This is a genomic window from Streptomyces sp. Act143 (assembly GCF_003143935.1).
GTDB lineage: Bacteria > Actinomycetota > Actinomycetes > Streptomycetales > Streptomycetaceae > Streptomyces.
In genome coordinates, this window is record NZ_QFRX01000001.1 from 6,118,517 (window position 1) to 6,163,470 (window position 44,954).

General features: G+C 72.2%; 40 protein-coding genes and 1 riboswitch. Of the genes, 26 read left to right on the forward strand and 14 right to left on the reverse strand.

What is annotated here, in order from left to right:
• Nucleotides 1–137: 137 nt before the first annotated feature.
• Complete coding sequence (gene sucC, locus DI272_RS27930) at nucleotides 138–1,316, forward strand: ADP-forming succinate--CoA ligase subunit beta (RefSeq protein WP_109497980.1); 1,179 nt, start codon at nucleotides 138–140, stop codon at nucleotides 1,314–1,316.
• A gap of 19 nt (nucleotides 1,317–1,335) precedes the next feature.
• On the forward strand, nucleotides 1,336–2,220 hold the full coding sequence (gene sucD / locus DI272_RS27935; protein WP_109497981.1) for a succinate--CoA ligase subunit alpha: 885 nt from the start codon (nucleotides 1,336–1,338) through the stop codon (nucleotides 2,218–2,220).
• A 66-nt stretch (nucleotides 2,221–2,286) separates the two neighbouring features.
• Here the strand turns inward: sucD and DI272_RS27940 are convergent, their stop codons facing one another.
• Nucleotides 2,287–3,471 carry a helix-turn-helix domain-containing protein gene (locus tag DI272_RS27940; protein ID WP_109497982.1) on the reverse strand — a complete coding sequence of 395 codons (1,185 nt, stop codon included), beginning with the start codon at nucleotides 3,469–3,471 and terminating at the stop codon, nucleotides 2,287–2,289.
• 96 nt (nucleotides 3,472–3,567) lie between these two features.
• Between DI272_RS27940 and DI272_RS45535 the strand changes: the two genes are divergently transcribed.
• Nucleotides 3,568–6,057: a DUF6350 family protein gene (locus tag DI272_RS45535; RefSeq protein ID WP_258314699.1), complete on the forward strand. Its 2,490-nt coding sequence runs from the start codon at nucleotides 3,568–3,570 to the stop codon at nucleotides 6,055–6,057.
• A 284-nt stretch (nucleotides 6,058–6,341) separates the two neighbouring features.
• Here DI272_RS45535 and DI272_RS27955 read toward each other — a convergent pair whose 3' ends face one another.
• Entirely contained in the window at nucleotides 6,342–7,106 is a 765-nt protein-coding gene (locus DI272_RS27955) for a hypothetical protein (RefSeq protein ID WP_109497983.1), read from the reverse strand.
• A gap of 270 nt (nucleotides 7,107–7,376) precedes the next feature.
• On the opposite strand from DI272_RS27955, the gene purN reads away from it, so the two are divergent.
• From purN to DI272_RS27970, 3 genes are all read left to right on the forward strand, one after another.
• On the forward strand, nucleotides 7,377–7,991 hold the full coding sequence (purN, locus tag DI272_RS27960) for a phosphoribosylglycinamide formyltransferase (RefSeq protein WP_109497984.1): 615 nt from the start codon (nucleotides 7,377–7,379) through the stop codon (nucleotides 7,989–7,991).
• Complete coding sequence (gene purH, locus DI272_RS27965; protein WP_109497985.1) at nucleotides 7,988–9,556, forward strand: bifunctional phosphoribosylaminoimidazolecarboxamide formyltransferase/IMP cyclohydrolase; 1,569 nt, start codon at nucleotides 7,988–7,990, stop codon at nucleotides 9,554–9,556. Before purN ends, purH begins: the two co-directional genes overlap by 4 nt.
• Nucleotides 9,557–9,740: 184 nt before the next feature.
• Entirely contained in the window at nucleotides 9,741–10,988 is a 1,248-nt protein-coding gene (locus tag DI272_RS27970) for a PD40 domain-containing protein (RefSeq protein WP_109497986.1), read from the forward strand.
• An 85-nt stretch (nucleotides 10,989–11,073) separates the two neighbouring features.
• Here the strand turns inward: DI272_RS27970 and DI272_RS27975 are convergent, their stop codons facing one another.
• Nucleotides 11,074–11,742: a hypothetical protein gene (locus DI272_RS27975; protein ID WP_059192799.1), complete on the reverse strand. Its 669-nt coding sequence runs from the start codon at nucleotides 11,740–11,742 to the stop codon at nucleotides 11,074–11,076.
• Nucleotides 11,743–11,991: 249 nt separating this feature from the next.
• On the opposite strand from DI272_RS27975, the gene DI272_RS27980 reads away from it, so the two are divergent.
• From DI272_RS27980 to DI272_RS28010, 6 genes are all read left to right on the forward strand, one after another.
• Entirely contained in the window at nucleotides 11,992–12,846 is an 855-nt protein-coding gene (locus tag DI272_RS27980; RefSeq protein WP_109497987.1) for a bifunctional methylenetetrahydrofolate dehydrogenase/methenyltetrahydrofolate cyclohydrolase, read from the forward strand.
• Between the two features lie 16 nt (nucleotides 12,847–12,862).
• Nucleotides 12,863–13,303, forward strand: a complete 441-nt coding sequence (locus tag DI272_RS27985) for a DUF3017 domain-containing protein (protein WP_109497988.1) — start codon at nucleotides 12,863–12,865, stop codon at nucleotides 13,301–13,303.
• 218 nt (nucleotides 13,304–13,521) lie between these two features.
• The gene (locus tag DI272_RS27990; RefSeq protein ID WP_109497989.1) at nucleotides 13,522–13,998 is read left to right on the forward strand and encodes a helix-turn-helix transcriptional regulator; all 477 of its coding nucleotides are present in this window, start codon (nucleotides 13,522–13,524) and stop codon (nucleotides 13,996–13,998) included.
• 340 nt (nucleotides 13,999–14,338) lie between these two features.
• On the forward strand, nucleotides 14,339–15,586 hold the full coding sequence (locus DI272_RS27995; RefSeq protein WP_109497990.1) for an XRE family transcriptional regulator: 1,248 nt from the start codon (nucleotides 14,339–14,341) through the stop codon (nucleotides 15,584–15,586).
• A 315-nt stretch (nucleotides 15,587–15,901) separates the two neighbouring features.
• Entirely contained in the window at nucleotides 15,902–16,891 is a 990-nt protein-coding gene (locus tag DI272_RS28000) for a malate dehydrogenase (protein WP_109497991.1), read from the forward strand.
• 136 nt (nucleotides 16,892–17,027) lie between these two features.
• Nucleotides 17,028–17,981: a hypothetical protein gene (locus tag DI272_RS28010; RefSeq protein WP_181387332.1), complete on the forward strand. Its 954-nt coding sequence runs from the start codon at nucleotides 17,028–17,030 to the stop codon at nucleotides 17,979–17,981.
• Nucleotides 17,982–18,053: 72 nt separating this feature from the next.
• Here DI272_RS28010 and DI272_RS28015 read toward each other — a convergent pair whose 3' ends face one another.
• Nucleotides 18,054–18,947 carry a bifunctional helix-turn-helix transcriptional regulator/GNAT family N-acetyltransferase gene (locus DI272_RS28015; protein WP_109497993.1) on the reverse strand — a complete coding sequence of 298 codons (894 nt, stop codon included), beginning with the start codon at nucleotides 18,945–18,947 and terminating at the stop codon, nucleotides 18,054–18,056.
• A 247-nt stretch (nucleotides 18,948–19,194) separates the two neighbouring features.
• Here DI272_RS28015 and DI272_RS28020 point away from each other — a divergent pair, with 247 nt between their 5' ends.
• The 5 genes from DI272_RS28020 to DI272_RS28040 all read left to right on the forward strand — a co-directional run bounded on the left by DI272_RS28020 (nucleotide 19,195) and on the right by DI272_RS28040 (nucleotide 26,388).
• The gene (locus tag DI272_RS28020) at nucleotides 19,195–20,694 is read left to right on the forward strand and encodes an aldehyde dehydrogenase family protein (RefSeq protein ID WP_109497994.1); all 1,500 of its coding nucleotides are present in this window, start codon (nucleotides 19,195–19,197) and stop codon (nucleotides 20,692–20,694) included.
• A gap of 76 nt (nucleotides 20,695–20,770) precedes the next feature.
• Nucleotides 20,771–22,300 (forward strand): GMC family oxidoreductase, encoded by a 1,530-nt coding sequence (locus DI272_RS28025; protein ID WP_109497995.1) that lies wholly within the window; start codon nucleotides 20,771–20,773, stop codon nucleotides 22,298–22,300.
• Nucleotides 22,297–23,460 carry a glycine betaine/L-proline ABC transporter ATP-binding protein gene (locus tag DI272_RS28030; RefSeq protein WP_109497996.1) on the forward strand — a complete coding sequence of 388 codons (1,164 nt, stop codon included), beginning with the start codon at nucleotides 22,297–22,299 and terminating at the stop codon, nucleotides 23,458–23,460. The genes DI272_RS28025 and DI272_RS28030 overlap by 4 nt, the downstream gene beginning before the upstream one ends.
• Entirely contained in the window at nucleotides 23,460–25,427 is a 1,968-nt protein-coding gene (locus DI272_RS28035) for a proline/glycine betaine ABC transporter permease (RefSeq protein WP_109497997.1), read from the forward strand. Before DI272_RS28030 ends, DI272_RS28035 begins: the two co-directional genes overlap by 1 nt.
• Nucleotide 25,428: 1 nt before the next feature.
• Nucleotides 25,429–26,388, forward strand: a complete 960-nt coding sequence (locus tag DI272_RS28040) for an ABC transporter substrate-binding protein (protein WP_109497998.1) — start codon at nucleotides 25,429–25,431, stop codon at nucleotides 26,386–26,388.
• 6 nt (nucleotides 26,389–26,394) lie between these two features.
• On the opposite strand, the gene DI272_RS28045 is transcribed toward DI272_RS28040, so the two are convergent.
• From DI272_RS28045 to DI272_RS28055, 3 genes are read right to left on the reverse strand one after another with little or no spacing between them, the layout of a single operon-like run.
• Nucleotides 26,395–27,111, reverse strand: a complete 717-nt coding sequence (locus tag DI272_RS28045; RefSeq protein ID WP_109497999.1) for an isocitrate lyase/phosphoenolpyruvate mutase family protein — start codon at nucleotides 27,109–27,111, stop codon at nucleotides 26,395–26,397.
• 20 nt (nucleotides 27,112–27,131) lie between these two features.
• Nucleotides 27,132–27,578, reverse strand: coding sequence for a carboxymuconolactone decarboxylase family protein (locus DI272_RS28050; protein ID WP_109498000.1), 447 nt, complete (start codon nucleotides 27,576–27,578; stop codon nucleotides 27,132–27,134).
• Entirely contained in the window at nucleotides 27,575–28,156 is a 582-nt protein-coding gene (locus tag DI272_RS28055) for a carboxymuconolactone decarboxylase family protein (protein ID WP_258314700.1), read from the reverse strand. The genes DI272_RS28050 and DI272_RS28055 overlap by 4 nt, the downstream gene beginning before the upstream one ends.
• A gap of 47 nt (nucleotides 28,157–28,203) precedes the next feature.
• Here DI272_RS28055 and DI272_RS28065 point away from each other — a divergent pair, with 47 nt between their 5' ends.
• Nucleotides 28,204–29,814 carry a PLP-dependent aminotransferase family protein gene (locus DI272_RS28065; protein ID WP_109498001.1) on the forward strand — a complete coding sequence of 537 codons (1,611 nt, stop codon included), beginning with the start codon at nucleotides 28,204–28,206 and terminating at the stop codon, nucleotides 29,812–29,814.
• Nucleotides 29,815–29,971: 157 nt separating this feature from the next.
• On the opposite strand, the gene DI272_RS28070 is transcribed toward DI272_RS28065, so the two are convergent.
• Nucleotides 29,972–30,799: a hypothetical protein gene (locus DI272_RS28070; protein ID WP_109498002.1), complete on the reverse strand. Its 828-nt coding sequence runs from the start codon at nucleotides 30,797–30,799 to the stop codon at nucleotides 29,972–29,974.
• 123 nt (nucleotides 30,800–30,922) lie between these two features.
• On the opposite strand from DI272_RS28070, the gene DI272_RS28075 reads away from it, so the two are divergent.
• From DI272_RS28075 to DI272_RS28085, 3 genes are read left to right on the forward strand one after another with little or no spacing between them, the layout of a single operon-like run.
• Nucleotides 30,923–31,285 (forward strand): hypothetical protein, encoded by a 363-nt coding sequence (locus DI272_RS28075; RefSeq protein WP_109498003.1) that lies wholly within the window; start codon nucleotides 30,923–30,925, stop codon nucleotides 31,283–31,285.
• A 34-nt stretch (nucleotides 31,286–31,319) separates the two neighbouring features.
• On the forward strand, nucleotides 31,320–32,513 hold the full coding sequence (locus tag DI272_RS28080) for a glutathionylspermidine synthase family protein (protein WP_109498004.1): 1,194 nt from the start codon (nucleotides 31,320–31,322) through the stop codon (nucleotides 32,511–32,513).
• A gap of 44 nt (nucleotides 32,514–32,557) precedes the next feature.
• Nucleotides 32,558–33,370: a class I SAM-dependent methyltransferase gene (locus tag DI272_RS28085; RefSeq protein WP_109498005.1), complete on the forward strand. Its 813-nt coding sequence runs from the start codon at nucleotides 32,558–32,560 to the stop codon at nucleotides 33,368–33,370.
• Between the two features lie 4 nt (nucleotides 33,371–33,374).
• Here DI272_RS28085 and rocD read toward each other — a convergent pair whose 3' ends face one another.
• Nucleotides 33,375–34,577: an ornithine--oxo-acid transaminase gene (gene rocD, locus DI272_RS28090; protein WP_258314701.1), complete on the reverse strand. Its 1,203-nt coding sequence runs from the start codon at nucleotides 34,575–34,577 to the stop codon at nucleotides 33,375–33,377.
• 92 nt (nucleotides 34,578–34,669) lie between these two features.
• Nucleotides 34,670–34,759: riboswitch (ZMP/ZTP riboswitch) on the forward strand.
• Nucleotides 34,760–34,802: 43 nt separating this feature from the next.
• On the opposite strand from rocD, the gene DI272_RS28095 reads away from it, so the two are divergent.
• Entirely contained in the window at nucleotides 34,803–36,254 is a 1,452-nt protein-coding gene (locus DI272_RS28095) for a glycine hydroxymethyltransferase (protein ID WP_109498007.1), read from the forward strand.
• A gap of 66 nt (nucleotides 36,255–36,320) precedes the next feature.
• Here the strand turns inward: DI272_RS28095 and DI272_RS28100 are convergent, their stop codons facing one another.
• The 3 genes from DI272_RS28100 to DI272_RS28110 form a co-directional block, all read right to left on the reverse strand.
• Nucleotides 36,321–37,022 carry a hypothetical protein gene (locus DI272_RS28100; RefSeq protein ID WP_258314702.1) on the reverse strand — a complete coding sequence of 234 codons (702 nt, stop codon included), beginning with the start codon at nucleotides 37,020–37,022 and terminating at the stop codon, nucleotides 36,321–36,323.
• Nucleotides 37,023–37,170: 148 nt separating this feature from the next.
• Nucleotides 37,171–38,226 carry a hypothetical protein gene (locus DI272_RS28105; RefSeq protein ID WP_109498009.1) on the reverse strand — a complete coding sequence of 352 codons (1,056 nt, stop codon included), beginning with the start codon at nucleotides 38,224–38,226 and terminating at the stop codon, nucleotides 37,171–37,173.
• Nucleotides 38,213–38,815: an RNA polymerase sigma factor gene (locus tag DI272_RS28110; RefSeq protein ID WP_181387333.1), complete on the reverse strand. Its 603-nt coding sequence runs from the start codon at nucleotides 38,813–38,815 to the stop codon at nucleotides 38,213–38,215. Before DI272_RS28110 ends, DI272_RS28105 begins: the two co-directional genes overlap by 14 nt.
• Nucleotides 38,816–38,904: 89 nt before the next feature.
• Between DI272_RS28110 and trpS the strand changes: the two genes are divergently transcribed.
• Both trpS and DI272_RS28120 read left to right on the forward strand, forming a co-directional pair.
• Complete coding sequence (gene trpS / locus DI272_RS28115) at nucleotides 38,905–39,918, forward strand: tryptophan--tRNA ligase (protein ID WP_109501071.1); 1,014 nt, start codon at nucleotides 38,905–38,907, stop codon at nucleotides 39,916–39,918.
• A gap of 187 nt (nucleotides 39,919–40,105) precedes the next feature.
• Complete coding sequence (locus tag DI272_RS28120; protein WP_109498011.1) at nucleotides 40,106–40,690, forward strand: 2'-5' RNA ligase family protein; 585 nt, start codon at nucleotides 40,106–40,108, stop codon at nucleotides 40,688–40,690.
• A 171-nt stretch (nucleotides 40,691–40,861) separates the two neighbouring features.
• Here the strand turns inward: DI272_RS28120 and DI272_RS28125 are convergent, their stop codons facing one another.
• Both DI272_RS28125 and DI272_RS28130 read right to left on the reverse strand, forming a co-directional pair.
• Entirely contained in the window at nucleotides 40,862–41,617 is a 756-nt protein-coding gene (locus DI272_RS28125) for a decaprenylphospho-beta-D-erythro-pentofuranosid-2-ulose 2-reductase (protein ID WP_109498012.1), read from the reverse strand.
• A 33-nt stretch (nucleotides 41,618–41,650) separates the two neighbouring features.
• The gene (locus DI272_RS28130) at nucleotides 41,651–43,000 is read right to left on the reverse strand and encodes an FAD-binding oxidoreductase (RefSeq protein WP_109498013.1); all 1,350 of its coding nucleotides are present in this window, start codon (nucleotides 42,998–43,000) and stop codon (nucleotides 41,651–41,653) included.
• 143 nt (nucleotides 43,001–43,143) lie between these two features.
• On the opposite strand from DI272_RS28130, the gene DI272_RS28135 reads away from it, so the two are divergent.
• Both DI272_RS28135 and DI272_RS28140 read left to right on the forward strand, forming a co-directional pair.
• Nucleotides 43,144–43,752, forward strand: a complete 609-nt coding sequence (locus DI272_RS28135) for a phosphatase PAP2 family protein (RefSeq protein WP_181387334.1) — start codon at nucleotides 43,144–43,146, stop codon at nucleotides 43,750–43,752.
• Complete coding sequence (locus DI272_RS28140) at nucleotides 43,745–44,836, forward strand: decaprenyl-phosphate phosphoribosyltransferase (protein WP_109498014.1); 1,092 nt, start codon at nucleotides 43,745–43,747, stop codon at nucleotides 44,834–44,836. The genes DI272_RS28135 and DI272_RS28140 overlap by 8 nt, the downstream gene beginning before the upstream one ends.
• Nucleotides 44,837–44,954 lie beyond the last annotated feature (118 nt).

Here is a 44,954-nt window from a genome sequence, read left to right on the forward strand (position 1 = left end):
AACCTGCGAGACGGACATGCCGCGCGCTCGGACACCGTGTGCGCCTCCCTTGTGACCCTCGGCGGACGTCACGTTGCCCATCGCGGCACGCCCACGCATCCAACGAACCGCGAGATCACTGATAGGGACGGAAGCGCGTGGACCTGTTCGAGTACCAGGCGAGGGACCTCTTCGCCAAGCACGATGTACCGGTGCTGGCCGGTGAAGTCATCGACACGCCTGAGGCGGCCCGCGCAGCCACCGAGCGCCTCGGTGGCAAGTCCGTCGTCAAGGCCCAGGTGAAGGTCGGCGGCCGTGGCAAGGCCGGTGGCGTCAAGCTCGCCGCGACCCCGGACGAGGCGGTGGAGCACGCCACCAACATCCTCGGCATGGACATCAAGGGCCACACGGTCCACAAGGTGATGATCGCCGAGACGGCTCCCGAGATCGTGGAGGAGTACTACGTCTCCTTCCTCCTCGACCGTGCCAACCGCACCTTCCTCTCCATCGCCTCCGTCGAGGGCGGCATGGAGATCGAGGAGGTGGCGGCCACCCGCCCGGAGGCCGTCGCCAAGACGCCGATCGACGCCAACGAAGGCGTGACCCCCGAGGTCGCGCGCCGGATCGTCGAGGCCGCGAAGTTCCCGGCCGAGGTCGCCGACAAGGTGGCCGACGTCCTCGTGACGCTGTGGAAGACCTTCATCGAGGAGGACGCCCTCCTGGTCGAGGTCAACCCGCTGGCGAAGGTCGCCTCCGGCGACGTCATCGCCCTGGACGGCAAGGTCTCCCTGGACGAGAACGCCGAGTTCCGTCAGCCGGAGCACGAGGCCCTCCAGGACAAGGACGCGGCCAACCCGCTCGAGGCCGCCGCCAAGGAGAAGAACCTCAACTACGTCAAGCTCGACGGCGAGGTCGGCATCATCGGCAACGGCGCGGGTCTCGTCATGAGCACCCTGGACGTCGTCGCGTACGCCGGTGAGAACCACGGCGGCGTGAAGCCGGCCAACTTCCTCGACATCGGTGGTGGCGCCTCCGCCGCCGTCATGGCGAACGGCCTGGAGATCATCCTCGGCGACCCCGACGTCAAGTCGGTCTTCGTCAACGTCTTCGGTGGCATCACCGCCTGTGACGAGGTCGCCAACGGCATCGTCCAGGCGCTGCAGCTGCTCGCGGACCGCGGTGAGGAAGTCACCAAGCCGCTGGTCGTCCGTCTGGACGGCAACAACGCCGAGCTGGGTCGCAAGATCCTCTCCGACGCCAACCACCCGCTGGTCCAGCGTGTGGACACCATGGACGGCGCGGCCGACAAGGCCGCCGAGCTCGCGGCTGCGAAGTAAGGGACGAGGGAACACAGCCATGGCTATCTTCCTCAACAAGGACTCCAAGGTCATCGTCCAGGGCATGACCGGTGCCACGGGCATGAAGCACACCAAGCTCATGCTGGCGGACGGCACGAACATCGTCGGTGGCGTCAACCCGCGCAAGGCGGGCACGTCGGTCGACATCGACGGCACCGAGATCCCCGTGTTCGGCACGGTCGCCGAGGCCATGGAGAAGACGGGCGCGAACGTATCCGTCCTCTTCGTGCCGCCGGCCTTCGCCAAGGCCGCCGTGGTCGAGGCCATCGACGCCGAGATCCCGCTCGCGGTCGTCATCACCGAGGGCATCGCCGTCCACGACACGGCCGCGTTCTACGCGTACGCCGTCTCGCAGGGCAACAAGACCCGCATCGTCGGCCCGAACTGCCCCGGTCTCATCACCCCGGGCCAGTCGAACGCCGGCATCATCCCGGGCGACATCACCAAGCCGGGCCGCATCGGTCTGGTCTCGAAGTCCGGCACGCTCACGTACCAGATGATGTACGAGCTCCGTGACATCGGCTTCTCCTCCGCCGTCGGCATCGGTGGCGACCCGATCATCGGCACCACGCACATCGACGCGCTCGCCGCGTTCGAGGCCGACCCCGACACCGACCTGATCGTGATGATCGGTGAGATCGGCGGCGACGCCGAGGAGCGTGCGGCCGCGTTCATCAAGGAGAACGTGACCAAGCCGGTCGTCGGCTACGTCGCGGGCTTCACCGCGCCCGAGGGCAAGACCATGGGCCACGCCGGCGCCATCGTCTCCGGCTCCTCCGGTACGGCCGCCGCGAAGAAGGAGGCCCTCGAGGCCGCCGGTGTCAAGGTCGGCAAGACCCCGACCGAGACCGCCAAGCTGGCGCGCGAGATCCTCGCCGGCTGAGCAGCGGCTTCCCGGCCGAGCGTCGACGGGCCCGTTCCCTGTGTGGGGGCGGGCCCGCCGCCGTTCTCACCGGGACAGCGGCACCAGCCGCTCCGGACCGCTGGTCACCGCGCCCCGCAGCTTCTCCCGCAACTCCGTCTCCGCCTCCGACAGCGCGCCCTGCGCCACCTTCGGCGGCACCCCCTGGATCTCCGCCCCGGGCGTGATCGGCGGCTCGTAGTGCGTCGGAGCCGTCCGGAGTGTGAGGACCGTCGCGCCGATCAGCGCCACTGTGAACGCGATCGCCGCCCGGGTCCAGAAGCGGGCCCTGCGCTCACTTCCCGTCCGCACCACCGGCGGCTTCGCCGCGCGCAGACGCTCGGTGGCGGCGAGTTCGGTCAGGCGGCGGTGCAGTTCGGCGGGCTCGGAGAGGTCCGGCAGGCGCGCGGCGATCGCCTCGCGCGCGTTCATCAGCCGCCCGGCCGCCGCCGGCGTGCTCGCCTCCGTCTCCGCCGCCGTCTCCGGGAGGTCGAGGCCGACACCGTCGTACAGCACGAGTGTGCGGCGCTGCCGGGGCGGCAGGCGCAGGAGGGCGGCCAGCAGGGCGCGGTCGGAGGCGTCGGCGGGCGGGGCCTCGGGGTGGCGGTAGCGGGGGCGGAAGCGGTGCCAGGGGGAGAGGGCGTACTCGTAGGCCGTCGCCCGTACCCAGCCCGCCGGGTCGCGGTCGACCGCCACCTCCGGCCAGCGCTGCCAGGCCAGTTGGAAGGCCCACTCGACGGACTCGCGGGCGAGCTCGCGCCGCCCGGTGAGCAGATAGGCCTGCCGTACGAGGGCGGGCGCGCAGAACGCGTACAGGGCGTCGAAGGCCTGAGCGGGCGTCAGGGAGGCGGCCGTTTCCTCCGGTTCGGTCCGGGCGTCGGCCTCGGACCGAAGTCCGAGCTCGGTCGCGGTCGCGGTCGCGGTCGCGGCCTCGGCCTTGGTCTCGGTCCCGGTCCCGGGCTCGGTCTCGGGCGGTGGTGCCGGGGCCTCGTGGAACTGAGGTTCCGTCACCTCTTCGGGCGGCGGCTTCTCTTGCACCAAGGTGCCCAGCAGCTTCGCGTACGCCTCCCGCTTGCGCCCGCGTGGATTCGTACGGCCGGACTCCCACGCGCGGACCGTCTCCCGGGTGACCCCCACCCGTTCGGCGACCTGAGCCTGCGTCAACGACCCGGCCTCGCGCAGGCGTCGGCGTTCCTTGGGCGGGGGAAGCGGGGTTGCAGGGCTCTGTGTCACAGGGCGCCCCTTCGTACGAAAAAGTACATAGTCGTATATTGAGCGACACGTCAGAAGTTCGCCTGTTACGACGGAAAAGCGCGTGTCGTTGGGAGCATGACGGTCGTGATCCAGATGACCGTGCGCCGATCGCCCCTGTCGCCCCTCCTCACTCGGTTGCGCCGACGCTCGCCCGGAATGGCCGCGAGCCTGTTGAGCGGGGTGCTCGCGGCGGGGCTCGGGCTCGGTTCGCTCGCCGTGCTGGTGATGGTGCTGTGGATCAGTTCGCCGTATCCGGACAGCGGACCGGGGGGCGCGCTGCACGTCGCGGCGGCACTCTGGCTGCTCGCGCACGGCGCGGAACTGGTCCGCACGGACACGCTGTCCGGGGTACCGGCGCCGGTCGGTGTGACGCCGTTGCTGCTGCTGGTACTGCCGGTGTGGCTGGTGCACCGGGCGGCACGGGACGCGGTCGCCGACGACGAGGACGAGACCGCGGTGGGTGCGGGGGGTGCGGCGGGTGCGGTCGGTGCCTCCGGGGGGACGGCGTTCACGGGTGTCGTGCTCGGCTATCTGGCCGTCGGCGCGGCGGCCGCGTCGTACGCGGCGGGCGGCGAGCTGCGGCCCTCGTGGGTGTGGACGGCCGTGTGCGTACCGGTCGTGGTGACGGTGGCGGCGGGTGCGGGCGTCTGGACGGCGTACGGCCGCCCGCGCGGCCCCGTCGACAGCGCGCTGCTCCTGCTGCCGGCGCCGGTCCGCCGGCTCCTCCTCGGCCCGGACGCCCGGCGGCGGCTCGGGGTGGCGGCGCGGGCGGCGGGCGCGGGCGTGGCGCTGCTGGTGGGGGGCGGTGCGCTGGTGCTGGCGGCGGCGCTGGTGGGGCACGGGGGCGCGGCGCGGCTGTCCTTCCTCCAGTTGACGGAGGGCTGGTCCGGCCGGTTCGCCGTCCTGCTGCTGTGCGTAGCGCTCGTGCCGAACGCGGCGGTCTGGTCGCTCTCGTACGCCCTCGGGCCCGGGTTCGTGCTGGGCACGGGGCATGTGGTGAGCCCGCTGTCGGCCGCGCCGGCGCCTCTCCTGCCACCGTTCCCGCTGCTGGCGGCGGTGCCCGGGGAAGGCACCGGGACCTGGCTGAACTGGGTGACCGGAGTGGTGCCGTTGGTCGCCGGGGTGACGGTGGGGTGGTTCGTGGCGGGGCCGGCGACCGGGCGACGAGGCCGGAGGGAGCGCGGACAGGCCGACGGTGTCGGGGCGCCGGGGCGTGGCGGCTCGGACGGTGCCATGGCGTCCGGGACGCGGCGGGTCGGGGGAGTCGGTGCGGCGGACGGGTTGCCGAGGTGGGTCGCAGGAGCGGCTGGGGGAGCGCGGGGTGGGGGTGCGCAGGGCGGACATGCGCAGGGCGGGGCTGCGCAGGGCGGGGCTGCGCAGGGCCGGGGTGACGGCGCGCGGGTGGGCCAGGCCTCCGTGGCCTGGTCGCGGGGCCGGACGGCCGGTACCGCCGGGCTCGCGGCCGCCCTCTGCGCGGTCTCGGTGGCGGTGCTCGCCGCGCTCGCGGGCGGGCCGCTCGGCGTGGCCGCGCTGGCCTGGTTCGGGCCGGTGTGGTGGCTGACCGGAGCGGCGGCACTGGTGTGGATCGCGGCGACGGCGATTCCCACGGCGCTGGCGCTGAGGGCTTGGCGCTGCCGGGAACGCCGGGAACGCCGGGAACGAAAGGCACGGGGGGTGCGGGGCGCCCGGCGGACGCGGGCGGCGAGGCTCGCGGAGCCGCGGGGGGAGGCGTCGGGGGCCGGGGCGCGGGGGGAGGCGTCGGTTTCTGAGGCCGGGGCGCGTAGAGGGGCGTCGGTGTCGAGGGCCGGGGCGCATAGAGGGGCGTCGGTGTCGGGGGCCGGGGTATGGAGTGAGGCGCTGGCTTCGGTGGCCCGGGCGCGGGGAGAGGCATCGGCTTCTGAGGCCGGCGTATGGGACCCGGTCGGTTCTGAGGGGGCTGCGGCGGAGCCGGAGGTGTCGGCGCCGCGGGCGGGGCGGTGGTTCTCACGCCGGAGGAGCGGCGACCGGGCGGCAGGCCTCGCGACTTCGGCCTCCGGGGCTCCCGGCTCCCGGACTCCCGTCCCCGGAACCTCAGCCCCCGGGACCCCCGTCTCCGAGGTCCCCGCCTCTGAGACCTCCGCCCCTGAGACCTCCGTCCGTGAGGCATACATCCGCGAGACCTTCTCCGCTGAGACGTCCGCCCCCGAGGCGTTCGTCTCCGAGATGACCATCCGCGACGTGTCCGCTCCGGAGACACCGGCTCCCGGGACGTCCGCATCCAAGAACTCCGCCGGCAAGAACTCCAGCGCCAATAACTCCCGCGTCCATAACTCCGCCCGCAGGAACTCCGCGAACCGCTGGTTCTCCCGCAAGTCGCGCCCGGGGCGCGAAGGCGCGGTGCCGTCCACGACGTACGAACTCGACGCCGACGATGCCGCCTTCGAGCCCTACGACTTCCTCCCCGCCGACTTCCACCCGGCCGCCCCGGCAACCCAGTCGCCCTGGCACGACGACGCCTCCCGCGAGGCGCGCTGGGCGGCGCTCAGGGAAGCCTCGACGCTACCGGAGCCGCCGGACGCGGAGTGACGGGGCGAGGCCCGCCAGCCGCCCACCCGTCAGCAGGTACGGCAGGCTCGCGCCGGCGACCAGCCACCGGCCCCCGTCAGCCATCACCAGCCACCGACCGGTCCCCGCTGGCCGCCCGCCACCCGTCAGCCACCATCGGCCCCGCCGGCCACCGACCGGTCACCGGCCACTCATCAGCCGCCACCGGCCAGCCTTCCGCCACCGGCCTGCCATCAGCAGCCACTGACCAGCCCGCACCAGCCGCCCATCAGCAGCCGCCCGCCACCGGCAGGCCCGCCACCGCCTCAGTCCGTCCCCAGGATTCCCCGGAGTTCCTTCGGCAGCAGGTCGCTGCAGGACTGCTTCGCCTGGTTGGTGAGGGCGTCGTTCGTGCAGGTGTAGTAGTCGCTGTAGACGAGTTGGGCCGTGAAGCCGGCGCCGACCAGGACGACCGCCAGGGACGCGGTGACCAGGCCGCTGATCGCCGCCGTGGTCTGGGGGCGGGAGCCCGAGGTGCCCGGTGCCGGGGTGTCGGGGTCGGCGGGGCGGGGCTTGGCGCGCAGGGCGCTGACGCCCCAGTACAGGGCGAGCGCGCCGAGCAGCAGGGCGACGTACGGCCAGCTGAACAGGGCGAAGAAGAACGCCCACATACCGCTCAGGAGCGAGTAGCGCGCCCGGCGCTGCGTGGGGTCGGTGGGGTCCCAGCGCATGCCCGTGCCGGAGCCGCCGCTGCCCTGGCCGCCCTCGGGGCCGGAGCTGCCGGGACGGTCGCCGAAGCCGCCGCCGGAGGAACGGCCGGGCTGGCGGTCGCTCCACTGGCTGCCCCACGGCGAGCGGGAGCCGTCGTCGCCCTCGGAGGAGTCGTCGCCCGCCGGGCGGCGCGGCTGCCACGGGCGGTCCGGGGTGCCCTCGGGCGGCGGGGCGAAGGGGTTGTCGTCCTCGGCCGGCTTCTGGTCCGACGGGGCGTCGGGGGGCGAGGCGGGGCGCTCCCGCAGCAGCACGCCGCGGTGCTCCCCTCCCGGCACCGGATACGGGGGGAGCGTGAGGAGTCGCAGGCTGCGGTCCGGCATCAAGTGAGCGTCTTCCCCTAGGTGATACGGCTGTCTGATGTGAGTGTCTGATGTGAGCTTTCACTCCGGAAACGCACCGCACGACGGCCACGTTCCCGAGTCGGGCCCTCCCAGACGCTACCTTCCGGCCACGCCCCCGTCCCGTGGGGGCCGTCCGGAGTGCCGGTATCGTTGCTGGCGTTCGACCGTTTCGTAGACTTCCCCGTATCCCGGGGCGCGAAGCATTCGTACGAACGTACATAGTGAACGTTCCCCCAGAAAGGGCCCCTCGTGGCTAAGCGTCTCGTCGTGCTGGTCTCCGGATCCGGCACCAACCTCCAGGCGCTGCTGGACGCCATCGCCTCGACCGGCGTCGAGGCCTACGGCGCCGAGATCGTGGCCGTCGGGGCCGACCGCGAGGGCATCGAGGGGCTCGCCCGGGCCGAGCGGGCCGGCCTCCCCACCTTCGTGCGGAAGGTCAAGGACTACGGCACCCGCGAGGAGTGGGACGCGGCGCTCGCCGAGGCCGTCGACGCCCACGAGCCCGACCTGGTGGTCTCCGCCGGGTTCATGAAGATCGTGGGCAAGGAGTTCCTCGCGCGCTTCGGCGGGCGGTTCGTGAACACCCACCCGGCTCTCCTGCCCAGTTTTCCCGGCGCCCACGGCGTCCGCGACGCGCTCGCGTACGGCGCCCGGGTCACCGGCTGCACCGTCCACTTCGTCGACGACGGCGTCGACACCGGACCGATCATCGCCCAGGGGGTGGTGGAGGTCCGGGACGAGGACGACGAAGACGCTCTGCACGAGCGCATCAAGGAAGTCGAGCGAAGGCTGCTCGTCGAGGTCGTGGGGCGGCTCGCCCGCAACGGCTATCGCATTGAGGGACGAAAGGTAGTTATCCAGTGACCGCCGAGAGCAACGCCAAGCGGGCCATCCGCCGTGCGCTGGTCAGTGTCTATGACAAGACCGGTCTCGAGGAGCTCGCCCGCGGGCTGCACGAGGCCGGCGTGGAGCTCGTCTCCACCGGGTCCACCGCCGGCCGGATCGCCGCCGCCGGCGTCCCGGTCACCAAGGTCGAGGAGCTGACCGGCTTCCCCGAGTGCCTGGACGGCCGCGTCAAGACGCTGCACCCGCGCGTGCACGCCGGCATCCTCGCCGACCTGCGCCTGGAGGACCACCAGCGGCAGCTGGCCGAGCTGGGCGTCGAGCCGTTCGACCTGGTCGTCGTGAACCTGTACCCGTTCCGCGAGACCGTCGCCTCCGGCGCCTCGCCCGACGAGTGCGTCGAGCAGATCGACATCGGCGGTCCGTCGATGGTCCGCGCGGCGGCCAAGAACCACCCGTCGGTGGCCGTCGTCACCAGCCCGGCCCGGTACGCGGACGTGCTGAACGCCGTGCAGGACGGCGGGTTCGACCTCACCACCCGCAAGCGGCTCGCCGCGGAGGCCTTCCAGCACACGGCGTCGTACGACGTGGCGGTCGCCTCCTGGTTCGCCTCCTCCTACGCGCCGGTCGACGAGTCGCAGTTCCCCGACTTCCTCGGCGCCACCTGGGAGCGCGAGAACACCCTCCGCTACGGCGAGAACCCGCACCAGCCGGCCGCCCTGTACGTGGACGCCTCCGGCGCCGGGCTGGCCAAGGCCGAGCAGCTGCACGGCAAGGAGATGTCGTACAACAACTACACGGACACGGACGCCGCCCGCCGTGCCGCGTACGACCACGACGAGCCGGCCGTCGCGATCATCAAGCACGCCAACCCGTGCGGCATCGCGGTCGGCGCGGACGTCGCCGAGGCGCACCGCAAGGCCCACGCGTGTGACCCGCTGTCGGCGTTCGGCGGCGTGATCGCCGTCAACCGGCCGGTGTCGAAGGAGATGGCCGAGCAGGTCGCCGAGATCTTCACCGAGGTCATCGTCGCCCCGGACTACGAGGAGGGGGCCCTGGAGGCCCTCGCCAAGAAGAAGAACATCCGGGTGCTGAAGGCCGCCGGCGCTCCCGCCAACCCGGTCGAGGTCAAGCCGATCGACGGCGGTGTGCTTCTCCAGGAGACCGACCGGCTCCAGGCCGACGGCGACGACCCGGCGAACTGGACGCTGGCGACGGGTGAGGCGCTCTCCGCCGCCGAGCTCGCCGAGCTGGCGTTCGCCTGGAAGGCCTGCCGCGCGGTCAAGTCCAACGCGATCCTCCTCGCCAAGGACGGCGCCTCGGTCGGCGTCGGCATGGGCCAGGTCAACCGCGTCGACTCCGCGAAGCTGGCCGTCGAGCGGGCCGGCGCCGAGCGCGCGCAGGGCTCGTACGCGGCCTCCGACGCCTTCTTCCCCTTCCCGGACGGCCTGGAGATCCTCATCGAGGCCGGTGTGAAGGCGGTCGTCCAGCCGGGCGGTTCGGTGCGCGACGAACTGGTGGTTGAGGCGGCGAAGAAGGCCGGCGTGACGATGTACTTCACGGGGACGCGGCACTTCTTCCACTGAGCCGCACGCGCAGGGCGAGGGCCCGCCGGTCGTGAACCGGCGGGCCCTCGGGCACGGTGCGGACGCTTGACGAGGCGTCCGGGTTGTACGCGTATCCGCTGATTGCCCGCGCCTCGCAAGTGCGCTTTCATCCCTCGCAGAGCCCCGGCACCGGACCCGGGGCACCTGCCTTCTGGGGGAACAGATGGCCAGAACAGCACGCGGTACGGGTCGGCGCAGGGCGTTACGCGCGGCGGGCGGCGGCGCCCTGGTCGCGCTGCTGACCGCCGCGACCCTTCCCGCGGCCGACGCGGCACCGACCGGCGCGCCCTCGACGCTGCGGATCAGCGTCGCCGCCGACGGCACGGAGGCGAATGGCCCCTCCGGACAACCGGCCGTCAGCGCCGACGGCCACGTCGTCGCCTTCGTCTCACGCGCCACCAACCTGGTGCCCGGCGACCCCGACGACGGCGCCGACCTGTTCGTCCGCGACCTGCGCACCGGGACCCTCCGCCGTGTGGCGGCCGACGGCGACATCTACTTCCCGGTGCTCAGCGCCGACGGCCGCTACGTCGCCTACGGGACCCAGAACGGGGCCGAATCGGCCGTGCACGTACGGGACTTGAGGACCGGCCGGACCGAACGTGCCGACGTGGGTCTCGACCCCGGGCACAGCGGCGGCCAGACCCCCGCGCTCTCCGCGGACGGCCGCACCGTGGCGTTCGCCGCCTACGGCGTCGAGTCCGAGAACGCGAGCGCCGTCTACGTACGCGACCTGCGCGCCCACCGCACCCGGCGGATCAGCCCCGACGCGGGGCCGGGCCACAGCTTCCGCGCCCCGTCCCTGAGCGCCGACGGCCGGAAGGTCGCCTACCAGGACGTGACCGGCACCCCGCCGCGCGGCGACTACTCCGACCTCTACGTCCACGACCGCCGCACCGGCGCCACAATCCAGGCGGACACCACCTACGACGGCAGCCCGGCGGACAAGGCCGCCACCGCGCCGCTGCTCAGCGCCGACGGCTCCACCCTCGTCTTCACCTCCGCCGCGTCCAACCTGGTCCCGGGCCCCGATCCGAACAGCAGCTTCAACCCGTTCGTCCGTGACCTGCGCACCGGCACCCTCACGCGCGTCGACGCGACGGTGCCCGGTCCCGAGGGCGTCCTGTCCGCGGACGCCGTCTCCGCCGACGGCACGAAGCTGCTGCTCGACGTCTGGCCCGTCCTCACCACACGGGACGCCGACTACGTACGCGACCTGCGCACCGGCGCCGAGATCCTGGCCACCCCGAACGCGGACGGCGACCCGGCGAACGCCGTGGACGCCCGGACGGACGCCCGCGCGCGGACCGTCGCCTTCACGGGCTTCGACGACGAGCGGTTCGTGCCGGGGGACACGAACGGCGAGTCGGACGTGTTCGTACGTCGGCTGCCGCCACCCGGATCGAAGTAGGGGCGACGCACCAGGGCCGTGTCCCCCCTCGTACGGGTGGGACACGGCCCTTGGCGGTGGATCGGCCGCATCCGGCCGGGGGGGTTCAGTACCGCGGACGCGCGAACCAGGCGGTGCCGCTCGGCACCACCGGCGCGGCCGTGATGATCGCGCCGAACACGACCCACAGGAGCGGGAAGATGACGGCGGAGGCCATGCCCGAGTCGAGGCCGACGAAGAGCAGCAGCAGACCGACGATCGTGCCGAGCGCGCCGTAGATGACCGTGGTGATACGGACGCCCTGGCCGCCGCGGCCGAACTTGACGCCCAGCGTGATGGACAGGGCCGCCAGCGCCAGCACGAAGATCGCGATGCCGGCGATGAGGCCGGCCGCGGCGTCACCGAAGTCGCTGATGTCGCTGAACGGGTCGTCGGAGGACGAGCTCAGGGAGTCCGCGGAGTCCGAGACGTCGTTCACGAACGCGGCGACGTACAGGTAGATCAGGCCGAGGACGATCTGCACCGCGGAGATGATGTAGAGGAAGACGCGGGCCGTCACCAGCAGGCCCGGCATCGACTGCGGCACCATGTTGGCACCCGGGTAGCCGGGGTACGCGGGTGCCTGCGGGTAGGCGCCGTAGGGCTGCTGGGGAGCGCCGTAGGGCTGCTGCGGCGGGACGCCGGGCGGGGCCTGCTGGGGGTAGCCGTAACCGGGAGCGGCCGGCGGCTGCTGGGGCGGGGGCCCGTAGGGGTTGTTCGGATCGCCGAAACTCATGGCGGTGTTTCCTCCGTTTGCCGAATGTGCGGGGACGACGAGCGGCACGGTCGGAGGAAGGTTCTACAGATGCGGTTCGTCCCCCCGGTACAGCCCGCGGCACTGTGGCGCCAATCGTTCTTCAGTGGCCGGTTCGTTGTCCAGCCGCAATCCCTATGTGTTGTGCAAGTGCAACCTCGTCGATCTTGCGTCGCCCCCTGGTGGAACCCGGATTGGAACCGGGAGCCGGTCATCCGCGAGGATGGGGGCATGACCGCCCAGATTCTCGATGGCAAGGCCACCGCAGCCGCGATCAAGTCCGATCTGACCGCCCGCGTGGCGGCGCTGAAGGAGAAGGGCGTCACGCCCGGCCTCGGCACGATCCTCGTCGGGACCGACCCCGGCAGCCAGAAGTACGTCGCGGGCAAGCACCGCGACTGCGCCCAGGTCGGTATCGCCTCCATCCAGCGCGAACTGCCGGAGACGGCGACGCAGGAGGAGATCGAGGCGGTGGTGCGGGAACTGAACGAGGACCCCGCCTGCACCGGTTACATCGTCCAACTGCCCCTGCCCAAGGGCATCGACGAGAACCGCATCCTGGAGCTGATGGACCCGGCCAAGGACGCCGACGGTCTGCACCCGATGAACCTCGGCCGCCTGGTCCTCAACGAGCCCGCCCCGCTGCCCTGCACCCCCAACGGCGTGCTGACCCTGCTCCGCCGGTACGGCGTGGAGATCAAGGGCGCCGAGGTCGTGGTCGTCGGCCGCGGTGTCACCATCGGCCGCCCGATGCCGCTGCTGCTCACCCGCCGCAGCGAGAACGCCACCGTGACCCAGTGCCACACCGGCACCCGCGACCTGTCGTCCCACCTCAAGCGCGCCGACATCATCGTGGCCGCCGCCGGTTCCGCCCACCTGATCCGCCCCGAGGACGTGAAGCCGGGCGCCGCCGTGCTCGATGTCGGTGTCTCGCGCAGCGCCGACGGCAAGATCGTGGGCGACGTCCACCCCGGCGTCGCCGAGGTGGCCGGCTGGATCTCCCCGAACCCCGGCGGGGTCGGCCCGATGACCCGGGCGCAGCTGCTGGTCAACGTGGTCGAGGCGGCGGAGCGCAGTGTCGACTGACCCGGCGGAGGACGACATGGAGGTGCGGGACGCGATCAGCGCGCCCGACGCCGAGGGGAAGCCGCGCCGCGTCACCCGGCGCTTCCCGCTGTTCACCAAGGACACCGCACGCCCCGAGGGTGGCGGCCGGGCCGCGCCGGGTGACGCCCCGGCGCCCGCCCGGCAGTGGCCGATCCTCGCCGTGCTGGCCACGGTCGCCGTCGGTCTGCTGGTGATCGCGACCGACCAGTTCCGCATCGGCTCGCTGTTCATCGGGGCCGGGCTGCTGGCCGGTGGCGTGCTGCGCTGGCTGCTGCCGGACGTCGGCATGCTCGCGGTGCGCTCCCGGTTCACCGACATCGTCACGTACGGCGCGCTGGGCACCGCCATCGCCCTGCTGGCGATGATGGCCCAGCCGGACCCGTGGCTGGTCGTCCCGTTCCTGAAGGACGCGCTGCACTTCACGGTCAGCAGCTGACACGTCCCGCACGACGACGGCCCGTCCTCTCCCCCGAGTAAGGACGGGCCGTCGTCTGCGTCAACCCTCGTGCACGACGAAGGCCCTGTTCAACGGCTGTCAGCGCGCTGTGTCGCGGAAGTGACCGTTCCGCTACGGTGTCCGGTCCCTGTCACAGCGGGAGGAGCAGGGGGAACCGATCACCGGCCGGGTGTCGTCCGACACCGTGGAGGTGAGCGATGGGCGCCTGGCAGTCGCTGCCGGAGGATCTGCCGCCGGAGGTGCGGCACCTCGTGGAGCAGCTGCGGCGGCTGAAGGACGCGACCGGCCTCAGCCTGGCCGCGCTCGGCGCGCGCACCGCGTACAGCAAGTCCTCCTGGCACCGCTATCTCAACGCCACGCAGCCGCCGCCCCGGCAGGCCGTCACCGCCCTGTGCGCGCTCGCCGGGCTCGGCGGCACGGAGGCCGAGCGCGTCGGGGTCCGCTGGGAACTCGCCGTCCAGGCCTGGCCCCGCCCGGCGACGGTCCCCGAACGGCCCGCGGAGGCCGGGGAGTACGAGGAGTACGAGGACGATCCCACGCTGCCCTGGTGGGAGGAGCCGCCGACCGCGCCGTCGAAGGCGTCTCGCGGTCCGCACCGGATGCTGCTGGCCGCCGTACTCCTGCTGCTGGCGCTCGTGCTCGTCGCGGTCGCCGGTGTCGTGGCGCTCGGGTGAGCTTCGTACCCGAGTGGCGCGCGTTACGGGTGATGTGCGTCCCATGTGTCGTTGTGTTGACAAGTTTGCGGATTTGCAACGAAGCCGTTCAACAAGAGGGTTAGCGTGACCGATCGGGACGGTCCGGGACGTCCCGTGGCTGCAGGACTGGACCGCAGCCGGGTCGGCGTGCAACGGTGCATGCCCCCGGCCCCGATGCACCCGTGCGCCCCCACCCCGGGAACTGAGATCCTTGTCGGGCGCATCCCTGTGGGTAGCCAGACGGGGACTCGGCAGAGGGCACCAGCACGGGGATGCGCAGCAACAGCCAGCACGACCGGGGGGAAAGAGGGGGGAAGCAATGCCTCGTTGGAGGGCCTTGCCGGATGAACTGGATCCGCAGGTCAGGGAGTTCGCCAGCCAGTTGCGGCGACTCGTGGACCGGAGCGGCCTGAGCATCGCGGCGGTGGCCGACCGCACGGGCTACAGCAAGACGTCCTGGGAGCGTTATCTCAACGGCCGACTGCTCGCGCCCAAGGGCGCGATCGTGGCGCTGGCCGAGGTCACCGGCACCAATCCCATCCACCTGACCACGATGTGGGAGCTCGCCGAGCGTGCCTGGAGCCGCTCGGAGATGCGCCACGACATGACCATGGAGGCCATCCGCATCTCCCAGGCGCGCGCCGCGCTCGGGGAGTTCGGGGCGCCGCCCGCCAACGCCAAGGGCAGCAAGACGGCCCGCAGGAGCGGCAGCGCGACGGCGACACCGGGAGTGGCCGGGCCCGCGGGCGTGGCACCGACGGTGCCGCCGCAGCCGGCTTCGCCGGACGTACGGGACTCGCAGGGGTCGCAGAGCTCCCGCGGTGGTGAGGCGTCGCAGGCAAGCCGCGAGAGCGGGGTCAACTCCTGGGGCGTGGCGGGATACGCCGGGCCGTCTCCGGCGGGCGGACGCGCCCCCGACCGGCCCGCCCCCGACCGGCCCGCTCCCGACGGGCCCGCCTGGTCGCCGACGGCGCAGACGCCGTACGGCGAGCCCCCGCAGAGCCCGCGCCCGACCGCCGCGCCCGGCCCCGGCGGGACCGGCTCCGGCGGAATTGGCTCCGGCGGAACCGGTGGCAAGCGGCGGCTGACGATGTTCCTCGCGGGCGTCGTCGGCGTGCTCGTCGTCATCGCCGCGGCGTACTTCCTCACCGACGGCGGCGGCGACAAGAAGAACGAGGGCGGCAAGGCCTCGCCGACCGCGACCGCCTCCACCCCCGTCGACCTGCCCGCCGGCGTCAAGTGCGCCGGTGACTCCTGCACGGGCAAGGACGCGGAGAGCATGGGGTGCAGCGGCGACCTGGTGACCACCGCCAAGACCGCCACCGTCGGCACCACCGTCGTCGAGGTGCGTTACAGCAAGACGTGCGGTGCCGCGTGGGGCCGTATCACCGGGGCCGCGCAGGGCGACGAGGTCACGGTGGCCGCCGGCAAGGGCAAGCAGCAGACCGGCTCGATCAGCACGGCCGGGGACACCATCGCGTACACCCCGATGGTCGCGGTGAAGGACGCGGGCGAGGCGAAGGCCTGCGCGACGCTGGCGGCGGGACAGAAGGGCTGCACCCCGTAGGCGCTGGGGGCTGAAAAACAATTCCGGGGCCGCAGGCATGGCCGGGCGAATCGTGGGCACGCGAAACGTACCCCCACGGGAGTCCGGCCACGTCGGTCCCCCCCTACGGCGGCCGCCTCGTTCCACCTCTCCCGGACGGGCGGCCGTCGCTCTTTCATGACTTTGTGGGGTGGGCCACAGGGGCCCGGCCATCCGAGATCCCGGATGCGCGATAGCCTGACCGGTGGATCTCTTGATGCCAAGAGATCGATCATTTGTACGTCCCGCACCCCGGGGCAGGGACGCCCCACCGACAGCTGTCATACGGAGAACTCCATGACCCGCACTCCCGTGAACGTCACCGTCACCGGCGCGGCCGGCCAGATCGGTTACGCCCTGCTCTTCCGCATCGCCTCGGGCCAGCTGCTCGGCGCGGACGTGCCGGTCAAGCTCCGCCTCCTGGAGATCACCCCGGCGCTGAAGGCCGCCGAGGGCACCGCGATGGAGCTGGACGACTGCGCGTTCCCGCTGCTGCAGGGCATCGACATCACGGACGACCCGAACGTCGCCTTCGACGGCAGCAACGTCGCCCTCCTCGTCGGCGCCCGCCCGCGCACCAAGGGCATGGAGCGCGGTGACCTCCTGGAGGCCAACGGCGGCATCTTCAAGCCGCAGGGCAAGGCCATCAACGACCACGCCGCGGACGACATCAAGGTCCTCGTCGTCGGCAACCCGGCCAACACCAACGCCCTGATCGCCCAGGCCGCCGCCCCGGACGTACCGGCCGAGCGCTTCACCGCGATGACCCGCCTCGACCACAACCGCGCGCTGACCCAGCTCGCGAAGAAGACGGGTTCGACGGTCGCCGACATCAAGCGTCTGACCATCTGGGGCAACCACTCCGCCACCCAGTACCCGGACATCTTCCACGCCACGGTCGCCGGCAAGAACGCCGCCGAGGTCGTGAACGACGAGAAGTGGCTGGCCGAGGACTTCATCCCGACCGTCGCCAAGCGCGGCGCCGCGATCATCGAGGCCCGTGGCGCGTCCTCCGCGGCCTCCGCCGCCAACGCCGCCATCGACCACGTGCACACCTGGGTCAACGGCACCGCCGAGGGCGACTGGACCTCCATGGGTATCCCGTCGGACGGCTCCTACGGCGTCCCGGAGGGCCTGATCTCCTCCTTCCCGGTCACCACCAAGGACGGCAAGTACGAGATCGTCCAGGGCCTGGACATCAACGAGTTCTCCCGCGCCCGCATCGACGCCTCCGTCGCCGAGCTGGCGGAGGAGCGCGAGGCGGTTCGCGCGCTCGGCCTCATCTGAGCCGGTCCGCGTAGAAGCGGCTTCTGTCACGAGCCTGCACGGGCCCTGTTCCGGTTTCTTCCGGGGCGGGGCCCGCGCCCGTTTTCACCGCTACCGTCAAGAACGTTACCCGCCAAGGTGATTCGGGGGGTTCGCGATGAACAGCGGATGGCACGGCAACGGCAACGGCGGTGGCTACAGCTCGGGTTCCGACGAGCACGAGCCCAGCGAGGACAGAGGCCAGGCGGCCTGGGGCACGCAGGGGCCGAGCGGCGCCCTGCCGCCGTGGGCGTCGGCGGAGACGCAGACGTCGTACACGCCGCCGTGGGTCTCGCCCCCGCCCCAGCCCCCGCCACCGATCCAGCCGCAACCGTATGTCCCGCCTCCGCCCCCGCCCTCTCCGCCGCCCGGCCCCCGCCGCTTTCTGGTGATCCTCACGGCCATGGTCGTGCTCGGCTCGGGGATCGGCGCCGGTGTCTGGTTCCTGACCCGCGACGGCTCGGTGGGCGCCGATGCCACCCCGGGGCCGACGGTGGCCGTCACGACGTCCGCCCCGACGCCGACGAGCCCGGAGACGCCCCCGTCAGGGACGGCTCCCTCTGAGGCGGCCTCATCGGTGACGACCCTGGAGTCACCTCCCGTGTCGTCCGCCCCCGCCCCCGGCTACCGCCTCGCCCAGGACCCCGTCGGCTACACGATTGTCGTCCCCGAGGGCTGGACCCGCCGGCAGAAGCAGGGCGAGAAGGCCCCGGTGGTCTTCTACGACGCCCCCGACGACGGCCGTCAGCTGCAGATCTTCCGGCTGGCCGAGGACACCCCGGCCGAGTCCCTGCACCAGGCCGAGAACGACCCCGGCTTCGGCTTCGCCCGCCAGCCCGGCTACCAGGCCCTGGAACGCGGCGAGGACACCACCTGGTCCGAGCTCACCTACCGCTACGACGACGAGGACAAGGGCGCCCGCCAGGTGATCGACCACCGCTTCGAGGCGGCCGACGGCACCTTGTACGCGATCCGAGCGAGCGGCCCCGAGGACCTGCCCCCCGCACAGATCCGCGAGCCGCTCACCGAGGCGCTGGGTTCGTTCTGCCCTGCCGGACAGGAGTGTTCGTAGGCGTACCTGCGCTGTCGTGAGGGCTGTGTGCGGTGCCGCCGTGCCGGGCGGGCGGGGCTGTCGGCGGGCTGGTCAGTGTGTCCGGTCCAGTCGCTTCTCGAACCAGTGGGCGGCGTAGACGTGGTCGACGTACGAGGGGATCTCGGTGTACCCGCTCGCCCGGTACATCGCCTGCGCCTCGGTGAGGGTGGCGTGCGTGTCGAGTCGTACGGTGTCGCAGCCGCGGTCGGCGGCCTCCTTCTCCAGGGCCGCGAGCAGGCGGCGGGCCAGGCCCAGGCGGCGGGCGTCCCGGTGCACCCACACGTGCTTGATCTCGCCGATGCCGGGCTTCAGCCGGCGCAGCGCCCCGCAGCCCACCGGGCGCCCCTCCTCGTACGCCACGAAGAACGCGCCGGCCGTGCCGGACACCTCCTCCGGCCCGACCAGGTCGGACGGGTCGAAACCCTCGGGGAAGCGGGCGTCGATGTCGGCGGCGTAGGCGTCGAGGCAGGCGCGGGCGTCCGGGGCGTGGCCGTCGACGAGCGTGACAGTGATGGCGGCCAGGCGGAGCAGGCGCTGGGCGGTGGCCACGGCGGCGGTCAGCTCGGCGCGCTGGTCGGGGGTGAGGCCTTCGAGGAGTCCGGAGGCGAGGGCGTTCGCCCGCCGGTTCTGCTCCTTCAGCTCGTCCTGCCCGGCGGGGGTCGGCTCGACCATCCGCAGCCGGTTGTCGCCGGGATGCGTGCTCAGCCGGACCAGGCCCTGCTTCTCCAGGGCCTTCGCCATCCGGCTCAGATAGCCCGCGTCCAGACCGAGGCGGGTGCGCAGCTCACGCAACGAGGCCCCGTCCCCGATCTCGAACAGCAGCCGGGCCTCGCCGAGGGGGCGGTCCTGGCCGAGATAGTGGTCGTCGAGCGCGCCGATCCGGCGGGTGAAGTAGCGGTTGAAGCGGCGGAGGGCCGCAACCTGCTCCGTGCGTACCGGTTCCATAAGTCTTTGACTCTAGTCAAAGAACCGTCTTCGGCTCCAGTCATTCCGTCCGCGTGATCGCCGGCACGCACGGACCACGGTTCGGCCGTACGATTCGCCCGGTTTGCCTGCATGTTCAGTGACGCGGAGCACTTTCCGGCTCCGATTGCGCATGCAATGCAAGGTCGAGGGCAGGCGCTGACGGTCCCGCTGGGTGACACCCGTGTGACTCAGGGGAACGGAACAGGAACGGAAGGCAACACCGATCATGGCCGGACAGCAGGCCCAGCAGACGATCCACGCGGGCGGCGAGTGGCGCGCAGCCCTCTCCGGCGCCACCCGCGACATCATCGACCCCGCGGACGCGCAGCCCTTCGCCGTCGTCGCCGAGGGGGACGAGAAGGACACCGACCTGGCCGTCGCCGCCGCCCGGCGGGCCTTCGACCACGGCGACTGGCCGCGCACGCCGGTCGCCGAGCGGGCCGCCCTGCTCTACCGGGTCGCCGACCTCCTCATGCGCGACCGCGAACGGCTCGGCCTGCTGGAGAGCCGCGACGCGGGCAAGACGCTCGAAGAGGGCCGCGTCGACATCGACTGTGTCGCCGACGCCTTCCGCTACTTCGCCGGGCTCGTCGCCGCCGAGTCCGGCGGCCGGGTCGTCGACGCGGGCTCACCCGACATCCACAGCGTCGTGGTGCACGAGCCGGTGGGGGTCTGCGGCCTCATCACCCCGTGGAACTACCCGCTCCTCCAGGCCAGTTGGAAGATCGCCCCGGCCCTCGCCGCGGGCAACACCTTCGTCGTCAAGCCCAGCGAGATCACCCCGCTGACGACCGTCGCGCTGATCGAGCTGCTGGTCGAGGCCGGCCTGCCCGCCGGGGTCGCCAACATCGTCACCGGACCCGGCCGTTCGGTCGGCGCCCGGCTCGCCGAGCACCCCGACGTCGACCTCGTCTCCTTCACCGGCGGCCTCGTCAGCGGCACCAAGGTGGCGCAGGCCGCGGCCCCTTCGGTCAAGAAGGTCGCCCTCGAACTCGGCGGCAAGAACCCCAACGTCGTCTTCGCCGACGCCTGCGCCACCGAGGAGGGCTTCGACACCGCCGTCGACCAGGCCCTCAACGCGGCCTTCATCCACAGCGGCCAGGTCTGCTCGGCGGGCGCCCGCCTCATCGTCGAGGAGTCGGTCAGCGAGCGCTTCGTCGCCGAACTCGCCGACCGGGCGAGCCGGATCAAGCTGGGCCGCGGCACCGACGACGGGGTCGAGTGCGGCCCGCTCGTCTCCGAGCAGCAGCGCGCCAAGGTCGAGGGCTACGTCGCCTCGGCGCTGGCGGAGGGCGCGGTGCTGCGGACCGGCGGCAAGCGGCCGGAGGCGCTGGGCGCGGGCTACTTCTACGAGCCGACCGTCCTCGACGGCTGCCACCGCGAGATGAAGGTCGTCCGCGAGGAGGTCTTCGGCCCGGTCCTCACCGTCGAGACCTTCCGTACCGAGGACGAGGCGGTGTTCCTCGCCAACGACACCGAGTACGGCCTGGCCGGCGCCGTCTGGACCGCCGACGCCGGACGGGCCCGCCGGGTGGCCGGACGGCTGCGCCACGGCACCGTCTGGATCAACGACTTCCACCCCTATCTCCCGCAGGCGGAGTGGGGCGGCTTCGGCAAGAGCGGAACGGGCCGCGAACTCGGCCCCGCCGGGCTGGCCGAGTACCGCGAGACCAAGCACGTCTACCAGAACCTCGCCCCCAAGCCCGTCCGCTGGTTCACCGGCTGAGTCCCCGCCCCAAGCCCGTCCGCTGGTTCACCGGCTGAGCCCCCGACCTCCCAGGCCCCACCCCAGGAGTACCCCCATGCACCACGAGCACGAGTACGACTATGTCGTCATAGGCGGCGGCACCGCAGGTTCCGTCATCGCCTCCCGCCTCACCGAGAACCCGGACGTCACCGTCGCCGTCATCGAGGGCGGCCCCAGCGACGTCGGCCGCGACGACGTCCTCACCCTGCGCCGCTGGATGGGCCTGCTCGGCGGCGACCTCGACTACGACTACCCGACGGTGGAGCAGCCCCGCGGCAACTCCCACATCCGGCACAGCCGGGCCCGCGTCCTGGGCGGCTGCTCCTCGCACAACACCCTGATCTCCTTCAAGCCGCTGCCGTCCGACTGGGACGAGTGGGAGGCGGCGGGCGCCAAGGGGTGGGGCGCGGTGCCGATGGAGGCCTACTACGCGCGCCTGCTGAACAACATCGTCCCCGTCGACGAGAAGGACCGGAACGCCATTGCCCGCGACTTCGTCGACGCCGCGCAGAAGGCGACGGGCGTCCCGCGCGTCGAGGGCTTCAACAAGAAGCCCTTCACCGAGGGAGTCGGCTTCTTCGACCTCGCCTACCACCCCGAGAACAACAAGCGCTCCTCCGCGTCGGTGGCGTATCTGCACCCGGTGATGGACGAACGCCCCAACCTGACGATCCTGCTGGAGACCTGGGCCCACCGGCTGGAGCTGGACGGCACGCGCGTGCGGGGCGTCCACGTGCGCGCCGACGACGGCGAGGAGTTCGTCGTACGGGCCCGCAACGAGGTGCTGCTGTGCGCGGGCGCTGTCGACTCGCCCCGGCTGCTGCTGCACTCCGGCATCGGCCCCGCCCGTGACCTGGAGGCCCTCGGCATACCCGTCGCGCACGACCTGCCCGGCGTCGGCGAGAACCTCCTCGACCACCCCGAGTCGGTGATCGTCTGGGAGACCCACGGCCCCATCCCGGAGAACTCCGCGATGGACTCCGACGCCGGCCTCTTCGTGCGCCGCGACCCCGAACACCCGGGCCCGGACCTGATGTTCCACTTCTACCAAATCCCCTTCACCGACAACCCCGAGCGGCTGGGCTACGAACGCCCCTCGCACGGCGTGTCGATGACCCCCAACATCCCCAAGCCGAAGAGCCGCGGCCGCCTGTACCTGACCAGCGCCGACCCGTCGGTCAAACCGGCCCTGGACTTCCGCTACTTCACCGACGAGGACGACTACGACGGCCGCACCCTCGTCGACGGCATCCGCATCGCCCGCGAGATCGCGCGGACCGAGCCGCTGTCGGGCTGGCTGAAGCGCGAGGTGTGCCCCGGGCCGTCCGTGACCGGCGACGAGGAGCTCAGCGAGTACGCCCGCAAGGTCGCCCACACCGTCTACCACCCGGCGGGCACCTGCCGGATGGGCGCCGTGGACGACGAACTCGCCGTGGTCGACCCGGAGTTGCGCATCCGCGGGCTCGACGGCATCCGCGTCGCCGACGCCTCCGTGTTCCCGACGATGACCGCCGTGAACCCGATGATCGGGGTGCTGATGGTCGGGGAACGGGCCGTGGACCTGATCGGGGGTGGTGCGCGATGAACGCACCGGTCTTCTCCGTCGAGAACCTCTGGAAGGTGTTCGGCCCGAAGGCGGACCGCGTCCCCGCGGACCCCGAACTGGCCGCCCTCGACCCCGCCGAACTGCGCGCCCGCACCGGCTGCACCGCCGCCGTCCGGGACGTCTCCTTCGACGTCCGCAAGGGCGAGGTCTTCGTGGTCATGGGCCTGTCCGGCTCCGGCAAGTCCACCCTGGTGCGCTGTCTGACCCGGCTCATCGAGCCGACGGCCGGCACCATCGTCATCGACGGCGAGGACGTCCGCGCCATGGACCGCTCCCGGCTGCGCGAACTGCGCCGCCACCGCGCCGCGATGGTCTTCCAGCACTTCGGCCTGCTGCCGCACCGCACGGTCCTCGACAACGTCGCGTACGGCCTGGAGATCCAGGGCGTGGGCAAGGCCGAACGGCGGGCCCGGGCGGCGGAGATCGTCGCCAAGGTCGGGCTGGACGGCATGGAACAGCGCAGGCCGGACCAGCTCTCCGGCGGGCAGCGTCAACGCGTCGGCCTGGCACGGGCGCTGGCCGTCGACCCCGAGGTCCTCCTCTTCGACGAGCCCTTCAGCGCCCTCGACCCGCTGATCCGCCGGGACATGCAGGAGGAGGTCGTCCGACTGCACCGCGAGGAGGGCCGCACCATGGTCTTCATCACGCACGACCTGAACGAGGCCCTGAAGCTCGGCGACCGCATCGCGCTGATGCGCGACGGCCGCGTCGTCCAACTGGGCACCCCGGAGGAGATCGTGGGCTCCCCGGCCGACGACTACGTCCGCGAGTTCGTCAGGGACGTGCCGCGGGAGCAGGTGCTGACGGTACGCACGGCGATGCGGCCGGTGCCGGGGGCGGACGCGGGCCACGGCCCGGCGGTGGCCCCGGACGCCACGGTCTCGGAAGCGATCGAGGCGGTGGCACGAGCGGGGGAGCCGGCGCGCGTGGTGGACGGAGGCCGGTGCGTGGGGGTGGTGGACGCGGACGGGCTGCTGGACGTGGTGGCCGGCCTCGCCCCGGGCGGTCCCGTCGCCGGCGCGGCACAGGCGGGCGACGGGGGTTCCCCCGCTCGACCGACGCCGAGTGCGGGGGAGGCGCCCCGCAAGCACGGGCAAGCGACCCCGCCCCCGGCCGACACCCACGCGGAGCCCGTCTGATGGCAACGATCACCGCACCGACCCCCCGCGTCGACATCCTCCGCATCCTGAGGCACCGGGCCGCGGCCAAGCTCGCGGTCCTCGCCCTGGTCGCCGCCGTCCTCGTACCGCTGGCGAACGCCCGCTGGGCCGGCGGGGCATGGCCAAACGCCCTGACCATCGACCTCTCCGACCCGCTCACCAGGGCCAGCACCTGGATCGTCGACAACCGCGACACCCACCCCCTCTTCCTCTACTTCTTCGGCCACATCAGCAACGCGATCGTGCTCTGCGTACGCGCCGTGTACCTGGTGCTGCTGGCGGCGGGCTGGGCCGGCGTGACCGCCCTGAGCGCCCTCGTCGCCTGGCGGGTCGCGGGCCCGCGCCTCGCCCTCGGCACAGCGGCGGCGTTCCTCACCTGCGGCCTGCTGGGCATGTGGGTGCCGACCATGCAGACCCTCGCCCTGATGGTCGTGGCGGTCGCCGCCTCCGTCGTCGTGGGCGCGCTGCTCGGGCTCGCCGCCGGACTCTCCGACCGCCTGGACAGGGCCCTGCGCCCGGCCCTGGACACCATGCAGGTGCTCCCGGCCTACGCCTACCTCCTCCCTGTCGTCCTCGTCTTCGGCATGGGCGTCCCCGCCGCCGTCCTCGCCACGGTCGTCTACGCCGCCCCGCCCATGGCCCGCCTCACCGCGCTGGGCCTGCGCGGCGCCGACCCTGAGGTGCTGGAGGCGGTGCGCTCCCTCGGCGCGACCGCCCGCCAGCGGCTGCTGACCGCCCGCATCCCGCTGGCCCGCAAGGAACTGCTCCTCGGCCTCAACCAGACGATCATGATGGCCCTGTCGATGGCGGTCATCGCGTCCGTCATCGGCGCCGGCGGGCTCGGCGACCGCGTCTACCAGGCGCTCGCCTCCGTCGACGTGGGCGCGGCCCTCGCGGCCGGCATCCCGATCGTGCTGCTCGCCGTCGTGCTGGACCGGGTGACCGGAGCCGCGGGCAGCGGCGCGACGTCCTCCGGGTCGTCAGCGGAGGAGTCCTCGGGGACACGGCGCGCGGGATGGGCGTACGCCCTCGTAGCCGCCCTCGCGGTCGCCGTCGCCGGACGTCTCATGGGCCGCCTCGACTGGCCCGACGCCTGGACCGTGGGGATCGCCGAGCCGGTCAACCGGGCCGTCGACTGGATGACCGACCACCTCTACTCCGGCGTCCCCGTCGTCGGCGGCACCGCCGACTGGGCCGCCCACTTCACCACCTGGGTCCTGAACCCGGTCCGGGACGGCCTCCTGTGGCTGCCCTGGTGGTCCGTGCTGCTCCTCGTCGCCGCGCTCGCCTGGCTGATCGGCACCTGGCGCACCGCCCTCACCGCGGTCCTCGCCATGGCCGCGATCGGCGTCCTGGGCGTGTGGAAGCCGTCGCTCGACACCCTCTCCCAGGTCCTGGCGGCCGTCGCCGTCACCCTCGTCATCGGCTTCGCGACCGGCATCGCGGCGGCCCGCAGCGACCGCCTCGAACGGGCCCTGCGCCCCGTCCTGGACGTCTTCCAGACGATGCCGCAGTTCGTCTATCTGATCCCGGTCGTCGCCCTGTTCGGCGTGGGCCGCGCCCCCGCCGTCGCCGCGGCCGTCGTCTACGCGCTGCCCGCCGTCGTCCGCATCACCACCCAGGGCCTGCGCCAGGTCGACCCGGCGGCGCTGGAGTCCTCGAACTCCCTGGGCGCGACCACCTGGCAGCAGCTGCGACAGGTCCAACTCCCGCTCGCCCGGCCCGCGTTGCTGCTCGCCGTGAACCAGGGCGTGGTCCTGGTCCTCGCCGTCGTCATCATCGGCGGCCTGGTCGGCGGTGGCGCTCTCGGCTACGACGTCGTCTTCGGCCTCGCCCAAGGTGACCTCGCGACCGGTCTGGTGGCCGGTGCCGCGATCGTCTGCCTCGGCCTGATGCTCGACCGGGTGACGCAGCCGACGGAACGCCGTACGAAGAAGGGAGCGTGACATGCGTATCCGTACCCGTGTCTGTACGACCGCCGTGATCGCCTCGCTCGCGCTGCTCACCGGCTGCGGCGCCGCCGACATGACCAAGCAGGCCTCGCCGTTCGCCAACGCCCAGGGCGCGAAGACGGTGACCCTGTCCGTCCAGTCCTGGGTCGGCGCGCAGGCCAACGTGGCCGTCGCCCAGTACCTCCTGGAGCACGAGCTCGGCTACCGCGTCGACACCGTGCAGGTCGACGAGGTCCCCGCCTGGGACGCGCTCAGCCAGGGCCGGGTCGACGCGATCCTGGAGGACTGGGGCCACCCCGAGCAGGAGCAGCGTTACGTCGACGACAAGAAGACCATCACACGCGGCGGCGAACTGGGCGTGACCGGCCACATCGGCTGGTACGTCCCCACGTACTTCGCCAAGCAGCACCCCGACGTGACGAACTGGAAGAACCTGAACAAGTACGCCGGGCAGATGCGCACCGCGGAGAGCGGCGGCAAGGGCCAGCTCATGGACGGCTCACCGTCGTACGTCACCAACGACAAGGCGCTGGTGACCAACCTCGACCTGGACTACCAGGTCGTCTTCGCCGGCTCCGAGGCCGCGCAGATCACCCAGATCAAGCAGTTCGCCAAGGAGAAGAAGCCCTTCCTCACCTACTGGTACGCACCCCAGTGGCTGTTCGAGAAGGTCCCCATGACCGAGGTGAAACTGCCCGCGTACAAGGAGGGCTGCGACACCGACCCCGAGAAGGTCGCCTGCGGCTACCCGCACACCCCGTTGGAGAAGTACCTCAACTCCGACTTCGCCCGCTCCGGCGGCAAGGCCGCGGCCTTCCTGAAGAAGTTCAAGTGGACGACCGAGGACCAGAACGAGGTCTCCCTGCTGATCGCCGACCAGAAACTGACGCCGGAGGCGGCGGCGAAGAAGTGGGTGGAGGAACACCAGGCCACGTGGAAGACCTGGCTCGCCTGACGCCACTCAGCGCAGTTCCTCCATCAGCTCATGGAGGATCGCGCTGGTCCGCCGTTGCAGACCCGGCCCGAACGTGACGCGAGTGGCCCCGAGTGCGCCGAGTTCGGCGGGCGAGGGGCCCGCACCGACCCTCGCGACCACGTTCACCGGCCCGTGGATCCCGGAACGCAGCAGCGGCAGCACCTCCGCCGGGGCGCCGATCGGATACACGCAATCGGCGCCCGCGGCGGTGTACAACGCGGCCCGCTCGATGGCCCGTTCGGGATCGGCGACCCCGCGCAGGAACGTGTCGACGCGGGCGTTGACGAAGAGCTCGTCCCCGGCGGCGCAGCGCACCTCGGCGAGCCACTCCGCATGCCGGTGCGGGTCCTTGAGGACACCCCCGTCGGAGTCCTCGAGGTTGCAGCCCACGGCGCCCGCCTCCAGCAGCCGCTCCACCAGCTCCTTCGGCGCCAGCCCGTACCCGTCCTCGACGTCCGCGGACACCGGTACGTCCACCGCGCGGGTGATCCGCGTGATCGCAGCGAACATCTCGTCGGCCGGCGTCTCCCCGTCCTCGTAGCCCAGCGAGGCGGCGACCCCCGCGCTGGGTGTCGCGAGGGCGGGCCAGCCCGCCTCGGCGAACACCCGGGCACTGGCCGCGTCCCAGGGCCCCGGCAGCACCAGCGGATCGTCCGCGGCAGGACGCCGATGGAGCCTACGGAAGACATCGACCTTGCGCATCGCGGATGACCTCCCGGCGCTCATGGTGTGTAACCCCCCGGCGGGATGCGGCGGCTCACCATCACCCGGTTCCAGTTGTTGATGGCGACGATCAGACCGATCAGATGGGTGAGCCGGGCCTCGTCGAAGTGCTTGGCCGCCGTCTCGTACACGGCGTCCGGCACGAAACCGTCCGTCAGGACGGTCATCGCCTCCGTCAACGCGAGCGCGGCCCGCTCCCGCTCGTCAAAGACCCCCTCGGCCTCCTGCCAGGCGGCCAGCAGATCCAACTGCCGCTCGCTCACCCCGTGTTCGCGGGCGATACGCAGATGCATGTCGAGGCAGAACGCGCAGTGGTTGAGCTGCGAGGCCCGGATCACGACGAGCTCGGCGAGCCCGGGGTCCCCGAGCCCGCGCTTCGCGGCGGCACTGAGCGCCGACATGGCCTGCGCGACCGGCGCGTCCAACAACCGCGTACGCGTGCTCACTTGTGCCCCGGCTGATAGTGCCCGGGAACGAGCCGGCAGGTCACCCCGAACCGGTTCCACGCGTTGATCACCGTGATCGCCGCGATCAGCTGCGCCAGCTCAGCCTCCTCGAAATGAGCAGCCGCCCGCTCGTACACGGCATCCGGCACGAACCCGTCGGTGAGCACGGTCACCGCCTCCGTCAGCGCCAGCGCCGCGAGCTCCCGCTCGGTGTAGAAGTGCTCCGACTCCTCCCACGCGCTGAGCTGGACGATCCGCTCCACGCTCTCGCCCGCCGCGAGGGCGTCCTTGCTGTGCATGTCGACGCAGAGCGCGCAGCGGTTGATCTGCGAGGCGCGGACCTTCACGAGCTCCAGCAGCCTCGGGTCGAGGCCCTTCCTGGCGGCGGCGTCGAGCCGGACCATCGCCTTGAAGACCTCGGGGGCCTGCTCGGCCCAGGCCAGCCGGGGGGTGTGCTCGGGGGCGTAGCGCACGGCGGTGCCGCCGTTATCGGTGCTGGTGCTGGTGCTGGTGCTGGTGCTGGTGCCGGTGTTTGCCGCGTTGCCGGCACTGGTGTCGGTGGGGATGTGCGTCGTCATGCCCTCGACCCTAGATTCGAGGCAGCCCACGGGTATGGTCCATTTCCATGGCGAAATCATGGGCCACTTTGGGCGTCGATCTCCATCTGGAACTCACTGGTCCGCACCTGCGCCGGGGCCTGACCGACGCCCTGCGCCAAGCGGTCCGCTCCGGCCGCCTGGCCCCGGGAACACGGCTCCCCTCCTCCCGCAGCCTCGCCGCCGACCTGGGCATCGCCCGCAACACGGTCGCCGACGCCTACGCCGACCTGGTCGCCGAGGGCTGGCTCACCGCACGGCAGGGCTCGGGCACGAGGGTGGCGGAAGGGGCGGCGACGGGGATGGGGGCAGGAGGGGCGGCGACGGGGATGGGGGCAGGAGGGGCGACTGGGGCGGCGGCTGGGGGAGAGGCCGGGGCGGTGGCTGGGGCGGCGGCTGGGGGAGAGGCCGGGGCGGTGGCTGGGGCGGTGCCGGGGGCGGTGGCTGGGGTGCCTTCCTCGTCGTCGGGGGAGTGGGGGAGGGCGGAGGCAGGGACAGTGCCGTCGCCGTTTCCGCACCCCTTCCCCGCCCCATTCCCGTCCCCGGGCCCCCGCCAGCCGCGCCGACCCGCCCACGACTTCCGCCCCGGCGTCCCCGACCTGGCCGCCTTCCCCCGCGCCGAGTGGCTGAAGGCGGCCCGACGCGCCCTCCTCGCGGCCCCGCACCACGCCTTCGGCTACGGCGACCCCCGCGGCCGCGTCGAACTCCGCACCGCTCTCGCCGGCTACCTCGCCCGCGCCCGCGGCGTCCGCGCCGACCCCGACCGCATCCTGGTCTGCTCGGGCATCGCCCACGGGCTGCGCCTGCTCGGCACCGTCCTGCGGGCCCGCGGCGTCGGCACCGTCGCCGTGGAGTCGTACGGCCTGGACGCGCACTGGAACCAGCTGACGCAAGCCGGCCTGCGCATCCCGCCCCTGCCCTACGACCACCGCGGCACGAATCCGGCGGGGCTGGGCGACGCGGGCGCGGTTCTCCTCACCTCCGCCCACCAGTTCCCGATGGGCCTCCCGCTGCACCGGGACCGTCGCACCGCGGTGGTCGACTGGGCACGCCGCACCGGCGGCCTGATCCTGGAGGACGACTACGACGGCGAGTTCCGCTACGACCGCCAACCCGTCGGCGCCCTCCAGGGCCTGGACCCCGAACGCGTCGTCTACCTCGGCACAGCGAGCAAGGCCCTGGCCCCTGGACTGCGCCTGGCCTGGATGGTCCTGCCCTCGACCCTGGCGGCGGAGACCGCGGCGGCGAAGGGCACGGTGGACACTTCCAGTGCCCTGGACCAGCTGACCCTGGCGGAGTTCATCACGTCCGGTGCCTACGACCGTCATGTCCGCGCCTCCCGCCTCCGCTACCGCCGCCGCCGGGACGCCCTGCTCACCGCCCTCGCCGCTCAGGCCCCCGACGTCCACATCACCGGCATCGCCGCCGGCCTCCACGCCGTCCTGCGCCTCCCACCGGGCACCGAGCACTCCGTCGTCCAGTCCGCCGCCTGGCAGGGCGTGGCCCTCCACGGCCTCTCCTTCTTCCGCCACCCCGAGGCCCGCCCCGACGGCTTGGACGCGGTGGTCGTCGGCTACGGCAACCCGTCGGACAGCGCGTGGACGGGCGCACTGGAGGCACTGTGCAGGGCGATGCCGTAGCGGGTGGGGAGGTGGTCGGGCGCTCGCGCGGTGGGTGCGGTGGTGTTGCGGGCGCGAGGTGGGCGGGGCGGTGTTACGGGCGGTCGGGCGTGGTGGGGGCGCGAGCCCGTTGACGGGCGCCGTCCGTGCTCTGCCGTGCCGTGGCCGGCGCCCCCAGTCACCCCGTTTCCGGCGGTGCCTCACCGAACCGTGCCAGCCCCAGCGCGCCGACCACCGCCACCAGGAACCCCGACACCGCCAGCCACTCCAACCCCTCCCGCGTACGGTCGCCGAGCCACACCACACCCACCAGCGCGGGCCCGACCGTCTCCCCGATGACCATCGCCGCGGTCGCCGTCGTCACCGACCCCCGCTGCAACGCCGACGTCAGGCACAAAAACGCCGCGCCCCCGCCGACGAGCAGCGCATACGTCGCCGGATGAGTGATGAGCGACAAGGGAGCGAGCGAGTCGATCAGCCGAACCGCCACCTCGACCACCCCGAACCCGAGCCCCGCCCCGAGCCCGAGCAGCAACCCCCGCCGCCGCCCGGACAGCCGCCCACCCCCGAGCCCGAGCAGCAGCACCCCCACCGCTGCCCCGAGCATCACCCACTTCAGCGCCGCCGGCCCGCCCAGATCCCCCTCCGTCCCGGACGCCACCCCCAACATTGCGAGCCCGGCACACACCACTCCCACCGCTCCCCACTCCACCCCGCTCAACCGCACCCGCAGCAACCGCGCCGCGACCACCGCCGTCACCGCGAGGCTCGACGCCAGCGCCGCCCCGACCGCGTAGATCGGAACCGACCGCAGCGCCGCGATCTGCAGCACGAACCCCAGCCCGTCCAGCCCCAGCCCGGCCACATATCGCCACTGCCGCACCGCCCGCAGCAGGAGGGCCGCCTCCCCGCCACCCCCCTCGGCTGCGCCCGCCGCCCGGGCCGCGACCGCCTGCAACACCGTCGCCGTACCGAAACAGACCGCCGCGCCGAGCGCACACACCATCCCAAAGAGCACAAAGCGACTGTAGGGGAGGGGTGCAGACGGACGGGTGCCTGCACGGGTACTCTCACCGATCTCTAGGCTGACCGCCGGACAACGGCCACGAACCACGGGGAGACAGGGAACATGGCGGAAACTCGGCGGCGGCTGCGCTCCAGTACGGTCGTGCTCGGCGGCATGGGAGTCGTCGCGGCGGCACTGACCTCCTGCGGCTCCGACCCCGACCGCCGCTGTGTCGACCGCGACAGCTACACCTACGAGGGCTACAAGGTCGTCGCCGACAGGAACTGCAACACCGGCAGCTCGGGCTCCTCGTCCTCCACCGGCAAGGGCGGCAAGAAGAAGACGGGTACCGGCAAGAGCACCGACGCCGCCTGGTACTACGACGCCGACGTCAGCAACGGCCGCGCCGACTACGGCACCTTCAGCAAGAGTGAGGCCGTGGACCGCGGCGGCTTCGGCTGCTCCGGCGGCAGCGGCGGCGGCTGAGCGCGGACGCACGGACACGCCACAGAGAGACGACATGGAACGCCGCATCATCGAGCCCCGCCCCGGCTGGCAGCAGACCGTGGAGGCGCAGGGCCTGATCTACCCGCTCACCCGCTACCCCGACGACTCCCTGCGCCCCTACTGGGACGAGAGCGCCTACTACGCCTTCTCCCTGGAGGAGATCGAGGCCCTGGAGGAGGTGGTCGAGGAACTCCACCGCATGTGTCTGGCGGCGGCGGACCACATCGTCACCGCGGGCCGCTTCGCCGACCTCGGCATCACCGACCCGCGCGTCGCGAACGCGGTCGCCGAGGCCTGGCGCCGTCGCGCCGAACTCCCCTCCGTCTACGGCCGGTTCGACCTCCGCTACGACGGCACGGGCCCGGCCAAGCTGCTGGAGTACAACGCCGACACCCCCACCTCGCTCGTCGAGGCCGCCTCCCCGCAGTGGTTCTGGATGGAGGAGCGCTTCCCCGGCGCCGACCAGTGGAACTCCCTGCACGAACGCCTCGTCGCCGCCTGGAAGAAGCAGGCCGCGCTGCTCCCGCCGGGCAGCCCGCTGTACTTCGCGTACTCCTCCGCCGACGAACTCGGTGAGGATCTGATGACGGTCGCCTACCTCCAGGAGACCGCCGAGCAGGCCGGCCTCGACACCGCCTGGATCTCCATGGAGGAGATCGGCTGGGACCGCCTCTCCGGCCGCTTCGTCGACCAGCAACTCCGCTTCATCCGCAGCTGCTTCAAGCTCTATCCGTGGGAGTGGCTGACGACGGACCGCTTCGCCGACCACGTCCTCGACACTCTCGACAACGGCGGCGGCACCGGCACCACTCTGTGGATCGAACCCGCCTGGAAGATGCTCTTGAGCAACAAGGCACTTCTGGCCATTCTCTGGGAGCTCTACCCCGGCCACCCGAACCTCCTTCCCGCCTACCTCGACGGGCCGAGGGACCTGGCGACGACGACGGGTTACGTGGCCAAACCACTGCTCGGCCGCGAGGGCGCCGGCGTCACCATCCACGAACCGCACACCGCGGACACCGTGCCTGTCCTGCGCGAAGAGGCCTGCTGCTACCAGGCGTTGGAGCCCCTGCCCGACTTCGACGGCAACCGTGTCGTGCTGGGCGCCTGGGTCGTCGAGGACGAGTCGGCGGGTCTCGGCATCCGTGAATCGGCCGGATTGGTGACCGACGAATACGCGCGCTTCCTGCCGCACGTGATCCTCTGACGCGACACAATGACCGCCCCACGACAACGAAGAGGGATGATTCGGTGGGCGACACGGTCACGATGGAGAGCGGATACGTCTCAGCCCCCTCCTGGGAGCAGGAGCACGGGCGGCTGCTGGCGCTGGAGGAGATCCATGACAGCCAGAGCCGTCACCGCCTGACGGAACTGGGAGTCACCGAAGGCTGGCACTGCCTTGAGGTGGGCTGCGGTGCCGGCAGCATCGCGCGCTGGTTGGCCAAACAGGTCGGCGCCGTCGGCCGGGTGCTGGCCACCGACCTGGACACCGGCTTCGTCAATGGCCGCGGCCTGTCCAACCTGGAGATCCGCACCCACGACCTCATCAAGGACGACCTCCCCGACGCCGCCTTCGACCTCGTGCACGCACGAGCCGTGGTGGAGCACCTCCCCGACCGCGACGAGGCGCTGCGTCGGCTGGCCGCGGCGACCCGCCCCGGCGGCTGGGTGCTCGTCGAGGACTTCGACATCGACGGTCCTACGCTCCCGGCCGCCCACTCCAGTCTGCCCGGTCACAGCGAGTCGGCCGAGCGCCTCGGCCGCGCCCTCCGCGCCGCCTTCGGCGCCGCCGGAACGGCCCCCGGCACCCGGCACCGTCTGCCCCAGGCCCTGCGGGACGCCGGACTGACCGATGTCGGCACCCAGGTCCACGCCCCCGTCATCACCGGCGGCGCAGCGGCCTTCCTCCCCCTCACCCTGCGCTCACTGCGCCCCCACCTCCTGGCCACCGGCGAGGTGAGCGACCTGGACATCGAGGACGTCATCACCCTGACGAAGTACCAAGGGACCACCTGCATCCCCAACTTCATGGTCCTCGCCTGGGGGCGGAAGGCGGCGTGACCGCTCAGGGGAGCACCGCCGCCAGCTGAGCCAACCCCCAGTCCAGATCCTCCTCGCCGATCACCAGGGGCGGGGCGATGCGGATCGTCGGGCCGTGGGTGTCCTTCACGAGCACGCCTCGGCGCATCAGCTTCTCCGAGACCTGCCGACCCGTTCCGTGAACGGGGGCGATGTCCACACCCGCCCACAGGCCGCGGCCGCGTACCGCTGTCACGCGGCCGGTGGCGGCCAACTTGCCCAGTTCACGGTGCAGATGGGCACCCAGTGCTGCGGATCGTGCCTGGTACTCACCGGTCCGCAGCATGGCGATCACCTCCAGGGCCACCGCGCAGGCCAGCGGGTTCCCGCCGAACGTCGAGCCGTGTTCGCCGGGCCGGAACACGCCCAGCACCGCCGCGCTCGACACCACCGCCGACACCGGCACGATCCCACCGCCCAGTGCCTTGCCGAGCACATACACATCGGGCACCACGTTCTCGTGCTCGCAGGCGAACGTCCGTCCCGTCCGTCCCAGTCCCGACTGGATCTCGTCCGCGATGAACAGCACATTCCGCTCGCGTGTCAGCTCCCGTACCGCCGGCAGATAGCCCGTCGGCGGGACCAGGACCCCCGCCTCACCCTGGATCGGCTCCAGCAGCACGGCCACCGTGTTCTCCGTGACCGCCGCGCGCATCGCCGTCAGATCACCGAACGGCACGATCTGGAAGCCGGGGGTGTACGGACCGTAGTCCGCCCGCGCCTCGGGGTCCGTGGAGAAACTGATCAGCGTCGTCGTACGGCCGTGGAAGTTGTTCCCCATCACCACGATCTTCGCCATCTCCGCGGGCACGCCCTTGACCCGGTACCCCCATTTCCGGGCGGTCTTCACCGCCGTCTCCACCGCCTCCGCGCCGGTGTTCATCGGCAGCACCATCTCCATCCCGCACAGCTCGGCCAGCTCGGAGCAGAACGCGGCGAACCGGTCGTGATGGAACGCCCGGCTGGTCAGCGTCACCCGCTCCAGCTGAGCCTTCGCCGCATCGACGAGGCGCCGGTTGAGGTGGCCGAAGTTGAGCGCCGAATAGCCCGCCAGCAGATCCAGATACCGCCTCCCCTCCACATCCGTCAGCCAGGCTCCGTCCGCCGTGGCCACGACCACGGGCAGCGGGTCATAGTTGTGCGCGGTGTGGGCCTCGGCCGACGCGATCAGCCTCTCCGCGGCGTTCACGAGCACTCCCAGGGGTGAGGGTGGTCCCCTTCCTATCGTCGCTCGCATGGTGGACGCAGGCCCTCCGTCGTCCGACGCGCCCGGTAGGCTGACCGGCAGGCCGTGACTGGCGCGCTGGGATGGGACGGACCATCGGGGAGCGGCCTGTGAATGACCGAGTGCCGTGCGCCTGGGCCGAACCGTGAATCGTGACCGCAACCGCCACGCCATCCGGAGGCCGACGACATGTCAGAGCAGCAGCCCCTCTCCAGCGAGTCCACCGCCTTTCGCGCCGCCCTCGACGTGATCCGCGCCGTCGAGCCGCGCGTCGCCGACGCCATCGGCCAAGAGGTCCACGACCAGCGCGAGATGCTCAAGCTGATCGCATCTGAGAACTACGCCTCCCCGGCCACTCTCCTGGCCATGGGCAACTGGTTCAGCGACAAGTACGCCGAGGGCACCGTCGGCCGCCGCTTCTACGCCGGCTGCCGCAACGTCGACACCGTCGAGTCCCTCGCCGCCGAGCACGCCAAGGAGCTCTTCGGCGCCCGCCACGCCTACGTTCAGCCGCACTCCGGCATCGACGCCAACCTCGTCGCGTTCTGGTCCGTCCTCGCCGACCGTGTCGAGGCCCCGTTCCTGGAGAAGGCCGGCGCCCGCCAGGTCAACGACCTCACCGACGCCGACTGGGCCGAGCTCCGCCAGGCCTTCGGCAACCAGCGCATGCTCGGCATGTCCCTGGACGCCGGCGGCCACCTCACCCACGGCTTCCGCCCGAACATCTCCGGCAAGATGTTCGACCAGCGCTCCTACGGCACCGACCCGGCGACCGGCCTGATCGACTACGAGGCGCTGCGGGTGTCCGCCCGCGAGTTCAAGCCGCTCATCATCGTGGCCGGTTACTCCGCCTACCCGCGACTGGTGAACTTCCGCATCATGCGCGAGATCGCCGACGAGGTCGGGGCGACCCTCATGGTGGACATGGCGCACTTCGCCGGCCTGGTCGCGGGCAAGGTGCTGACCGGCGACTTCGACCCGGTCCCGCACGCCCAGATCGTCACCACCACCACCCACAAGTCGCTGCGCGGCCCGCGCGGCGGCATGGTCCTGTGCGACGACTCCCTCAAGGACCAGGTCGACCGCGGCTGCCCCATGGTCCTCGGCGGCCCGCTCCCGCACGTCATGGCCGCGAAGGCGGTGGCCCTGGCCGAGGCCCGGCAGCCCTCCTTCCAGGACTACGCCCAGCGCATCGTCGACAACTCCCAGGCCCTGGCGGAGGGCCTCATGCGCCGCGGCGCGACCCTGGTGACCGGCGGCACCGACAACCACCTCAACCTGATCGACGTCGCCACCTCCTACGGCCTCACCGGCCGCCAGGCCGAGGCCGCGCTCCTGGAGTCCGGCATCGTCACCAACCGCAACGCGATCCCCGCCGACCCCAACGGTGCCTGGTACACCTCCGGCATCCGCATCGGCACCCCCGCCCTGACCACCCGCGGCCTGGGCACCGCCGAGATGGACGAGGTCGCCGGACTCATCGACCGCGTCCTCACCACCGCGGAGCCGGGCACCACCAAGTCGGGTGCCCCCTCCAAGGCCGCGCACGTCCTGGACGCCAAGGTCGCCGACGAGATCTCGCACCGCGCGACCGACCTCGTGGCGGGCTTCCCGCTGTACCCGGAGATCGACCTGGGCTGATCAACACCCTGTTGAGTTGTCAAAGAACGGTGACTCACGCAGACCGGTCGGCCGATCAGAGGTCGATCACAGATCGATGAGCTCCTGACGTGGCTCCTCCCGCGGCGGACCGGCTTCCTGTCGGTCCGCCGCGCGGCGTATCAGCAGCGTCCCGCCGACCCCGGCCGCGAGTCCTGGCAGCGCCCACCACCAGTCCGTGCCGTCACCCGACCCCGACTCCCGGTCAGCCGGGGCCGCCGCGAGCGCCGGGTCGGTGCTCCGCGTCGCTTCCGGGGCCGCCGCGGCCGTGCCGTACATGTCCCACGGCGGTGGGTACTCCACGGGGTAGTCGCCGTCCGTGGGCTTGCCCATCACGCCCAGGTCCTTCAGGAGCTCGCGGAGCACGGCGGGCCGCTGAGCGCGGTGCCAGGTGCCGTTCGTCGACGAGTCCAGGTTCGCCGCCGTATGAATCCAGACCGCCTCGGACTTCCCCGCCGCGTAGACCCGGTCGACCCGCCACGGCGTCACGTCGTGCAGCATCCAGGTGACGTTGATCTGCGGGCCGGCGACCAGGTCGGCCTCCGGCGGCTTGCTCGCCGTGCCGGTGCCCGGTTCGCCGAGCAGCCGCTCCAACGTGCCGTACTCCTTGTCGGAGTGGTACAGCGACGCCGTCTCCGCGCTCTCCGGCGAGACGATCAGCACGCTGGTCGGTCCGCCGGCCGCCGCCGATCCAGCACTTACGAGCGCGAGTCCGATCGCCGCCGCCGACACCCCTGCCGCGGCCGTCATCCGACGAGCGCCGCCGCTCCGATTCCTAGCCCGCCTGCGCATCCCGAGCCCCCAACCTGCCGATGTCGTACGGCCCGCCCGGTCCCCGCGAGCCGTGTGTCACTTCTGGTACACCGCTCGGCCCGCCGGGGTTCCCATCCCGCCCGCACTATTCGGAGGGAGCCCCCGAGGACCCCGTGAGCGAGTCAGTGATCGAGTCCGCGATCGAGTCAGTGCCCGACTCCGCGACCAGTTCTGGGAGCGACCTCGCGATCTCCAGCGCCCGCGCCTTCGACTCCACACCCTCCAGCCGCAGCGTCACCTCCGCGACACCCGCCTCACGGGTCCACAGCAAGGTCGGTCCGGCTGTCCGCTCCTCGTGGCGGTAGCGCTCCCCGTCCGCGTCCACCAGCCAGAAGCGCAGCAGGTGGGGACGGGGAAACCACAGGGCGATGTCGTTCGCGCCGCCCGCTTCGGCGCCGCTCAACGAGATCCACTCCGGCTGCTCGCGCACGGTCTTCGTGAAGGCCAGGTCCAGCCCCGCCGCGAACTCGTCCAGCCGGACCGTCCCGCCGCGCTCACGCCAGCACAGCCCGACCAGCGCGCGTCCGGACGGCCCCTCGGTCACCGACACCGCGTCCGGGGTGCCGAGCGCGTCCGGCACCAGCGGCTCGAACCCGGCCCGCCGCACGGCCTGCGCCCAGGACACGGACCGCCCGCAGCCGGGCACCTCGGCCCCCGGCGAGGGCACCGCCGACGGGTCGTATCGCACCTCGACCCCGCCGAAGTCGAACCAGTCGTAGACCGCGGCCCGCACGGGCGGAGTGAGCGTGAGCACCGTCAGCAGACCGCACAGCGTCGCGGTCAGGGACCGCCACCGCAGCCGCGTCCAGCGCCGGACGGCTCGCAGCCGCTCCCGGGCGCCCCGGGGCTCGGCCACCGGGACCGGCAGCTGCTCGGCCAGTATCTGCCCCAGCACCCGCTCGACCATGGTCTCGGAACCGAGGGAACCCTCCGCGCCCTCGGCGGCATCCAGCGACCGCCCCAGCGCCCGCAGTTCCTCCGGCAGCCGGGCGGCATCGACCGCACGCCCGCCGTCCTGCTCGCGCCTCCGCCGCCCCGGGCCCCGCTCCCCGCCACGGCCGCGCGGGCCCCGCCCACCGGCGCCCCCGGAGCCACGGCCGCCCTCACCGTCGTAGGCCTTCCGTCCCTCACTCACGCTCATCACCCCCTTCCCGAGGCTCGGCGTCCGGCAGCAGTCGGCCCAGTTTCCGCAGGGCGCGGTTGAGCCGCGACTTCACCGTCCCCCGGGGCCAGCCCAGGGCCTGGGCCGTCTCCGACTCGTCCATCTCCAGCAGATAGCGGTACGTGACGACCAGGCGGTGCTCCTCGCTCAGTTTCTCCAGAGCGGACTGGAGCGCGGCGCGGCGCTCTATCTCCAGCGCCGCGACCGCCGGGTCCGCCGATTCCGGTATCAGCGGCTCCGCCTCCACGAAGGCCGCCTCGCGGCCGGCGAGCGTGCGCTGCCGGGCCGCCGTCCGCACTGTGTTCCTCGTCTCATTGGCGACGATCGACAGCAGCCACGGCCGGAACGACGCGCCGTCCTTGAACCTGCCCAGCGCGCAGTACGCCTTGACGAAGGCCTGCTGCACCACGTCCTCCGCGTCCGCACCCGCCCCGAGTGCCGCGGCCGCCCGGAGCGCGATGCCCGTGTGGGCGCGCACCAGCTCCGCATACGCCTCCGGCTCCCCGGCGCGTACGCGTGCGATCACCGCGGCCTCATCGACGATGCGGCCCCCCTCCCGCGTTCTCACACCCTTGTTACACCGCAGGAGACGGATCGGTTCCCATCTGTTTCCGACCAGTTCCGGATCGCACCCCGACACCTGAGAGAATGGTGAGCATGGCCTCTGACAGTCCTCGCGTGCTCTCCGGAATCCAGCCCACCGCGGGCTCGTTCCACCTCGGCAACTACCTCGGCGCCGTCCGTCAGTGGGTGGCCCTGCAGGAGTCCCACGACGCGTTCTACATGGTCGTCGACCTGCACGCGATCACGCTCCCGCAGGACCCGGCGGACCTGCGGGCCAACACCCGCCTGGCCGCCGCCCAGCTCCTCGCGGCGGGCCTCGACCCGGAGCGCTGCACGCTCTTCGTCCAGAGCCATGTCCCCGAGCACGCGCAGCTCGCCTGGGTCTTCAACTGCCTCACCGGCTTCGGCGAGGCCTCCCGCATGACCCAGTTCAAGGACAAGTCCGCCAGGCAGGGCGCCGACCGCGCCAGCGTCGGTCTCTTCACGTACCCGATCCTCCAGGTCGCGGACATCCTGCTGTACCAGGCCAACGAGGTCCCCGTCGGCGAGGACCAGCGCCAGCACATCGAGCTCACCCGTGACCTCGCCACGCGCTTCAACGGCCGCTTCGGCGAGACCTTCACCCTTCCGAAGCCGTACATCCTCAAGGAGACGGCGAAGATCTACGACCTTCAGGACCCGTCGATCAAGATGAGCAAGTCGGCGTCCACGCCGAAGGGCCTCATCAACCTCCTCGACGACCCGAAGACCACCGCCAAGAAGGTCAAGAGCGCGGTCACCGACACCGACACCGTCATCCGCTACGACGCCGAGAACAAGCCGGGCGTCAGCAACCTGCTCACCATCTACTCGACCCTCACGGGCACGGGAATCGCGGAACTGGAGCAGAAGTACGACGGCAAGGGCTACGGTGCGCTCAAGACGGACCTCGCCGAGGTCATGGTCGAGTTCGTGACGCCGTTCCGGGAGCGCACCCAGCAGTATCTGGACGACCCGGAGACGCTGGACTCGATCCTGGCCAAGGGTGCGGAGAAGGCGCGTGCCGTCGCGGCGGAGACGCTGGCCCAGGCCTACGACCGGGTCGGCTTCCTGCCCGCCAAGCACTGAGCCGAGCACGCACGCGTACCACCGCACAGGAAACCGCACAGACGTACCACTGGACAGAGCGCTGCACATCACTACGGTTGCGCCTGCCCACAACACAGGCGTGGCCGTACAGTCGATAGCCGGACGGCAGGGACGAACCCGACATGGGGGAGTCCCCCGACACCCGAGAGGGAAGACAGGAGACGACGTGGGGACCGTAACGATCGGCGTGTCGATCGCGGTCCCGGAGCCTCACGGCAGCCAGCTCCAGCAGCTGCGCGCGGGCTTCGGCGACGCCGCGGCTCACGGCATCCCCACGCATGTCACCCTGCTGCCCCCGACGGAGGTCGAGGAGGACGCGCTGCCCGCCATCGAGGCGCACCTCACCGAGGTCGCCGCCTCCGGCCGAGCGTTCGCGATGCGGCTGTCCGGCACCGGAACCTTCCGGCCGCTGTCCCCGGTGGTGTTCGTGCAGGTCGCCGAGGGCGCCGAGGCGTGCGCGTGGCTCCAGAAGCAGGTCCGCGACGCCTCCGGCCCCGTCGCCCGCGAACTCCAGTTCCCGTACCACCCGCACGTCACGGTCGCCCACGGCATCGACGAGGCGGCCATGGACCGCGCGTACGAGGAACTCGCCGACTACGAGGCCCAGTGGCCCTGCACCGGCTTCGCCCTCTACGAGCAGGGCGCGGACGGCGTGTGGCGCAAGCTGCGCGAGTACGCCTTCGGCGGGGCCGCCGTGGTGCCGCCGCAGGGCTCCTCCGCCGCCGTGGAACAGGGCACGAACGCCCACTGACCGGGCCGCGCCGGGACGACGGAGGACGGGACGGCGTCTGTGAGTCCGGCACGGGCTCTGTGAGTCCGGCACGGCTCAGAGCCCGAGATCCCGTCCCCGCAGGCGTCCTGAGATCCTCTTCCACGAGCAGTCAACTCTGCCCCTGGGGGTCGCTCGCCGCCCTGACGGCCGCTAGATCGGCAGCCGCCGGAACGCCTCGCGCGGTACGTGCCGCAGGGCCGACATCACCCACCGGAGCACCCCGGGCACCCACACCGTCTCCGAACGGCGCCTGAGGCCCAGCTCGACGGCCGTCGCGACCTCCTCAGGCGTCGTCGCGAGCGGGGCCTCAGGCAGCCCGGCGGTCATCTTCGTGCGCACGAACCCGGGGCGTACGACCATGACGTGCACGCCGGTCCCGTGCAGGGCGTCGCCGAGGCCCTGGGCGAAGGCGTCGAGGCCGGCCTTGCTGGAGCCGTAGATGAAGTTGGCGCGGCGCGCGCGTTCGCCGGCGACCGAGGAGAGGACCACCAGGGAGCCGTGGCCCTGGGTCTGCAACGCGCGCGCGGAGACCAGCCCCGCCGACACCGCCCCCGTGTAGTTGGTCTGCGCGACCCGCACCGCGTCGAGCGGTTCTCGCTCGTCGTGCGCCTGGTCGCCGATGATGCCGAAGGCCAGCAGCACCATGTCGATGTCGCCCTCGGCGAAGACCTTGCCGAGCACCGCCTCATGGGACTCGGGGTCGAGCGCGTCGAAGGCGACGGTGTGCACGTCCGCCCCCAGCGCGCGCAGGTCGGCCGCGGACCGCTCCAGCGCGGGCGAGGGGCGCCCGGCCAGCCACACCGTGCGGGTGCGGCGGGCGACGAGACGGCGGGCGGTGGCCAGCGCGATCTCGGAGGTGCCGCCGAGGACGAGCAGGGACTGGGGGAGGCCGAAGGCGTCCTTCACGGCAGGGGCTCCAATGGGTCGAGGGGGGCGTTTTCAGAGGCCGAGACGGCGGGACAGGTCCGAGACGAACACCCCGCGCGGGTCCAGTTCCGCACGCAGGGCGCGGAAGTCGTCGAGGCGCGGGTACATCGCGGCGAGCAGTTCGGGGCGCAGCCGGGAGTCCTTGGCGAGGTAGACGCGGCCTCCGGCCGCGGCCACCTCCTCGTCGAGTTCGTCGAGGAGGACACCGAGGCCGGGCAGACCCGCCGGGATGTCCAGCGCCAGGGTCCAGCCGGGCAGCGGGAAGGAGAGCCAGCCCGGGTCGCCGTCCCCGAACCGCTTGAGGACGGCCAGGAAGGACGGACAGCGGCGCTCCGAGAGGCGGCGCACGATCCGGCGCAGGGTGTCCTCCCGGCCGTACGGGACGACGAACTGGTACTGCACCAAGCCGCCGCGCCCGTAGATCCGGTTCCAGTGCGGGACCCCGTCCAAGGGGTGGAAGAAGGCGGCGATCGTCTGAAGCCGGCCGGTACGCGCGCGTGGAGCCTTGCGGTACCAGAGTTCGTTGAACCAGCCGACGGTACGGCGGCTCAGCAGCCCCTCCGGGAGGACGGCGGGCGGAGCCGGGAGCTGGGAGGGCCGGAACGCCAGCGCGTCCCTGCGCGCGCGGGTGCCCAGGGCTTCGAGGGGCGCGTGGTCGCCGCGCGTGAGCACCGCGCGGCCGGTGGCCGCGCCGCGCGCCAGCAGGTCGATCCAGGCGACCGAGTAGCGGTAGTGGTGGTCGGTGGCGGACAGCCGGGCCATCAGGTCGTCGAGGTCACGCGCGCGTTCGGTGTCGACCGACATCAGCGAGGTCCGCACGGGCTGGAGCTGCACCGTCGCGGTCAGGATCACGCCGCTCAGGCCCATGCCGCCGGTGGTCGCGTCGAACAGGGGCGTGCCGCGGCTCACCGTGCGGATCTCGCCGTCGGCGGTGAGGAGTTCGAACGACAGCACGTGCCGGGAGAAGGAGCCGGAGACGTGGTGGTTCTTGCCGTGGATGTCGGCGCCGATCGCCCCGCCCACCGTGACGTGGCGCGTGCCGGGGGTCACCGGGACGAACCAGCCGAGCGGCAGCAGGACCTGCATCAGCCGGTGCAGGGAGACGCCCGCGTCGCACAGCACGATGCCGTTGCCGGCGTCGATGACGTGGACGCGGTCCAGGGCGGTCATGTCGAGGACCGCGCCGCCCGCGTTCTGCGCCGCGTCGCCGTACGCCCGTCCGAGGCCCCTGGGGATGCCTCCGCGGGCTCCGCAGCCCCGGACCGCGGCCGCGGCCTCCTCGTACGTCCTCGGGCGGATCAGGCGGGCCGCGGTGGGTGCCGTACGGCCCCATCCCGTGACGGAAACGGTCTCGGCAGACATGTCGGCGACCGTATCGCCCCGAAGCGGGTGATTTGTTTCCAAACATTCCGGGTCATCGATCCCCTCCCCGAAATGGGTGATTAATGGGATGTCGCTCAATATTGCCGGAGTTCGGGCGATGCCGACGTGAACAGTGAGTTCACATGGACCCATTCGACGATCCCGGCGCCCTCGACACTCGTCATGGCATGGACCGCCGAATCCTTTCGGCGTTCAGGGCGTACGGTGCCGATCCGCGCGTAGGTGGTGCCGCGCGCGCCCTGTCCCGGGCCGGCGAGCACGCGGCTCTGTGGCTCGCGGTGGGCCTCGCGGGAGCCGCCGTGGACGGCGCGCGGCGCGGCGCCTGGTTGCGCGGAACGGCGCTCACCGCGGGCGCGCACGTCGTCAGCATGGGCGTGAAGAGGGTGGTGCGACGCCCACGCCCCGCGCACGTCGAACCCCTCGTACGCACCGCCGGTCGCTACTCCTTCCCGAGTTCGCACGCGACCTCCGCCGCGGCCGCCGCGGTCGCCTTCGGCGCGCTGGGGTCGTACGGGATGCGCGGGGCGTGGGAGGCGCGCGGGGCGTGCGGGACACCTGCGGGGCGCTCACGACACGGCGCGCGCCTCATTCCGCCCCTCGCCACCGCGATGTGTCTCTCGCGCCTGGTCGTCGGCGTCCACTACCCCTCGGACGTCGCGGCGGGCGCGGCCCTGGGGGCGCTCACGGCGCGCTTCGGGGCGCGCTGGATGCGGGGAGGCGCGCGTGACTGAGGCAGCGCCCCTCACCGACAACGGACATCCTGACGGCGCGCACCCCCACGCCGGGCGCCCCGGCACCGCGCCTGCCCACACCGAGCGCCCCGACGGCGCGCACCCCACCACCCCGGCGCTCCATGCCCAGCGCACGCCCCCAAGACCCCCCGCACCACCCCGCCCCCGCTCCGTCCTCGGCGGCCTGCTCAAGACCGCCCGTCCCAAGCAGTGGGTCAAGAACGTCCTCGTCGTCGCCGCCCCCGCGGCCGCCGGCCGGCTCTTCGCCTGGCACGCCCTCACCCGACTCGCGCTGGTCTTCGCGCTGTTCACGGCCTGCGCCGCCGCCGTCTACCTGATCAACGACGCCCGCGACGCCGACGCCGACCGCGCCCACCCCACCAAGCGACACCGCCCGGTGGCCGCCGGACAGGTGCCCGTGCCCGTCGCGTACGGAGCCGGAGGCGTCCTCGCAGTCCTGGCGCTCAGCCTCGCCTGCTGGCTCACCCCGCCCCTCGTCCCGGCCCTGCTCACCGCGTATCTGGGCATGCAACTGGCCTACTGCGTCAGCCTCAAGCACGTCCTGGTCGTCGACCTCGTCGTCGTGACGACCGGGTTCCTGATGCGGGCGATGGTCGGCGGGCTCGCCCTCGGGATTCCGCTGTCGCGCTGGTTCCTGATCACGACCGGCTTCGGGGCGCTGTTCATGGTGGCGGCCAAGCGCTATTCCGAAGCCGTGCAGATGGCGGGCACAGCGGGCGCCACGCGCGCGTTGCTCACCGAGTACACGACGGGTTACCTGCGCTTCGTCTGGCAGCTAGCGGCCGGGGTCGCCGTCCTCGGGTACTGCCTGTGGGCCCTGCAGGACGAAGGGGCCGCCGCCGGAACGACGGGCGCCGCGCTCGCCGCCGCCGCGGACACCGGCCTGCTGCCCTGGCGCCAGCTGTCCGTCGTGGCGTTCATCCTCGCGGTCCTGAGGTACGCCGTCTTCGCCGACCGCGGCACCGCGGGCGAGCCGGAGGAGGTCGTCCTGGGCGACCGCGCGCTCGCGCTCATCGGCCTGGTGTGGCTGGCGATGTACGGGCTGGCGGTGGCGCATTGCTAGGCCGGCCGGCAACCCCGCACGGACAACTCCCAGGCCGCTCAAGTGGAAACACGCCCACCGGCCTTGAGCTCACCTCACCGACCCCCCTCACCGTTCCCGCACACCGACCCCCCTCACC

Coding starts and splice junctions, on each gene's coding strand:
- sucD (WP_109497981.1), top strand. CDS start 1,336: ATGGCTATCTTCCTCAACAAGGACTCCAAGGTCATCGTCCAGGGCATG.
- DI272_RS45535 (WP_258314699.1), top strand. CDS start 3,568: ATGACGGTCGTGATCCAGATGACCGTGCGCCGATCGCCCCTGTCGCCC.
- DI272_RS27955 (WP_109497983.1), bottom strand. CDS start 7,106: ATGCCGGACCGCAGCCTGCGACTCCTCACGCTCCCCCCGTATCCGGTG.
- DI272_RS27970 (WP_109497986.1), top strand. CDS start 9,741: ATGGCCAGAACAGCACGCGGTACGGGTCGGCGCAGGGCGTTACGCGCG.
- DI272_RS27975 (WP_059192799.1), bottom strand. CDS start 11,742: ATGAGTTTCGGCGATCCGAACAACCCCTACGGGCCCCCGCCCCAGCAG.
- DI272_RS27980 (WP_109497987.1), top strand. CDS start 11,992: ATGACCGCCCAGATTCTCGATGGCAAGGCCACCGCAGCCGCGATCAAG.
- DI272_RS27985 (WP_109497988.1), top strand. CDS start 12,863: ATGGAGGTGCGGGACGCGATCAGCGCGCCCGACGCCGAGGGGAAGCCG.
- DI272_RS27990 (WP_109497989.1), top strand. CDS start 13,522: ATGGGCGCCTGGCAGTCGCTGCCGGAGGATCTGCCGCCGGAGGTGCGG.
- DI272_RS27995 (WP_109497990.1), top strand. CDS start 14,339: ATGCCTCGTTGGAGGGCCTTGCCGGATGAACTGGATCCGCAGGTCAGG.
- DI272_RS28000 (WP_109497991.1), top strand. CDS start 15,902: ATGACCCGCACTCCCGTGAACGTCACCGTCACCGGCGCGGCCGGCCAG.
- DI272_RS28010 (WP_181387332.1), top strand. CDS start 17,028: ATGAACAGCGGATGGCACGGCAACGGCAACGGCGGTGGCTACAGCTCG.
- DI272_RS28015 (WP_109497993.1), bottom strand. CDS start 18,947: ATGGAACCGGTACGCACGGAGCAGGTTGCGGCCCTCCGCCGCTTCAAC.
- DI272_RS28020 (WP_109497994.1), top strand. CDS start 19,195: ATGGCCGGACAGCAGGCCCAGCAGACGATCCACGCGGGCGGCGAGTGG.
- DI272_RS28025 (WP_109497995.1), top strand. CDS start 20,771: ATGCACCACGAGCACGAGTACGACTATGTCGTCATAGGCGGCGGCACC.
- DI272_RS28030 (WP_109497996.1), top strand. CDS start 22,297: ATGAACGCACCGGTCTTCTCCGTCGAGAACCTCTGGAAGGTGTTCGGC.
- DI272_RS28035 (WP_109497997.1), top strand. CDS start 23,460: ATGGCAACGATCACCGCACCGACCCCCCGCGTCGACATCCTCCGCATC.
- DI272_RS28040 (WP_109497998.1), top strand. CDS start 25,429: ATGCGTATCCGTACCCGTGTCTGTACGACCGCCGTGATCGCCTCGCTC.
- DI272_RS28045 (WP_109497999.1), bottom strand. CDS start 27,111: ATGCGCAAGGTCGATGTCTTCCGTAGGCTCCATCGGCGTCCTGCCGCG.
- DI272_RS28055 (WP_258314700.1), bottom strand. CDS start 28,156: ATGACGACGCACATCCCCACCGACACCAGTGCCGGCAACGCGGCAAAC.
- DI272_RS28065 (WP_109498001.1), top strand. CDS start 28,204: ATGGCGAAATCATGGGCCACTTTGGGCGTCGATCTCCATCTGGAACTC.
- DI272_RS28070 (WP_109498002.1), bottom strand. CDS start 30,799: ATGGTGTGTGCGCTCGGCGCGGCGGTCTGTTTCGGTACGGCGACGGTG.
- DI272_RS28075 (WP_109498003.1), top strand. CDS start 30,923: ATGGCGGAAACTCGGCGGCGGCTGCGCTCCAGTACGGTCGTGCTCGGC.
- DI272_RS28080 (WP_109498004.1), top strand. CDS start 31,320: ATGGAACGCCGCATCATCGAGCCCCGCCCCGGCTGGCAGCAGACCGTG.
- DI272_RS28095 (WP_109498007.1), top strand. CDS start 34,803: ATGTCAGAGCAGCAGCCCCTCTCCAGCGAGTCCACCGCCTTTCGCGCC.
- DI272_RS28100 (WP_258314702.1), bottom strand. CDS start 37,022: ATGACGGCCGCGGCAGGGGTGTCGGCGGCGGCGATCGGACTCGCGCTC.
- DI272_RS28105 (WP_109498009.1), bottom strand. CDS start 38,226: ATGAGCGTGAGTGAGGGACGGAAGGCCTACGACGGTGAGGGCGGCCGT.
- trpS (WP_109501071.1), top strand. CDS start 38,905: ATGGCCTCTGACAGTCCTCGCGTGCTCTCCGGAATCCAGCCCACCGCG.
- DI272_RS28130 (WP_109498013.1), bottom strand. CDS start 43,000: ATGTCTGCCGAGACCGTTTCCGTCACGGGATGGGGCCGTACGGCACCC.
- DI272_RS28135 (WP_181387334.1), top strand. CDS start 43,144: ATGGACCCATTCGACGATCCCGGCGCCCTCGACACTCGTCATGGCATG.